The 57,671-nt window shown below is 52.3% G+C and carries 57 protein-coding genes and 2 riboswitches (2 of these 59 running past the window's edge); all 57 genes read right to left on the bottom strand.

Annotated features, from left to right (window positions below):
- A protein-coding gene (locus AC1BI1_RS04005) for a sigma-70 family RNA polymerase sigma factor (protein ID WP_476715968.1) crosses the window boundary here: on the bottom strand, positions 1 to 59 show its start. 700 nt of this gene lie to the left of the window's left edge; the window shows 59 of its 759 coding nt (coding positions 1–59); it begins with the start codon at positions 57 to 59; its stop codon lies off the left edge, out of view.
- A gap of 6 nt (positions 60 to 65) precedes the next feature.
- On the bottom strand, positions 66 to 734 hold the full coding sequence (locus tag AC1BI1_RS04000; protein WP_476715967.1) for a flagellar brake protein: 669 nt from the start codon (positions 732 to 734) through the stop codon (positions 66 to 68).
- Positions 734 to 1,591, bottom strand: coding sequence for a MinD/ParA family protein (locus AC1BI1_RS03995; protein WP_476715966.1), 858 nt, complete (start codon positions 1,589 to 1,591; stop codon positions 734 to 736). The genes AC1BI1_RS04000 and AC1BI1_RS03995 overlap by 1 nt, the downstream gene beginning before the upstream one ends.
- Entirely contained in the window at positions 1,566 to 2,633 is a 1,068-nt protein-coding gene (gene flhF / locus AC1BI1_RS03990; RefSeq protein ID WP_476715965.1) for a flagellar biosynthesis protein FlhF, read from the bottom strand. Before flhF ends, AC1BI1_RS03995 begins: the two co-directional genes overlap by 26 nt.
- Entirely contained in the window at positions 2,623 to 4,704 is a 2,082-nt protein-coding gene (gene flhA, locus AC1BI1_RS03985; RefSeq protein ID WP_476715964.1) for a flagellar biosynthesis protein FlhA, read from the bottom strand. Before flhA ends, flhF begins: the two co-directional genes overlap by 11 nt.
- Positions 4,705 to 4,750: 46 nt before the next feature.
- Positions 4,751 to 5,821 carry a flagellar biosynthesis protein FlhB gene (gene flhB, locus AC1BI1_RS03980; protein ID WP_476715963.1) on the bottom strand — a complete coding sequence of 357 codons (1,071 nt, stop codon included), beginning with the start codon at positions 5,819 to 5,821 and terminating at the stop codon, positions 4,751 to 4,753.
- A 9-nt stretch (positions 5,822 to 5,830) separates the two neighbouring features.
- A complete protein-coding gene (gene fliR / locus AC1BI1_RS03975; RefSeq protein ID WP_476715962.1) occupies positions 5,831 to 6,616 on the bottom strand; it encodes a flagellar biosynthetic protein FliR in 786 nt (261 codons plus the stop codon).
- 21 nt (positions 6,617 to 6,637) lie between these two features.
- Positions 6,638 to 6,907, bottom strand: coding sequence for a flagellar biosynthesis protein FliQ (fliQ, locus tag AC1BI1_RS03970; protein ID WP_476715961.1), 270 nt, complete (start codon positions 6,905 to 6,907; stop codon positions 6,638 to 6,640).
- Between the two features lie 32 nt (positions 6,908 to 6,939).
- Positions 6,940 to 7,701: a flagellar type III secretion system pore protein FliP gene (fliP, locus tag AC1BI1_RS03965; RefSeq protein ID WP_476715960.1), complete on the bottom strand. Its 762-nt coding sequence runs from the start codon at positions 7,699 to 7,701 to the stop codon at positions 6,940 to 6,942.
- Positions 7,698 to 8,042 (bottom strand): FliO/MopB family protein, encoded by a 345-nt coding sequence (locus tag AC1BI1_RS03960; RefSeq protein WP_476715959.1) that lies wholly within the window; start codon positions 8,040 to 8,042, stop codon positions 7,698 to 7,700. Before AC1BI1_RS03960 ends, fliP begins: the two co-directional genes overlap by 4 nt.
- A gap of 5 nt (positions 8,043 to 8,047) precedes the next feature.
- Positions 8,048 to 8,416, bottom strand: a complete 369-nt coding sequence (gene fliN, locus AC1BI1_RS03955) for a flagellar motor switch protein FliN (RefSeq protein ID WP_476715958.1) — start codon at positions 8,414 to 8,416, stop codon at positions 8,048 to 8,050.
- 14 nt (positions 8,417 to 8,430) lie between these two features.
- Positions 8,431 to 8,907, bottom strand: a complete 477-nt coding sequence (locus tag AC1BI1_RS03950) for a flagellar basal body-associated FliL family protein (protein ID WP_476715957.1) — start codon at positions 8,905 to 8,907, stop codon at positions 8,431 to 8,433.
- Positions 8,897 to 9,673, bottom strand: coding sequence for an OmpA family protein (locus tag AC1BI1_RS03945; protein WP_476715956.1), 777 nt, complete (start codon positions 9,671 to 9,673; stop codon positions 8,897 to 8,899). The genes AC1BI1_RS03950 and AC1BI1_RS03945 overlap by 11 nt, the downstream gene beginning before the upstream one ends.
- An 82-nt stretch (positions 9,674 to 9,755) precedes the next feature.
- The gene (locus tag AC1BI1_RS03940) at positions 9,756 to 10,577 is read right to left on the bottom strand and encodes a motility protein A (RefSeq protein WP_476715955.1); all 822 of its coding nucleotides are present in this window, start codon (positions 10,575 to 10,577) and stop codon (positions 9,756 to 9,758) included.
- Position 10,578: 1 nt separating this feature from the next.
- A complete protein-coding gene (locus tag AC1BI1_RS03935; RefSeq protein ID WP_476715954.1) occupies positions 10,579 to 10,788 on the bottom strand; it encodes a flagellar FlbD family protein in 210 nt (69 codons plus the stop codon).
- Positions 10,789 to 10,840: 52 nt separating this feature from the next.
- Positions 10,841 to 11,644, bottom strand: coding sequence for a flagellar basal body rod protein FlgG (gene flgG, locus AC1BI1_RS03930; protein ID WP_476715953.1), 804 nt, complete (start codon positions 11,642 to 11,644; stop codon positions 10,841 to 10,843).
- Positions 11,645 to 11,662: 18 nt separating this feature from the next.
- A complete protein-coding gene (locus AC1BI1_RS03925; protein WP_476715952.1) occupies positions 11,663 to 12,061 on the bottom strand; it encodes a flagellar hook capping FlgD N-terminal domain-containing protein in 399 nt (132 codons plus the stop codon).
- 18 nt (positions 12,062 to 12,079) lie between these two features.
- Positions 12,080 to 13,348: a flagellar hook-length control protein FliK gene (locus AC1BI1_RS03920; RefSeq protein WP_476715951.1), complete on the bottom strand. Its 1,269-nt coding sequence runs from the start codon at positions 13,346 to 13,348 to the stop codon at positions 12,080 to 12,082.
- Between the two features lie 297 nt (positions 13,349 to 13,645).
- Positions 13,646 to 14,095, bottom strand: a complete 450-nt coding sequence (gene fliJ, locus AC1BI1_RS03915; RefSeq protein ID WP_476715950.1) for a flagellar export protein FliJ — start codon at positions 14,093 to 14,095, stop codon at positions 13,646 to 13,648.
- 20 nt (positions 14,096 to 14,115) lie between these two features.
- Positions 14,116 to 15,405: a flagellar protein export ATPase FliI gene (gene fliI, locus AC1BI1_RS03910; RefSeq protein ID WP_476715949.1), complete on the bottom strand. Its 1,290-nt coding sequence runs from the start codon at positions 15,403 to 15,405 to the stop codon at positions 14,116 to 14,118.
- Between the two features lie 17 nt (positions 15,406 to 15,422).
- On the bottom strand, positions 15,423 to 16,175 hold the full coding sequence (locus AC1BI1_RS03905; RefSeq protein WP_476715948.1) for a FliH/SctL family protein: 753 nt from the start codon (positions 16,173 to 16,175) through the stop codon (positions 15,423 to 15,425).
- Complete coding sequence (gene fliG, locus AC1BI1_RS03900; RefSeq protein WP_476715947.1) at positions 16,159 to 17,169, bottom strand: flagellar motor switch protein FliG; 1,011 nt, start codon at positions 17,167 to 17,169, stop codon at positions 16,159 to 16,161. Before fliG ends, AC1BI1_RS03905 begins: the two co-directional genes overlap by 17 nt.
- A 9-nt stretch (positions 17,170 to 17,178) precedes the next feature.
- Positions 17,179 to 18,738, bottom strand: a complete 1,560-nt coding sequence (gene fliF / locus AC1BI1_RS03895; RefSeq protein WP_476715946.1) for a flagellar basal-body MS-ring/collar protein FliF — start codon at positions 18,736 to 18,738, stop codon at positions 17,179 to 17,181.
- An 11-nt stretch (positions 18,739 to 18,749) separates the two neighbouring features.
- Positions 18,750 to 19,061 carry a flagellar hook-basal body complex protein FliE gene (gene fliE, locus AC1BI1_RS03890; protein WP_476715945.1) on the bottom strand — a complete coding sequence of 104 codons (312 nt, stop codon included), beginning with the start codon at positions 19,059 to 19,061 and terminating at the stop codon, positions 18,750 to 18,752.
- A gap of 38 nt (positions 19,062 to 19,099) precedes the next feature.
- A complete protein-coding gene (flgC, locus tag AC1BI1_RS03885; RefSeq protein ID WP_476715944.1) occupies positions 19,100 to 19,528 on the bottom strand; it encodes a flagellar basal body rod protein FlgC in 429 nt (142 codons plus the stop codon).
- A gap of 2 nt (positions 19,529 to 19,530) precedes the next feature.
- The gene (gene flgB, locus AC1BI1_RS03880; protein WP_476715943.1) at positions 19,531 to 19,929 is read right to left on the bottom strand and encodes a flagellar basal body rod protein FlgB; all 399 of its coding nucleotides are present in this window, start codon (positions 19,927 to 19,929) and stop codon (positions 19,531 to 19,533) included.
- 159 nt (positions 19,930 to 20,088) lie between these two features.
- A riboswitch (cyclic di-GMP riboswitch) is annotated at positions 20,089 to 20,203 on the bottom strand.
- Between the two features lie 102 nt (positions 20,204 to 20,305).
- Positions 20,306 to 21,376 carry a bis-aminopropyl spermidine synthase family protein gene (locus AC1BI1_RS03875; RefSeq protein ID WP_476715942.1) on the bottom strand — a complete coding sequence of 357 codons (1,071 nt, stop codon included), beginning with the start codon at positions 21,374 to 21,376 and terminating at the stop codon, positions 20,306 to 20,308.
- Between the two features lie 120 nt (positions 21,377 to 21,496).
- A complete protein-coding gene (locus tag AC1BI1_RS03870; protein WP_476715941.1) occupies positions 21,497 to 21,712 on the bottom strand; it encodes an AbrB/MazE/SpoVT family DNA-binding domain-containing protein in 216 nt (71 codons plus the stop codon).
- A gap of 32 nt (positions 21,713 to 21,744) precedes the next feature.
- Complete coding sequence (locus AC1BI1_RS03865) at positions 21,745 to 22,128, bottom strand: hypothetical protein (RefSeq protein ID WP_476715940.1); 384 nt, start codon at positions 22,126 to 22,128, stop codon at positions 21,745 to 21,747.
- 95 nt (positions 22,129 to 22,223) lie between these two features.
- The gene (fliS, locus tag AC1BI1_RS03860; RefSeq protein WP_476715939.1) at positions 22,224 to 22,643 is read right to left on the bottom strand and encodes a flagellar export chaperone FliS; all 420 of its coding nucleotides are present in this window, start codon (positions 22,641 to 22,643) and stop codon (positions 22,224 to 22,226) included.
- Positions 22,644 to 22,706: 63 nt separating this feature from the next.
- Positions 22,707 to 24,446: a flagellar filament capping protein FliD gene (gene fliD / locus AC1BI1_RS03855; RefSeq protein ID WP_476715938.1), complete on the bottom strand. Its 1,740-nt coding sequence runs from the start codon at positions 24,444 to 24,446 to the stop codon at positions 22,707 to 22,709.
- Between the two features lie 41 nt (positions 24,447 to 24,487).
- Positions 24,488 to 24,847: a flagellar protein FlaG gene (locus AC1BI1_RS03850; protein WP_476715937.1), complete on the bottom strand. Its 360-nt coding sequence runs from the start codon at positions 24,845 to 24,847 to the stop codon at positions 24,488 to 24,490.
- 97 nt (positions 24,848 to 24,944) lie between these two features.
- Positions 24,945 to 26,339, bottom strand: coding sequence for a motility associated factor glycosyltransferase family protein (locus AC1BI1_RS03845; protein WP_476715936.1), 1,395 nt, complete (start codon positions 26,337 to 26,339; stop codon positions 24,945 to 24,947).
- A complete protein-coding gene (locus AC1BI1_RS03840; RefSeq protein ID WP_476715935.1) occupies positions 26,336 to 26,863 on the bottom strand; it encodes a DUF8042 domain-containing protein in 528 nt (175 codons plus the stop codon). Before AC1BI1_RS03840 ends, AC1BI1_RS03845 begins: the two co-directional genes overlap by 4 nt.
- A complete protein-coding gene (locus AC1BI1_RS03835; RefSeq protein WP_476715934.1) occupies positions 26,857 to 28,632 on the bottom strand; it encodes a motility associated factor glycosyltransferase family protein in 1,776 nt (591 codons plus the stop codon). The genes AC1BI1_RS03840 and AC1BI1_RS03835 overlap by 7 nt, the downstream gene beginning before the upstream one ends.
- Positions 28,633 to 28,730: 98 nt before the next feature.
- Complete coding sequence (gene hag, locus AC1BI1_RS03830; RefSeq protein WP_476715933.1) at positions 28,731 to 29,582, bottom strand: flagellin Hag; 852 nt, start codon at positions 29,580 to 29,582, stop codon at positions 28,731 to 28,733.
- 226 nt (positions 29,583 to 29,808) lie between these two features.
- Positions 29,809 to 30,858 carry a pseudaminic acid synthase gene (gene pseI, locus AC1BI1_RS03825; RefSeq protein ID WP_476715932.1) on the bottom strand — a complete coding sequence of 350 codons (1,050 nt, stop codon included), beginning with the start codon at positions 30,856 to 30,858 and terminating at the stop codon, positions 29,809 to 29,811.
- Complete coding sequence (gene pseG / locus AC1BI1_RS03820; protein ID WP_476715931.1) at positions 30,839 to 32,422, bottom strand: UDP-2,4-diacetamido-2,4,6-trideoxy-beta-L-altropyranose hydrolase; 1,584 nt, start codon at positions 32,420 to 32,422, stop codon at positions 30,839 to 30,841. Before pseG ends, pseI begins: the two co-directional genes overlap by 20 nt.
- Entirely contained in the window at positions 32,419 to 33,150 is a 732-nt protein-coding gene (locus AC1BI1_RS03815; protein WP_476715930.1) for a cytidylyltransferase domain-containing protein, read from the bottom strand. Before AC1BI1_RS03815 ends, pseG begins: the two co-directional genes overlap by 4 nt.
- A 46-nt stretch (positions 33,151 to 33,196) precedes the next feature.
- Complete coding sequence (gene pseC, locus AC1BI1_RS03810) at positions 33,197 to 34,441, bottom strand: UDP-4-amino-4,6-dideoxy-N-acetyl-beta-L-altrosamine transaminase (RefSeq protein ID WP_476715929.1); 1,245 nt, start codon at positions 34,439 to 34,441, stop codon at positions 33,197 to 33,199.
- A 33-nt stretch (positions 34,442 to 34,474) separates the two neighbouring features.
- Positions 34,475 to 35,431: a dTDP-glucose 4,6-dehydratase gene (locus AC1BI1_RS03805; RefSeq protein ID WP_476715928.1), complete on the bottom strand. Its 957-nt coding sequence runs from the start codon at positions 35,429 to 35,431 to the stop codon at positions 34,475 to 34,477.
- Positions 35,379 to 36,473, bottom strand: coding sequence for a UDP-N-acetylglucosamine 4,6-dehydratase family protein (locus tag AC1BI1_RS03800; RefSeq protein ID WP_476715927.1), 1,095 nt, complete (start codon positions 36,471 to 36,473; stop codon positions 35,379 to 35,381). The genes AC1BI1_RS03805 and AC1BI1_RS03800 overlap by 53 nt, the downstream gene beginning before the upstream one ends.
- A gap of 91 nt (positions 36,474 to 36,564) precedes the next feature.
- Positions 36,565 to 36,804 (bottom strand): carbon storage regulator CsrA, encoded by a 240-nt coding sequence (gene csrA, locus AC1BI1_RS03795; protein ID WP_476715926.1) that lies wholly within the window; start codon positions 36,802 to 36,804, stop codon positions 36,565 to 36,567.
- Between the two features lie 36 nt (positions 36,805 to 36,840).
- Positions 36,841 to 37,269, bottom strand: a complete 429-nt coding sequence (gene fliW, locus AC1BI1_RS03790) for a flagellar assembly protein FliW (RefSeq protein ID WP_476715925.1) — start codon at positions 37,267 to 37,269, stop codon at positions 36,841 to 36,843.
- 71 nt (positions 37,270 to 37,340) lie between these two features.
- Positions 37,341 to 38,387, bottom strand: a complete 1,047-nt coding sequence (locus tag AC1BI1_RS03785; RefSeq protein ID WP_476715924.1) for a hypothetical protein — start codon at positions 38,385 to 38,387, stop codon at positions 37,341 to 37,343.
- A gap of 378 nt (positions 38,388 to 38,765) precedes the next feature.
- Positions 38,766 to 40,268 carry an S-layer homology domain-containing protein gene (locus AC1BI1_RS03780; RefSeq protein WP_476715923.1) on the bottom strand — a complete coding sequence of 501 codons (1,503 nt, stop codon included), beginning with the start codon at positions 40,266 to 40,268 and terminating at the stop codon, positions 38,766 to 38,768.
- Entirely contained in the window at positions 40,265 to 42,664 is a 2,400-nt protein-coding gene (locus tag AC1BI1_RS03775; protein ID WP_476715922.1) for an S-layer homology domain-containing protein, read from the bottom strand. Before AC1BI1_RS03775 ends, AC1BI1_RS03780 begins: the two co-directional genes overlap by 4 nt.
- Positions 42,665 to 42,667: 3 nt before the next feature.
- Positions 42,668 to 43,501: a hypothetical protein gene (locus AC1BI1_RS03770; RefSeq protein WP_476715995.1), complete on the bottom strand. Its 834-nt coding sequence runs from the start codon at positions 43,499 to 43,501 to the stop codon at positions 42,668 to 42,670.
- The gene (locus AC1BI1_RS03765) at positions 43,447 to 48,666 is read right to left on the bottom strand and encodes an IPT/TIG domain-containing protein (RefSeq protein WP_476715921.1); all 5,220 of its coding nucleotides are present in this window, start codon (positions 48,664 to 48,666) and stop codon (positions 43,447 to 43,449) included. Before AC1BI1_RS03765 ends, AC1BI1_RS03770 begins: the two co-directional genes overlap by 55 nt.
- Positions 48,667 to 48,725: 59 nt before the next feature.
- The gene (gene flgL / locus AC1BI1_RS03760) at positions 48,726 to 49,637 is read right to left on the bottom strand and encodes a flagellar hook-associated protein FlgL (protein WP_476715920.1); all 912 of its coding nucleotides are present in this window, start codon (positions 49,635 to 49,637) and stop codon (positions 48,726 to 48,728) included.
- 29 nt (positions 49,638 to 49,666) lie between these two features.
- Positions 49,667 to 51,118, bottom strand: coding sequence for a flagellar hook-associated protein FlgK (gene flgK, locus AC1BI1_RS03755; protein WP_476715919.1), 1,452 nt, complete (start codon positions 51,116 to 51,118; stop codon positions 49,667 to 49,669).
- A 60-nt stretch (positions 51,119 to 51,178) separates the two neighbouring features.
- A complete protein-coding gene (locus AC1BI1_RS03750; RefSeq protein WP_476715918.1) occupies positions 51,179 to 51,616 on the bottom strand; it encodes a flagellar protein FlgN in 438 nt (145 codons plus the stop codon).
- Positions 51,613 to 51,891 carry a flagellar biosynthesis anti-sigma factor FlgM gene (flgM, locus tag AC1BI1_RS03745; RefSeq protein WP_476715917.1) on the bottom strand — a complete coding sequence of 93 codons (279 nt, stop codon included), beginning with the start codon at positions 51,889 to 51,891 and terminating at the stop codon, positions 51,613 to 51,615. Before flgM ends, AC1BI1_RS03750 begins: the two co-directional genes overlap by 4 nt.
- A gap of 147 nt (positions 51,892 to 52,038) precedes the next feature.
- Positions 52,039 to 54,111, bottom strand: coding sequence for a chemotaxis protein CheW (locus AC1BI1_RS03740; protein WP_476715916.1), 2,073 nt, complete (start codon positions 54,109 to 54,111; stop codon positions 52,039 to 52,041).
- A complete protein-coding gene (locus AC1BI1_RS03735; protein WP_476715915.1) occupies positions 54,108 to 54,575 on the bottom strand; it encodes a chemotaxis protein CheW in 468 nt (155 codons plus the stop codon). Before AC1BI1_RS03735 ends, AC1BI1_RS03740 begins: the two co-directional genes overlap by 4 nt.
- A gap of 66 nt (positions 54,576 to 54,641) precedes the next feature.
- Positions 54,642 to 56,423 (bottom strand): methyl-accepting chemotaxis protein, encoded by a 1,782-nt coding sequence (locus AC1BI1_RS03730; RefSeq protein WP_476715914.1) that lies wholly within the window; start codon positions 56,421 to 56,423, stop codon positions 54,642 to 54,644.
- Positions 56,424 to 56,495: 72 nt separating this feature from the next.
- A riboswitch (cyclic di-GMP riboswitch) is annotated at positions 56,496 to 56,587 on the bottom strand.
- 40 nt (positions 56,588 to 56,627) lie between these two features.
- Positions 56,628 to 57,671, bottom strand: partial view of a M1 family metallopeptidase gene (locus AC1BI1_RS03725; RefSeq protein WP_476715913.1) — the 3' portion only. The gene runs 528 nt beyond the window's last position; 1,044 of the gene's 1,572 nt are visible here — the last part of the coding sequence; its start codon lies beyond the right edge, outside the window; its stop codon occupies positions 56,628 to 56,630.

Below are 57,671 nucleotides of genomic sequence, written 5' to 3'. Positions count from 1 at the left end.
GCCTGCTCGTCACCCCTCCCTATTAGGGCTTGCCAAAGCTCGCTATCCTTCACTGCCATCTACCTCTACCTCTCTTGGCGTCTTTCCTCGCGCAACCGCTGGAAAACAAAGCTCACCAGGCGATCCTCTTCCTTGTCCGTGAGACATTCAAAGGCTACGCCCACCTCATAACATTCCCGCCCTTTAATCATCCTTGGTACCACTCGCTTAACCCGGCCTTTCAATAGGAGAGGCACCCCCTTTCCATCAGGGAGCGGCAAGCTTAACAAGAGAAAGCTGTCTATCTCCGGCTTTTCCTTGAGGACCAGCTGGGCACCGCCACCGCTCAGGTCCACGGTGTACCCCTTCCGGTCCGGCACAGGTATTTCCGGAGGTAATTCTTCACCTGACGGTTCTACCAGAGGAGAATAATATATTTCCAGAGCCGCCTTGGCCCGTACAAACCTGCGCTCTTGTATCCTTTTAACCGCCTGGGGCCAGTGGAAATAGTAAAGGAAGACAGGATCGAAGGTCTGCTTGGCCACCGTGGTTTCGAACTCGTATTTGGCATCCAGCGCGGGGACTACCGCCTTGACCCTTTCCCCGATGCTTAAAACCACTTCTGTTATCTCCGGCGCCAAAACCGCAAAACCCTCATCCCTTACATCTTGGATTACCGTAGAAAAAGATTTACCGCTCCTAAGCTGGGTTATGGTAATCTTGCGGTTGATCCGCAAAAAGGAGTAGCGCGGCATTATTTTCCTCCTCTGCTCCCTAAAAGCAGGCACAGGCGCTGTAAAAACTTGCTCCCACCGCGGCCGGAAGAAGACGGCACTCCCAGGAGGTTATCGGCTACCTCCTCTATAGCCCGGGCCGCTGCCGAGGAAGGATAACGCATGAGGAGGGGTTTCTGCTCGCGCACGGCCAGGCCTGCTGCCCGGTCCTCGGGTATGACTCCTAAGAAGGATACCTCCAGGCCCAGAAAACGCCTGGCCGTGGAGCGCAACCTCTCAGCTGTCTCTCGCCCCTCGGCTAAAGTCACCGCCCTGTTCACCAGCAGGTGCAGCTTTACTTTAAGCCGGGACAGTCCTTTGATGAGGCCATAGGCATCGGTTATGGCTGTGGGTTCAGGAGTGGTGACCACTATGGCCTCACCGGCTGCCGCCGCAAAGCTTAAAACGTTGCGGGAAATACCGGCACTGGTATCTATTAAGAAAAAGTCGGTTCCCTCAGTCACCTGGCCCAGGCTTTTTATCAGGTGCTCGCGCTGCGGGGCTGTCAAATCGGCCAACTCCTGCACCCCTGAACCGCCCGGGATGAGGCGAATCCCTTCCGGGCCTTCTATTACAATTTCCTTAAGCTCCTTTTCTCCCCGCACCACCTGGCTCAAGTCCCACCGCGGTACTAGCCCCAGCAAAATATCCACGTTGGCCAGTCCCAGGTCCGCGTCCAGCAGCATCACTTGCTTTTCCCTTCGGGCTAGGGCCAGGCTTAAATTTACCACGATACTGGTCTTGCCCACCCCGCCCTTACCGCTGGCCACCGCGATGACCCGGCCCTCGCCGGAAGGGCCTCTAGCTACCAGTTCACGCAGCCGGGCTGCTTGATCCATCTTGGACCACCGCTTTCCAGATAAGCTGGGCGAGATTGTAAGGTTCAACCTCTTCCAGGTCGTCCGGCACGGTTTGCCCCGTGGTTATATAAGCTACCGGCGCTCCGGTGGCCCGGACCACCCTGGCTATTACACCCGGGCAGGCTGTTTCATCTAGTTTCGTGAAAATAAGGCGATTGAACTCTAGCAGGCGATAACCGTCCACCGCCCGGAGGAGATCGGTGCTCCTGGTAGTACTGCTCAAAACCAAGTATACATCCAGGGGCCGCACGGCGGATAGAAACCCCCCCATCTCCGCCAGCTGGGCCCGGTTCTCCGGCGGGCGACCGGCCGTATCCACCAGAATAACATCGCACCGGTCCAGCCGGGCGATGGCCTCCCTGAACTCCTTAGGGGTCATGGCCACTTCCAGCGGCATCCGCATGATCTCGGCATAGGTCTTCAGTTGATCCACCGCCCCTATGCGGTAGGTGTCCAGGGTAATCAATCCCACTCGCTGGTGCCGGTAAAGGCTAAAGTGCGCTGCCAGTTTGGCCAGGGTAGTGGTCTTGCCCACGCCGGTAGGGCCCACCAGGGCTTTAATGCGCTCTTCCCTTCCCTTCCCCTGCTGGGCCGGGGCCAAATACTGGGCCAGGCGGGCCAAAATAGCCTGGGCCAGTACTTCTCCGTTAGCTGCGCCCTCCATGCCGGCCAGCAGGTCCTCCACCAAGTCTTCCCCTATATCCTGGGCCAGGAGGAGCCGCCGGTACTCCGCCAGGGGGCCGGAGGCGCCGGTAGAACTCGTAGATGAAGTAAGCTTTTCCAAAGTCCTCCTTATTTCCGCCAGTTCCCGCTCTAACGCGCTCTCCTCCCGCCTGGCTGAAGCGCCAGCACCAGTTTCTACTGCGGCAGTCACTTCCAGCCGTGGGGGCTGGAAAAGGCCTCTCAGCCCCGGCTGGCGTACCCGTCTAGCAGATATAATCACTGCCTCGGGGCCCAGATCTCGCCGGATGGCCACATAGGCTTCTTGCATGTCCTTTACCACGTAGCGCTTAATTCTCATTTAAACTAACCACCTCTACTGCCTCCACTTCTAGGGCGGGGTCCAGTTCGCTGTAGGAAAGAACAGGCAAACTAGACAAAGAGCGCTGGAGAAAACGCCGCAAGGGGAGCCGAATGCGGCCGGAGCAAAGAAGTACCGGCTGCACGCTCTGTAGGGCCACCTTGGTTATCGCCTGGCTCAATCTATTCACCAGTTCCCGCGCCCTTTCCGGCGGCAACACCGGAAAGTTGCCCTGGGCTGTGGGCTGTAGTGAATCCGCTATTTCCTGTTCTAACCGTGGGTGAAGGGTAATGGCCGTAACCTTGCCCTGGGGCGCATACATCTTACTTAAAACCCGATAAAGGCTGCGGCGCGCCGCTTCAATGAGAAAATCTAGTTCTCTATTAACTCTCGCTGCGTCCGCCAGGGCCTCCAGAATAGTGGTCAAATCGCGTATGGGAACCCTCTCCACCAGCAAGTTCTGCAGCACCTTTTGCACTTCGCCCAGTGACAAGAGATTAGGTACCAGCTCCTCCACCACCGCCGGGCTGTTCTCTTTGACCTTGTCCAGGAGCTCCCGGGTTTCCTGGCGCCCCAGTAGCTCATGGGCATGGGCCTTGATAAATTCCGTCAAGTGAGTAACCAGAACTGTAGTGCAGTCCACCACAGTAAAACCTTTAAGCTCAGCTTCCTGGCGCTCATCAGCAGTAATCCACCAGGCTGGCAGGCCAAAGGTAGGCTCGCGGGTAAGAATGCCCCGCGCCTCTACCTCGCCCGCCGGGTTCATAGCCAAAAAATAACCGGGCATGACTTCCCCGCGGGCAGCCTCCACCCCCCGAATTTTAAAAACGTAAGCATTGGGCGGCAATTGCAAATTATCCCGGATGCGAATGGGTTTAACATAAATACCCAGGTCCAGGGCGCACTGCCGCCGCACTGCAGCCAGCCGGTCCAGGAGATCTCCTCCCTGACTCTCATCGGCCAGGGGTATAAGCCCGTAACCTATTTCTATTTCCAGGGGGTCCACTTCAAAGAGGGCCAGGACATTTTCCGGCTGGCGCTTTTCTCCTCGAGCCCGCACCGCTGCCTCCTTAAGCTCTCCTTCCCTGGCCTTTTGCTCCCGGGCCAGGGCGTAAGCCGCATATCCCAACCCCGCTGCCAGGATGAAAAAGGGCAAGTGGGGCAGGCCGGGCACTAACCCCAGAAGGAACAATACCGCCGCCACCAGGGCTATCCCCCGGGGGAATCCGGTGAGCTGGCGGACCACCTCGCTCCCGAAATCGGCCGTAGCGCCGGACCGGGTGACCAGGATGCCAGTCCCCGTAGATACCAGCAGGGCCGGTATCTGGCTCACCAGGCCATCACCGATGGTCAAGCGCGTATAGGTCTGCAGGGCCTGGTCCAGGGGCATCTTTAACTGCCAGATTCCTATGGCCAGGCCCCCCAGGATGTTGATAGCCGTTATTACCAGACCGGCAACGGCATCACCGCGTACAAATTTGCTGGCACCGTCCATGGCCCCATAAAAATCCGCTTCCCGCTGCAAAAGCCTCCTTCTCTCCTTGGCCTCCTCCTCGGTTATAATTCCGGCATTCAAATCCGCATCGATGCTCATCTGCTTTCCGGGCATAGCGTCCAGGGTAAAGCGAGCGGCCACTTCCGCTACCCGCTGGGCACCGTTGGTAATTACTACAAACTGGATAACCGTGATGATCAGGAAAATAATAAAGCCGACTATATAGTTATTACCCACCACAAAGCTGCCGAAGGCCTGGATGACGCTACCGGCATTGGCCTGGCTCAAAATAAGCCGCGTGGAAGAAATGTTTAAGGCCAGGCGAAACAAAGTCACCACCAGGAGCAAAGCCGGATAGACCGAAAACTGGAGGTTATAGGTGGTGAACATGGTGGTAAGGAGGATCACCATGCTGACCGCCAGATTGATGATGAGCAAGAGGTCCATGACCAGGGGGCTCACGGGAATGACAATGAGCAATACTATGGCCAGGACCAAGCCGGCTATCAGAAGATCATTATAGGGTGTCAGTCTTCGTAAGGCGGACAGCATACCGGGACTGCCGGGTAAAGCCATGCTGTCCTCACCTCCTGGAATTTACTTGGGCTAGCCTGCAACAGGTCTAAAAGTGCCCCTGTAAACGGTAGATATGGGCTAGGATCTCCGCCACCGCCTGGTAGAGCTCTACCGGTATCTCCTGGCCCAGCTCCACCTGCCGGTAGAGGGCCTGGGCCACCGGCGGGTTATGGACCACCGGCACCCGGTGTTCCCGGGCCACCTGTACGATGCGCCGGGCGATATCCCCTGCTCCCTTGGCCACCACCCGCGGTGCCCCTTCTTCTTCCCTGTAGCGGAGAGCCACAGCTAAATGGGTGGGGTTGGTGATCACCACTGTGGCCTGGGGCACGGCATGCATCATGCGGTGCCGGGCGAGCTGGCGCTGTTTCTCCCTCAAGCGCGAGCGCACTAAGGGGTCGCCTTCCGTCTGTTTCAATTCTTCCTTGACCTCGGCCTTGGTCATTCGCAAATTCCTGAGGAACTCGCGCCGCTGCAAAAGGTAATCGACCATGGCAATGGCCAGAAAAATAACGAGGGCACCCAGGGCCACTTGGAAAGTTATGCGGCTCCCTATATCTATCACCTGGACCAGGTTCGTGTCCATGGTAAAAAGCAAATCATAAAACTTTCCCCGCACTATTTGCCATACGACGGCGCCGGTCAGTAACACTTTGGCCAGGCCCTTGAACAGTTCCACCAGGCTCCGCCGGGAAAAAAGCCGCTGCCATCCTTTAACCGGGTCCAGGTTTTCCAGCCGGGGTTTTACATTCTCTGTAGTAAAAAGGAAGCCCACCTGGGCAAAATTAGCTGCCAGCCCTACGACAGCGGCCAGGCCGAAGAGTATGGCGACCAGCCCCCCCACGTCCACCAGGACCGGGTAAAGGAGAGCGCGCAAGCTGTCCGCATCCAGGTCCTGCCGCGGCCAAGATAAAAACCACCCCAACAAACGGGCCATTCTTTGCCAGAAAACCTCCCGCTCCGAGTAAAGAAAAGGAATGACCGCCAGCAATACCAGAGCGGTACTTAAATCATTGCTGCGGGCAGCCTGCCCCTTTCGCCGTACTTCCTGCAGGCGGTGGGGCGTAGCCTCTTCCGTTTTCTCTTCGGCAAAAAGCTGCAAGTCAAAAAAATCCATAACCTTCCCCTACCGCGGCCAGGACCTTATAATCACGACCAGATCGCGCTCCATCTGGTTTACCAGATTGCCAATAGCCGTAACCACCAGCGGCAAAATCACTATAAGTGTGAGCAGTCCCAAGCCAATTTTTAAGGGAAAACTTAAAATAAAGACGTTAAGCTGGGGCACGGTGCGGGCTATCAAGCTTAAGGAAAGGTCGGCCACCACCAGCACCACCAGCACAGGCACCGCCAGGCGCACACTCCATATCATCATGTTGTCCAGCAACCGTACTACATCCCATACCAGCGTTCCGTCGAATTTTAAATTTCCTAGAGGCAAAACTCTAAAGCTTTCTCGCAAAGCCAGCAGCAAAATATGATGCCCGTCCAGCTGCAAAAAAAGAAGGAGGCCTAGCAGAGTCCAGAACTGCCCCAGCAGCGTAACGGGAGCTGCATTCTGGGGATCGAGGAGGTTGGCCATGGCCAACCCTATATGTATATCCAGGAGCTCACCGGCCACCCTGACTGCGCTATAAATGAGAGTGGCTATATAGCCCAGAGCCAGGCCCGCCAGAGCCTCATTTATCACGGCCAGGGCATATAACACAGGGTTTCTCCAGGCATCGCCATTCTGGGTTACCGTAGCTATTGTAGGAAACAAAAGAAAAGCGAGCAACAATCCCAGACCCGCTCTGGTCAGGATTGGCACATTCCGCACAGCGAAAAAAGGAGCTACTACCGTGAAAGCGGTGAGGCGCACCAAAACCAGGAAAAACATTTCTGCTTGCGCCAGGTAAGGGAAGGACACCATGCCCGCGTAACCTCCTGTCTTTTACCGCACCAGAGACCCCAAGTTGCCCAAGAGCTGTCCGGCAAACTGGGTGAGAACCCCTAACATCCAACGCCCCAGGAACAGGGTGGCGAGGAGCACGGCTACGATCTTGGGCACAAAAGTAAGAGTCTGCTCCTGGATCTGGGTAGTGGCCTGCAAAATACTTATGCCTACTCCCACCACTAGACTTAAAGCTAGGGCCGGCGCGGCCAAAAGCAGAGCTGTTGTCAGGGCATCCCGGGCAAGACTTAATACAAATTCTTGCGTCATAGCTCCCTAGGGCCACCTCCTTAAGACCGGTTCTAAAAGCTTTCTAGCAGGGATTTGACCACCAGGTACCACCCATCCACTAGTACAAAGAGCATTAACTTAAAGGGCAGGGAGATCATAACCGGCGGTACCATAAACATACCCATGGCCATCAAGGTGCTGGCGATAACCAGGTCGATAATCAAAAAAGGTATGTATATAAGAAAGCCCATTTGAAAGGCCGTCTTTAACTCGCTTATCACAAAGGCCGGGATTAAAACGTACAGAGGCACATCGTCCCGGGTGCGGGGTTCGGGCATTCCCGACATGCGTATGAAGAGGGCCAAATCCTTCTCCCTCGTCTGGCGATACATGAACTCCCGCAACGGCTTAGCGCCCCTGGCCAGGGCTTCCTCCTGGCTTATCTGCCCCGCCAGGTACGGGTCCAGGGCCTGAGCTTTTACCTGATTATACACAGGGGCCATAATAAAAAACGTTAGAAATAAGGCCAGGCCGATTAGCACTTGATTGGGAGGCACCTGCTGGGTAGCCAGCGCACTGCGCACAAAGGCCAGCACTACAATAATTCGGGTAAAGGAAGTCATGAGCAAGAGGATAGCCGGTACCAGCGCCAGAACAGTCAGCAGGATAAGGAGCTTGACCGTATCCGCCACTTTGCCCGGCTCCTCCGTAGGTGTCAAGCGCAATTCCAGTCCTGGTACAGGCTGGGCCAGGGCTGGCTTTATCCCCAAATAAAGCCCCCCAGCTAACATAGAAGCCACTAAAACTACTAGCAAAAACTTGTGCCCCTTCATCTTGGAAACCTCTGCTGCCACGTTTTCCACCGGTTCTCACCGTTTTCTTCTAGCACCTCCAGCTCTTTTAACTCGCTTTCGGTGTAATCCGGCAACTCTGCCAGCAAAACCGGCGGTCCCTCACCCACCCCGATGAGAAAATAGCGTTTGTCGCAGCGCACCACCAGAAGGGCGCTCTTCTGTCCTACGGGTAACCTGGCCACCACCTGCAACCGCCCCGTGCCCATCAAGGGGAGGTGTCCCCGGCCCAGGCCGTATTTTACCGTCGCGTAAGCCAGGAGCAAAACCAGGGGAAGGAAAATAAAGAGGCGCAGCAGGGCCATGGTAAAGTCTTGTTCCATACACCTCAGGTCTCCTCTCCCGGAACCTCGACCAGAGAACCCAGGCGCACCCCAAAGGCATCGTTAATCACCACTACTTCGCCCTGGCCCAGGAGTTTACCGTTGACCCGGATATCCACAGGATCTCCCGCCAGTCTGTTGAGGACAATAAGAGATCCTTCCTTTAGTTCCAATATTTCCTTCACCTTCAGCTTGGTCCGCCCCAGTTCCACCGAAACTTTTACAGGGATGTCCAGAAGCTTGTCCAGGGTGGTGCCTCTTCCAGGGCTCTCCACCGGCTTAAGCTGGGCAAAGGTAGCCTTCTTTATCCGCGGTTTTTCTGACGCCTCCAGGGCTTCAATCAATTGCTGGATTTCTTCTTCTGTAAACGGCATAAGCCTTCGCTACCTCACTGGACAATAAATTCTTCAAAATAAAGGGCCTGCACCTGTCCGGTCTCCAGCTGGGCATTTACCGCTGTAAGGAGTTCTCGCTTGAGGGCGTCTTCCTGGCTCAATTCCTCTGTCTTTTTGCTGCGCAGAACTGCTATTATGGCGTCGCGAATGCGGTGGACCTTTTCATTAAGCTCGCTTTCCAGGCGAGGATTAGTATATTCCAGAGTAATTTTGGCCCGCAGATAACGGCGGAACCCCGGATCGGCCAGGTTTACTACAAAACTCTCCAGGGTTAATTTGCGAATTTCAGCCCGATGTACTTCTTTCCCGGGATTTTCTCCTGCTGACAACCGGTTTCCACTTAGGTACAGGTACGCAAAACCACCGCTCATTAAAACTATTACGCCCACTAAAAAGATAATCAGCCAGGGTTTTTTACGCTTTTCCCTAACCGGTTCCTCTTCTTCGACTCTGCTTCTTCTAACGGCCACTTCTATACACCTCGCTCCCTGGGACCTGGTACTGCACCTGCCTGGACCCAATGAGTATAACTACTCGCCGGTTCTGAGCCATATGCTCGGGGGAATCATTGGGGACTAAAGGATGGTATTCCCCGTGTCCTACTGCTGTAAAGCGCGAGGGCTCCAGCTTATGCTTATCGATAAAATAGCGCACCACTCGGATGGCGCGAGCTGCGGAAAGCTCCCAGTTAGAGGGAAACTCTGGGGTATTTATAGGCCGGTTATCGGTATGCCCCTCCACCCTTATATTGTTGGGCAGCCTGGCTAGAAGAGTTGCCAGCTTATCCAGCACGAGCATGGCCTCCGGCTTAAGGTCAGCTTTCCCGGAATCGAACAGGATGCGCTCTTTAATGTCCAGAGCCACGCCGCCTTCTTCATAACGCACTTCCACCATATCCTCTAAACCGCTCTCGGCTAAAAAATTTTGTATAGACTGGTAGGTTTCCATCATCTCCCGGGCCTGGGCCAGAGCCTCCGTATCTAACGGGAGCTCTAGAGCCTCCTGGTTTCTTTCCGGCGTAGGTTCTGCTCGGGCCAGAATCCCCACTCCGCTTTCCAGGATCCCCACTCCCTGGAAAGAGGCCAAGAAACGCTGGAATTTTTGCTGGTTGATAACCGAAAAGGAAAAAATAAGTACAAAAAACACTACTAACTGGGTCATCAAATCCGAATAGGTGATCATCCAGGTGGGAGCGCCTTCCTCCTTGTTTTCTTTGTCTCGCTTCCTTTTTAGCATAATCCTTATCCCGTTTACCGTTTAGCCAAAGTAAATCGGGCTCCGCTCCTTCCTAAAGTTAGTAAAACCTGATTACACCCTGTTACACCCTACTGCTAAAATATCCTTCGGCCACTTCTTCCTGGCCCTCTTCCTTGGCTTTGGACCGGCGCAGTTTGGGGGGCAGGAAAGAATGCAGCCTTTCTTCCAAAATACGGGGATTAACACCCGACTGGATGGCTATTATGCCCTCCAGCATCATTTGTCTCAAAAGCATCTCTTGCTCACTGCGCAAGGCCAGCTTGCCTGCCAGGGGAATAAAGAACATGTAAGCCATAATGGCCCCGTAAAAGGTGGTGATCAAAGCCAGAGCCATGCTAGGACCTAAAGCTTCAGGCCTGTCCAGTTTGGCCAGCATCTGTACCAGCCCGATCAGAGTACCGATCATACCAAAAGCTGGCGCGAGATTTCCCCACGTCTTGAATATACGCTGTCCAACTTCGTGGCGCTGGGCCATGAAAGCCATATCTGTTTCCAGTATCTCCCGGATCATTTCCGGTTCCATAGCATCTACTACTAGTTGAATACCTTTAGCAAAAAAAGGGTCCTCCAGGCGATTGGCATCGTCCTCCAAGGCTAGTAGCCCTTCACGTCGAGCTTTCCGGGCTAATTCGGAAAAAATTTGAATTAATTCCCGCGGGTCCATTAAATCTGTGGTAAAAGCCTGTTTAACGGTACCGAAAACATTTTTCACCTCTTCAAAGCCGAAGTTAATCAGAATAGCCGCCAGGGAACCCCCCACGGTCACCATAATAGAAGGAACGTTCCAGAAAAGACCAGGGTTACCCCCCAACACCAGCGAACCGCCCAACAAACCGATACCTACCAGAATACCCATTATGGTCATCGCGTCCAGGCGTCGCAAATCATTTCACCTCATCTTGCTTCCCGAAGGGCTGAGCTATCAGACGCCGGTAGGCTATTACCTTCTCCATCACTTCATCCAGGGACTGGGTTACCAGAACTTTTTTCCCATTGGTCAGGGTTATAACCGTCTCCGGTATACTCTCCACCCTCTCTATCAGCTCAGCATTGAGGGCGATCTCCCGCTTATCTAGCGTTGTAACTTTAATCATTTCCTCACCCGCTTCCTGTTTGCCTGGCGGCCAGGGTTATCCCGCACTCCCTTTAACGCTTGAGGTTCACTAGCTCTTGCAACATCTCATCCGAAACAGTAATGGTGCGGGCGTTGGCCTGAAAGCCCCGCTGGGTAATAATCATGTCGCTAAACTCCTGGGCCAGTTCAACGTTGGACATCTCCAGGGCCGAAGGGATGACAATGGTATTGGCAAAGGTACCTGTACCAGCTGTTCCTTCCTGGACCGCTCCCGCAGCCGGAGCAGCAGCATAAAGATTGCTACCCACTTTTTCCAGTCCAGAGGGATTGGGGAACTTTGCCAGTTTAATTTTACCAGCAGTCTGGGGCGTACCGTTTACATCAATGTACTTTACCTCACCTGTCCCATCAATGCTATAACTTTGAGCATCAGTAGGAACTTGAATTTGGCCTCCTCCATCTTTTTGCACAAACCAACCATCGGGATTGACTAGATAGCCCTGTTCATCGAAATGGAAAGCCCCGGCGCGAGTATAATATGTGCGAGAGCCAGTGGCATCCCCTAAGACAAAGAACCCGTCCCCCTGGATCATCAGGTCTGTACCATTGCCCGTAGCCTGGGCCGCTCCCTGGCTATGAATAACATCTATGCTACCCAAGGTCACCCCCAGCCCGATTTGTTGGGGATTAGTACCACCTATATCAGCGGTAGCAGCCGAGCCGCCCCGCAGGGTCTGGTAAAAAACATCTTTAAAGGTAACAGCGCTTTTCTTAAAACCCACTGTGTTAACATTGGCTATGTTATCCCCAATGACATCCATGCGCGTCTGGTGGGTGCGCAGACCCGATACAGCTGAAAAAAGGGCACGCATCATAGTTATGTAAACCCCCTTTTAAGTTCCGTTTTTTGAGTCCCGGATCTCCCGTAACTTGGTCCAGGAAAATTCCGTACTATTAACTCTCACTAATATATCATTACCCTGGAGGCGCACAGCTTCTACAGTGCCTGTAACAGTTTGCTCTCCCACTACTGCCGTAACTTCTTTACCGATAAGCCCTTGAGCCTGGATAAAAGAAGCGTAGCGCTGCTGCTCTATCATGTCGTATAGCTGTTCCAGCATAGTAAACTGGGCCAGCTGGGTTATAAACTCCGTGTCCTTCATGGGCTCGAGGGGATTCTGATACTGGAGCTGCACCGCGATAAGGCGCAGGAAATCGGCTTTATTCCAGCTCTTCTGCCCTATAGCTCCGGCTTCATAGGGCGCGCTGCTGTAAATACTGCCTACCTGCACGGCCGCTTCACCTCACCGTTAGGCCAGATAGTTTAGAAGATAACTCATGCCCACAGGATCAACAGCCAAATGGTCCTGTTCCAGACCCTCCAGGAAACCGCTACGGCCAGCGTTGGACCTACCCTCCCTGTTCGCCAGATCCGGCCGGCCGCCGGAATACCCGTGGTCTATTTCCACCTGGAGCTGTTCGAGCTGCAGCCCCTGGCTCAGGAGTACCTGTCGCAATTCCGGCAAGGACATCTGAAGCAATCTTCCCGCTTGCGGTGTTTCCACCAGCATTTGCACGGAGAGGCGGTTATCCGTCAAAACGGTATGTAAACGCACCTTGCCCAGCCCTTCAGGCCGCAACTGTAACTCCAGTTCTTGCCGGCCCCATTTCTTTTCCAACTGGGCTGTGGAAATCAACCTGGCCGCCACTTCGTCTAAATTAGCGATCTTTCCCTCGAGGCTCGCCTCTGCCCCTGGGGTTCCCCAGGAACCCTGTACCCTGTCTCCTGAGGATAGCGTCGTGGTACTGGCCAGGTTATCCCTTGGCCTAGGGCTGCTTTCAGAGAACTCTTCCCCCGCCGACCTGGGCCACAGCACTTTTTCGTTGCTTCCCTCCAAAACGCCAACCCTTGCAGCTGTTTGTGCGCCATTATTATTAATTGCCACTGCAGGGTTGAGTTCCGGACCTTTGGCCCCTGAGCTTTCTTTATTCTTCATTCCTTGGGAAGCCACCGGGACCGCCTTGTCCACCGGCATATGTACTTTGGAAGTATCCAGCAACGGAATATTCTTAGCTAGCTCCCCGGCGGCCAACGTTAGCTCCGGGGAACCCTGTGAAACTTGGCCTTGTTGCCCAGGAGCAGCCTGCGCAACCTCCATCTCTTCACCGGTCACCTTTACCGGATTCCGGAGCATCACCAGGGCCCGGCCCTCCGCAAGGCTGACCAACAGCTCCACAGGCCGAGCCGGTAAAACTTCCGGCCAGAACACTTCCCCGGCCATGGCCGTGTTTACCCCTTTTGCCTCTACCATTTCACCCGTGCTCGCCTGTTCTGGCCCTCTGGCAGCAGTAACCCCTTCTGCTTGAGTCCCCTCACCCTGTCTAGCAGCACTCGGTTGACCTGCTCCGGTTACCTCTTCAGCCGCCGTTTGTCCGGAAGGAGGACTAGTGGCCGCAGGTTGTAATAACCCTTCCAGAAAACCGGCAAAAGAAACGGCTTCTTCCTCTCTTTGACGTTTCTCAATACGGGGAGGAATTTTAGCAGCTGACTGCAGCTGGGCTACACTTGCAGATCTCATCCCTTCACCTCCTTCATTGGGGGTTAAGGCTTCTGAGTTATCCCCAGTTTTTGCTGGTGAGGCCTGCTTAGGCTTGGAAGCGAGCGACTAAACCCGAGCGGTAGCCAAACTTAAGCTTGGCGAAAGGCGGAGGCAGGCCCGAGGCCACGGATGGCCGAGGCCGGCAATTGAGGCAGGATGCCGAATTTGCCGGGAAGCCTGCCGGAGCCTTGAGCCAAGCGTCTAGTTTGGCCCGCGAGGGTTTCCGGAGCGAGCGCAAGCCAAGCAGGCCTAGAGACAAAGCGGGGGATACGCCAGTTAAGGCTCCTCTTGCCGGCGGACATAACCTAGTACAGCCACCTCATCCAGATACTTTTGCTCTTCCCGCGCCGCCAAATAGCTATAGCTTGCTTGCTGTCGCGCCTTTAGACTATCCAGGATTTTCCGCTCATTAATAGCCTGCATTACCAGGTCCTGCTGCTCTTTTACCGCTGTAACGGCCTGTTCCACCTTCTCCCCCTGCAATTCCACCCTAGAATCCAGCATTTGCAAATAAAGATCTCTCTGCCAGAGCTCCCCTAACCTGGCTTCTCCCGGACCTCGCGCCACTTTTTCCTGGAAATTCTCCCTTTCTTCCAGGTATTGTCTAAGGAGCATCTCCTCCTCCGCCTGTCGCTGCCGGGCAACGGCCAGTTGCCTCTTTCGCTGTTTTTCTATTGCCAGGCGGTATCCATGTACCTTCTCCAAGGAAAAGCGGAAAGGCCGCAACTTAGGCTACCCCCTTGGTTTTAGGCTGCCAGCGCCACCTGTAAAGCTTCCAGCGTTTCCTCGTAAGAAAAATACTCTTCTTTATCCTGGCGCAAAAATTCTTGAATACTATCATAATACTTCAGGGCAGCATCTACCCGCGGATTGGACCCCGCCTGGTAAGCACCGATCTCAATAAGGTCGGCTGCTTCCATATAAGCTGCCAACAACTCCCGGAGCTTTCCGGCCAGCTCCTGTTGCTTGGCTGAAGTAATCTCCGGCATAAGACGGCTGAGGCTGGCCAAAACATCAATGGCCGGATAGTGATTGCGGGCCGCCAGTTGGCGGGAGAGGACTATATGCCCGTCCAGGAGTCCCCTGACGGCATCGGCTACAGGTTCGTTAAAGTCGTCTCCTTCCACCAATACAGTATAAAGGCCTGTAATAGAGCCGCGGGAGCTATTGCCCGCCCTTTCCACCAGCCGTGGCAGGAGAGCAAAAACTGATGGCGTGTAACCCCGAGTGGTGGGCGGTTCCCCGATAGCCAGCCCAACTTCTCGCTGGGCCATGCACAGGCGGGTAAGGGAATCCATCATCAACAGCACTTTGCGCCCCTGGTCACGAAAATACTCCGCAATAGCCGTAGCCACAAAAGCCCCCTTAATGCGCACCAGGGCCGGCTGATCCGAAGTGGCTACGACCACTACCGAACGTTTCAACCCGTCGGGACCCAAATTATCCTTCAGGAAGTCCCGTACCTCCCGTCCCCGCTCGCCGATGAGCCCAATAACATTGATATCCGCAGTGCTATGGCGGGCAATCATCCCCAGGAGAGTGCTCTTGCCCACTCCGCTGCCGGCAAAAATCCCTACCCTTTGGCCGTAGCCGCAGGTGAGCAAAGCATCAATAGCCTTTATCCCGGTAGTCAAAATTTCCTGAATGGGTTGCCTCTCCAGAGGCTTAGGGGGTGAATTGTTAACAGGATATTTTTCCCCCTTGACCGGCAGCTCACCGTCCATGGGTCTTCCCAAACCGTCCAATACCCGACCCAAAAGCCCATTACCCACCGTTACTTTAAGCTCCTGTCCAGTAGCCATAACGCGGCACCCGGGTCCTATGCCTTCTAGCTCCCCCAGGGGCATGAGCAAAGTCAAATCTTCCCGAAAGCCCACTACTTCGGCAACCACAGGAGCCTGACCGTTACTATAAATATGGCAAATTTCACCAATGGCTGCCTTGAGGCCCCGCGCTTCCAAGGTAAGCCCGGTAACCCTGGTTATCTTGCCCCCTCGCTTCCACAGGTCGGCCTGGCGCAAAAGTTCCAGTGACAAAGCTCGTCCTCTCATTTTTATTCTTTCCCGCCTCTTTTAAGAACGCGCTTAACAGTTTCCAGTTGAGTATCTATAGTAGCATCCACAAAGCCGCTCTCCGTCTCCACCCGGCAACCACCTGGCTTAAGCTCCTCATCAGCCACCACCTGCAGGCGGGCACCAGCACCCACCTCCTTCAGTAACTCCTCCCGGTGCTGCCGTAAAAACTCGGCATCCCGGGGAGCAGCATAAATAATATAAAACTGTCCCTCAGCCACCTCGTGGATAGCTCCCCGGGCGATATCTAAGACTATATCCGGGTCCAGCTCCACCTGCTTTCCTACTATCTTGGCAGCTATCTCCAAGGCCAGGTCCAGGATCTGCTCCTGGGCGGCTTTTATGGTATCCCGGTAGGCTCTTCTGGCCTCCTTTAACAATTGCCTGGCCCTTTGGCGGTAATGCTCCGCTTCTTCACGCAAAGCTTCAGCCTTGGCGGCTCCAGCCTGGAACCCTTCCTGGCGCCCCTCTTCCAGGCCTGCCTGGTAGCCTTCCTCCCACGACCGGCGCTTTAAGAGCTCGACCTCTTCTTGGGCTGCCTGCCGGAGGGCTTCGGCCTCCTGGCGCGCCCGGGCCAGGATAACCGCTGCCCTTTCCCTGACATCTCCTTCGCTCTCTTCTAGGGGCACCTCTGCCCCTTGCCCGGGCCACCAGTTTACCAGTTGCCGCACTGGCACCTGACATTCTTCCTTCGTGGCGGCCACTTCCTTGATAACCCTAGACCACCACTGCATCCTGTCCACCTCTGGCTATAATGATCTCACCGGTCTCATCCAGCCGCCGAATAATCTGCACAATCCGCTGTTGGGCTTCCTCTACATCCCGCAGGCGGGTCGGACCCATGTACTCAATATCTTCTTTAAGCATTTCCGCTGCCCGCTTGGACAGGTTGCGGTAGATACGGTTGGCCACTTCTTCGCTGGCTGTCTTTAAAGCCAGCGCTAGATCCTTCATGTCCACTTCCCTGAGTACCCGGCGAATGGAATTGTCATCCAGGGTGATAATATCCTCAAAGACAAACATGCGCTTGCGTATTTCATCCGCCAGTTCCGGATCATCCTGTTCCAGGGCTTCCAGGATAGTGCGTTCAGTGCTGCGATCCACCCGGTTCAAAATATCTACTACCGTCTTTATCCCTCCGGCCGCAGCAAAGTCCTGGCCCACCACTGAAGAAAGGCGCTGCTCCAATATCTGCTCCAGTTCCCTTACAGTTTCGGGTGAAGCCCGCTCCATCAAGGCAATGCGCTTGGCTACACCGGCCTGTAAGTACTCAGGTAAGGAACTTAAAACCACCGAAGCCTGCTCCGGTTCCAGGTAAGCCAAAACCAAGGCTATTGTCTGGGGGTGCTCGTTATAAAGAAAGTTTACCAGCTGTTTGGGATCGGCTTTGCGAATGGTATTAAACGGACGTATCTTGGAGGTAGCCATAAGCTTTTTAATAATCTCTGCTGCTCGAGCAGGCCCCACGGCCCTTTCCAGTACCTCGCGGGCATATTTTATACCCCCCTGCAGAATGTACTGCCGCGCCTCATACAACTCCCAAAACTCGTCCATCACCTGTTGTTTACTGCCAGCATCAACTACCGTTGTATTAGCAATCTGATAGGTAACCCGCTCCATATCTTCCTGGGGCAACTGCTTGATTACCATAGAAGACAATTCTGGGCCCAGGGTGATAAGAAAAATAGCTGCCTTTTCTAATCCTGTAAGTTGTTTTTGTCGCGCCACTTTCCTCCTCTATTCCTCCCTCAGCCATGCTCTAAGCAGCTGAGCAACCTCTTCCGGATGCTGGCGAACAAGTTCGCGCATCCTCTCCTGTCGGGCCCGTCGCTCCATTTCTTCCCGCCGCTCCTCCTCGCTGGCGGCAACCTGCTCTTCAGTTATCACCACGCGGTCCAGCGGTACCCTAACTCCGGGGATCTGTTCCAGAACGCGAGCGGACCTGCGTCGGCGAAAGATTAGGACCAGGATAAGCAAAATCAGCAAACCTAAACCTGCAGCCCCCAGGCTCGCATACAGGCGTATCTGCTGCCTCCGCCTCTCTGCGGCTTCCGCTGCGGCCATCTCCGCTTCAGTTTTTTGGCGCAAGGAGTCATCAAAGGCCAGGCTTAAAACAGAGATCTGGTCCCCCCGCGCCGGCTGGTAGCCGACTGCGGCAGCTACAATCTGGCGGATCTGATCTTCCTTTTGAGGGTCTACCGGCCCATTGACAGCCACAGAAGCAGATAATCTTTTAATCTGGCCCGGAGCATATACAATGCGCGTCTGGGTTTCATCCAGTTCGTAGTTCCGCGTCGTCTCCGATTTGTTATACGTGCTGTTGCCGGGTACCACAGCGGCGTAGCCCGCAGGCTCCCTATTAAGATCGCCTGTAGGACCCCCGGCCCCGCTGCTGCTGCCCTGGTCGGTTTTAATCTGCTCGCTGCGCAAGGCCCCCTGTTTGCCCCATTCCCTGCGGGTGACCTCCTGCAAGTTGAAGTCCAGCTCCACGTTCACCATGGCCACCGCCTGGCCCGGGCCCAGGATCCTGGTGAGCATACCCTGAATCCTTTGCTCCAGATCCCTCTCCACCGCCCGCTTAAGCTCCTGCTGCCTCTGCTGCTGCACCCCTACCGGTGGGTTACCCGTGTCCACCAGTCCCGCGCTCAAGACGTTGCCCTGGGTATCTATGATATGTACATTTTCCGTCTTTAACCCCTCTACGCTGCCCGCCACCAGCTGCATAATCCCCTGTACCTGGCCGGGCTGCAGCTGGGCCAAGGGTTTCAATTTCAGTACAATGGAGGCCGAAGGTGGTACTTTCTCTTCTAAAAACACGCTCGGCTGGGGCAACACCAGGTGAACCCGGGCATCTTCCACTTCTTCCATGGCCATAATGGTGCGCCGTAATTCTTCCTGCAAGGCGCGCTGGTAATTTATCCGGCGCTCGAAATCGGTCATGCCCAGTTTATTCTGGTCAAAAAGTTCGAAACCCAGGTTATAGCGCCCTAGCACCCCGGCACTGGCCAGACTGAGACGCGTCTCGTAAACCTTGTCTTTAGGCACCAGGATAGTAGTCCCTTCATCAGCGATCCGGTACGGCACCTTCATCTCCTTTAACTTTTCTACCACCGCGGCCGCATCTCGCTGATCCAACTTAGTAAAGAGAGGAACAAAATCGGGCTTCGTGACCCAGTTAAAAAACAAGATAGCAGCCGCCAACCCGGCCAAAGTCACCACCAGCAGAGCCGAACGCCTGGCCGGACTAAGGCCACACCAGTAAGCTGTAATTTTCCCGGGTAGCTCCTGCAGTTTCATCCCCTGAGCCCCTAAACTTGCATGCGTGAAATTTCCTGGTAAGCCTCTATCACTTTATTGCGCACCTGCATAGCCAGTTGTAGAGATAGATTGGCCTGCTCCAAGGCGAGTATCACCTGGTGAAGGTCCTGGACTTCGCCGGTCAAATACCTGAGGGTGAGTGCATCGGCCTGCTTCTGGCTTTCATTTAAGGCTTTAAATTGTTGTGCCAGCACTTCCCGGAAAGAGGAAACCAGCTCAAAGGCCCCGGCTTTTTTTGCGGCCCGCCCTTCCTGGAGCGGGACGGGCGACACGGGTAATAGCATAGATATCTCGCTCAGCATGTGACAGTCTCCTTTCCTCAGTCCAATCTAAGAGGAGGTTAGGCCCGGCCAATCTCCAGGGCTTTTAGGGCCATGGCTTTGGCTGCGTTAAGCACCGTTACGTTGGCCTCGTAGGCCCGGGCGGCGGTGATCATATCTATCATTTCGTTTACTACATTGATATTGGGCAGGGCCACGTAACCCCGGGCATCAGCATCGGGATGGGACGGGTCGTAAACCATCCTGGGAGGCGTGCTGTCCTCGGCGATAGCCACCACCCGCACACCCTCACCCGGCACAAGGCTCTCGCCGCTCCCCAGGGTCTCCCGCAAGCGCTCGGCGAAGATGGCCACCTGGCGGCGATAAGGGCCTCCCCGGGGCGTGCGGGTAGTATTGATGTTGGCCAGGTTGCTGGCTATCAAGTCCAGTCGCAACCGTTCGGCCGTTAAGCCGGAAGCGCTAATTTGCAGGGCAGGAAGCAATTCCATCCTTACCTTCTCCCTTCGTTAATTACATACCGCAACATCCCCAGGCGACCGTTTAACTGTTGCACGGCCAGGTTATAATTAATACTATTCATGGCTAGCTCTACCATTTCCCGGTCAATGTCCACGTTATTGCCATCTTCCCTCATCGAAGTCGTTCGTTCCTGTTCCACCCGCGGCTCTATGGAAAAAGTGCTCCGGGGCAGGTGTTCAGGATGAGTGCGGTGGAGGGATAAGCCCCCTTCTACCTTTAGGGCGCGCCGCAACTGTTCCTCGAAAGTCACATAGTAGCGTTTAAAACCGGGAGTGTTGACGTTGGCTATGTTATGGGCAATGGTGCGCTGCCGCAGAGCAGCCGCATCTAAAGCCCTGGTCAAAACTTCCAGTACCGGCGACAAAAACACTTATAATCTCCTCTTTTTCCTCTTTTTTCGTCTTTATCCTAGATCTTAATAAGAAATTGGCAAAATGTGTATAGGTCTATAGTCCCCATTTCTTTTAGGACTATAGTCCTATCAAAATAGCCCGCTCCTTGCAAGGGCGGGCCTTCCCTCGACCCCGGCGCCGGCAGCCTGGCGATCTTAGCCCTGGCAAACCCGTGAAAATACTCGGTCTGCCAAAGCCTTAGACCCATGGCTTTGCGCGCATCCCCTTTCGGGGAGCTTGCCCTTGACAACAGAGCGCCGAGTAAGAATTTTTTACTCTACAACTGATAATTATTCAACATAAAAAAGCAAAATCCTGCACCGTTCGCCAAAATTTAGGTAAAAAATTTCGTGGTTACTCCTTACCATATATAAGGGCTTCCTCATCCACATACAGTTCACAAATTGCGGGCTCATTTTTAATACCTTCAACATGTCCCAGAGTCTGTATACGGTACATGGCCGAACGGTACCAGTTTATACGTGGCTGTACCTGGACGAAAGGTAGATTAGTTTTGAGGCTGGGGAGAAGGTAATCCCAGTTAACGTAATGGTTGAAATCCTCGATGATATCGGTGAGGGTCACTTTAAACTTGCCTGCTAGCAACTGCTGTAATAAGTTCCATTTTTTTAAAGATGACTCGGCATGGGTTAAACCAAAATAACCGGCACATCCTTCGCCTTTAAGAGCCGTGAGGCCCCGATTAAGGCAAACCTCCAGGGCTTCCAGAGTCTCCGGTGGATCGGTAATAAAGGTATCAAAGTGGCCCACGTATTCACCGGGCAATCTATCCCGGAAGTCATACCTGCGGGCAGACACCGGCAAGTTTTCTTTCCGGGCCACCTCATTAATAAAATTAATGAGCCTTTCGTCGATTTCCAGCACTACTACCTCGCAGGGCATTCCTGAAAGCCCTGCCGCCAGACTAACCAGATCGTCATCGCCCAGGACCAGCAAGCTTTTACCCTCCAGGTCGCCACGGCTGGCCATCAGGGCTATCCGGCTCACCGTAGTCTGCGGCGTTACAAACCCCTGGTCGTACTCGATTATAGGCCGAGGACGTTGGGCTGTCACTTCTTCAAATCTTTGCAGCAAGTCCTCCAGCCCCTTTAAGGCTACTCCCCGGCCCTCACAGGCAGGACAAGTATAAATCTTCCGGGGTCGTATCCCTTCCCGGGCTACCACGTCTTGCCCGGCCAAAGTCAAACTGATTTCTCCGTCCGCCGTGACCTCTACCCAACCTCGCTCAGCCAGGAGGTTTATGGTTCTGGCCACAACACTAAAGGGCAGGCGGGCTAGCTGGACAACTTCCCAAAAGTGGGAGGTTGCGAGCAGGCCCGATATAACTTCCTCGATATCTCGTCCAGTGACCTCGATGCCCGTCTCCTCCCCTACTTTACGGGCGATCTCTTCCTTTAAGTCCATAATATGCCCCCTTCCTGAAGCAGTAAAAAAGGGAAGCCTTGGCGCCTCCCTTGCCAATTTCCTTTACGCTATATTTTTAGCATTTCTCGACCTCGTCCGTCAAGGTTGCTTTATTTATGGCTAGATTCTTAACCCGCTATTTCCCAGCGACTTTGGGTCCTCTGGAGAGTCCTCCAAATAATCCCTCAGGACTATCCGTCGTAAAATAACCTTTTCTCCCTGTACTTCTACCGCCACATGGTCTCCTGCTTCCCAGGCCAGGAGTTGCCTGATTTCCTTTGGTATAACTATCTGCCCCCGGCTGGAAAGTTTCGTAATAGCGATATTACGACTCACTCCATTGACCCCCTACCCCAGGCCCCGGTAGCTCATTTCCGGCGGTCTAAGCACCTTGGGACTATCTGTGTATTACGCTCATAGGCTTGCGCCACCCGTTGAGCTTTAAATAAAAGCTGCAGCTCCTCTTCCATCATTGCCCTATGGTGACAAGCCAGGTCTACAATTTCCTCATGTAGACGCAGGCATTCTGATAACACAGTTAAGAATGTCTGCCACGCTTCTTCCTTAGCCAGCTCCTGCCCAGCAATAGCTTGACTTAAATCTCCCAGCCGGCTTCGCCAGTTATTGGCTTCCTGCAGCAATTCGGCAAGTTGGGCAAAATCACCTGCAGCCACAGCCTCCTTTTGCCGGCAAAGTATTTCCCGTAACTCTTCTAGAGCAGCCACCTGCTCTGGAATCGCTCGCCTCTCCACTGTCTAAATCCTTTCCTTCCAGGCTTTTCTTCTACCTTTACCTGAAGGGTTCGTCAACCCGGTGCCCAAAACTTCCTCCTGGCGCTGTCCCTCTTTTAACCCCGCCAGTTTAATTCAGCCGTCCTGGTGCGGTAGTCATGGCTGTGGTAGCGCCGGGTGGCCTCCTCCCAAGTATCCCGCAAATCAGTTAACATGCTTCTTACATCGATAATATGTTTTGTGCTCTTCTTCACATTAGCCTCAATAAGCCAGCGGTACATAAAATCGTATAAGCGGTAAAGATTACGCGCTATTTCCCCTGCTTCATAATTTAAAGTCACCATCAGTTCGCTCAAAATCTCCTGCGCCCGTCCAATATAATAACTTGTCTTGGCATAATCCTTTTTCTCCATGGCCTGTAAAGCCTGGCTGCAAAATTTAATGGCGCCGTCATAAAGCATAAGCACCAGTTTTTCTTGGGACAGGGTCTGTACTTGATTTTCCTGATAGGTCCGGTAGGGATCAGATGTAGCCACTATCTTCACCTCACACAGTGCAGTTTTATTTCTAGCTCCAGCACTAAGTATTAGGCTCGCCGACTATTTGCGAGCCGCTGGACTGTAAGCGTTAAGCCCCATAATCTGTGAGCTCAGCCAGGCTCCTTGGGACTGGAGCATACTTAGAGCCTTCTCCATGGCCGCAAATTGCTTTTTTAGCTGTTCCTCCTTGGCCGCCAGGCGTTCCTCTAGCCGGTTTATCTGGTCTTCTAAGTCATCCATTATGTCCTGTAGAGACTGCTCTTTAGTCGTTAGTATGCCATTGCCTGAACGGACAAGCGCATTAATATATGTATCAAGTTTTTCCGCCACGCCTTTATCTGCGCTGTTTTCAAATAAGGCCAAAACAGCCTTGGGGTCATCCTCTAGAGCGGCTGTGAGTTTGGTTGTATCCAGAGTAAGCTTGCCGCTCCTGTCAAAGGTAAGGGTACCGCTCCTGACGACTGAGCCGGTTGAAATACCTATATCCCACAGGGTACGATATTTACCACTTGTACCCTCTACAATCCCAGTCACCATTGTCCATAAGCTCTGCTGTATCCTGGCCAGAGTGGGATCCCCTTGCAAATCGCCGCCTTTACCGATTTTAGTGCTAATAAAATCCATCACCGAATTATACTGGTTCACAAAATCCTGAATAGCGTTTAGTGCTGGTGCTGTATCATTGGCAATTGTAAGGGTTTCGTCTATGCCCGTCGCTTTGTGCAAAGTCAAAATTACCCCTGGTATAGCATTGGTTACTGTATTAGTTGCGCTCTTTACCAGCAGTCCATTTACCCATACCTCGGCATCTTGCGCCGGCTGAAGGTCATTATTGACTCCCCCGTTTAACAAACCGAGACCAGTCAGGACATTACCACTTACCTCTTCTAGCGTAATCCTCGCCAACTCCCCCGTATTATCTCCTGTCAGTAGCAGCTTATCGTTAACAATGCTGGCGGTCACGCCTGCCCGGGCATTATTAATAGCATCTCTTATTACCGTTAAGTCGCTGGTAGGATTGCTAATAGTTATTTCCCGTCCATTAATTTTAAAAGTACCACTGACTTTTCTCGCCTCTACAAAACGGTAATCAAATAATTCAGGGGTAACGTTGCTGTCCGTTGTAGATAATACAGCCTTGAATTTAATTTGAGTAGCCCCTCCTACATATATCTCTGTTCCCGTACTCCCCGGATCGGCTATTTCTATCCAGGTTGTACCGTTATCTGTAGAATAATAATACTTAATATCTGTACTGGCGGGTTTAGAAGCATTGGCGTAAAACCGCAGATATGATATTCCGCTAATTGATTTATTCTGGGAAACAATCTCTTTGGGGCCGCTATAAGGAGCACCTGCGCCAAGGGTAACTTTACCCTGATTATAATCAACATAAGCAGTAGTTTGGGCTAAATCGATATTACTTGAACCAATAAAAGTATCTTCAAGTATACTTCCCAGTAGAGTCGATTGAATAATTTCAGCCTGAGCCAGCTTATCTACTCGAATTTTATAACTACCGGTAGCAGCCGTAGTATCCGCCGTGGCCGTAAAAGTACTTTCATTGCTTGAAATTGCCTTCCGTGCTTGAAAGGTAGAAGAAACCTTCAAAGAGGCTACCTTACTTTGTAAAGTGCTCAGCCGCGTATAGACATCATGCCAAGCATCTTTTTGGATTTGCAATGTGGATTTGCGCTGCTGAAGCCTTTTTACCGGTGTTCTTTCAAGCTCCATGAGTTGCTTAATTAGAAGTTCTGTGTCTAAGCCGGAAGCCAGACCGCTTATATATAGGCCAGCCATTAGGCCTTCACCCGCCTTTACCCTTTATCTTCTGCTTGTAGCTAAATCAACTCGTCTAACAATAAGCCCACCAGATGTTGCATTTGGGTGGCAATTTTGAGTACGCTTTCTGGGGGAACACGGCGAATGACCTTGCCTTCAGCAGCATCGATTACCAGCACATATATTTCTCCCTTTTCGTGATCTAATTTGAACCGCAACTTGATATTAAAAAGCTCTGTGGCCGCATTGAGCTTTTCGACAGAGCGTTCCAGATTCTCCTGGGAGTATTGGGATTGTTCCTGCTGCTCACGCTCTTCTCCGAAAGTTACGTTGATTCTCTTGGCATCTTGAACCGCTGGTTTCTGAGTCTGGCTCTGTACCTGGTTAAGAATTAAGGAATCTACGCCTTCTACCCGCACTTTCCTGTCACCTCCCCACGCCTGCGACGATTTCAGTACTTAATATCGACATGGATTAACAGCGCTTAAGTAAAATAATCTGACTATGGCTATAAACTTATAATTTCTTCATAAAATAGGACATAAAATAGGACATACTTTTAAGTTCTTTGTGTTCGACTTGTAATATCTCTTCTTTAACTTTAGTTAGACTCTTTTCTTCAGCCCCGCGAATCCTCGCCCCTGCCGCTGTAGCGTTGATAAACCTCCGCCCCTGCTCCTTAGCTATCCTCTGTTCAATCCACCTTCGGTATATGTTCAAGCTGCGGCTGGTCGGAACAAGTCGGCCGTCAAGCCCCTCAACCATTAAACTTTTGTCTACTGCTACACTTTCCTCCCCATAGACTGAACCTTCAACATGAGTCCGGCCACCAGGATAGGCCAGATCTTGACCTACAAAAATAATAGGATTACCACCCCATTTGATTAAGATATCTAAAGCCGCAGTTGCCACCGAGCCCCCTGTTTCTACTCGCCAACTTTCTCCACCTGGACATGGCACCTCCACCCCTTGCTGATAAGCCATGATTACTGGTCCCCGATAATCTTTAATCACGCGAGGATGAACCGTAGGGAAAGCAATTAAAGGAATTCCCTCAACATTCTCTATCTGCCGCCAGACTATTTCCTGGGGATCTAAGACAATTATAAAGTGCGGCCGGATGCCGGCCGATAAAAGGGGTTTAGCGGCTGTCCCCACAGCCATCATTAGAGCCCGGCTTTCCATACCCACCAACTCGGGTAAACTCATTTTTAACGAGGGGCCTGCGGCAACCAGAATCATGGGAAGCCCTTGGAAGGTATTTTGAAAAAGAGAAATGTCTGGGAGTGCGTCCCAACCCTGTTCTGCCCAAATACGCAAGTTGTGTTGAACCAGCTCTTTAAATCGCTGATTTGTATTTTGTCTAACCGCGAAGGACAATAATGCCTCTCGCAAACTGCTTGCCCAATCGGGGATTACTGTTACTGCGGGACGATAGAGCAAGAGGGAGTGACCTACTCTTAATCGCCTGCTCATTATGGCTGTTAGTTCAGTAATCTCATTGGTTACGACCAGCTCCACCCGAGGATCGGTAATGATATCCTCCCATAAAATAGCTCCTAGAGCTGTCCTAAAGAGATCAACTCCCAATTGTAAAATCGTAATCTTTTTAAGTTTGACAGCCAACTTTAATAACTCTTGTACATGATATCCCAGGCCTGCTCCATAAAGTAAAGCTTCTCCCTTAACCCCAGTTACATTGGCTTCGGCCCACCGCCTTGCTTCCGTCAGGGGATCGTAGCGGCTGTGGAGATAGCTCCACCTGCCTTGAGAATAAACTTTGAGGGTGGGAAACCCCTTAGGAGTTATCTCTATCTGTGATTCGTAGAGGGGTTGGGCCTTGGTTATCTCTTCTAGTAGGTGGGGGCAATGAACTTGTAATAGGTTCAGGTTATGGGTGAATAAACTCATATCTTATTAAGTGTCGCTCCCCATTCATTTAAAAGAGGTGCGAGTTCATACTCAAAAAGGTCAGAAATTAATACGTAATCCCTGCTATGCCAGGCAGCCAGCAGTTCTTCCGCTTTCTCCTTAAAGGTCAAAATTTTTTCCTGCGAAAAGTACCCGGGTTCCAGAGTATTTATAGCGTTCACTGCTTGGATCAACCAGTCCAAACCGTTAATAAGGTGTAAAACAAGATCAAAGGCTTCGCCTTCCTGTCCACTTTGGAGCAAATAGGAAACCTTACGCGCCCCCGCCTCTAGCTTGGGCAAGTAATCCCTTACAGATTCTTTGGCCTCCGTTAAGAGTTGCTCCAGAGGTAGACTGGTGATCCTTATTTCCCTAATACCCTCTTCTTGTAAGGCCTGTTCCAGGGATCCCTCGTATTCCCGGCCATCAACCTCGATTTTGCTCACCACTTCCTTTGTAGCAGCTAACCAGGCAAGGACATCGTCCTCTTTAGCCCATTCTCGGTTGTTGAGCAGTATTAACATACCTTCTCCTCCTTTCTCATCCCCCCAAGCTTATCGGAGGCTTTTAACATGGCTCGCCGGACAATTTCAATCCCCTCTACCAGTCCCTCATAAAGGAACTTGGATTTCCTGGCGATGCGCAAACCCTCTTTTTGCCAATCATCCGCCGGTTGGGCAAAAGGCCCTTTGTTGAGCTGGAACCATATAGGTTGAAAAATCAGGGCGATTGGCAGCAGCTCATCCCGCATGGCTTGTAGCTCAGCATCGACTCGATCCAGGCGTTTAAGCAATTTGTTTATTTGGTGCGGGTCCGGTGCCCTGGAGAGGAAAACGTTTTCTAATTCTTGGGCTAACCTTGCTCCTAACCGGCCTACCTTCACGGCCTTTTTCATTGCTTTTTCTTCTTCCCTTATCCTTTCAGCTATGGCTGCCCTTTCTTCTTTATCCGGAGGTTTATAAGAAGAGCAAATTTCCTTTATCTTTCCTTCCGGGTTAAAATCCTCTTGGCAGTAGCGATCAGCTGCCTCGCCTAATGTCATCCCTTGCGTGCCAGCTATTTTAGCTCCCCCTTCGGTCGCGTTAATAATTTGCCGGTCTCCGGCCGTGAGGGCAATCTGGGTTTCCAGATACTGCAGCATTCCGTACAATACGCGGTCGGTTAATACTTTCCCGCCGTCAATGCCTTCTATTTCTAAGAGCCGGGAAGCTTGTTGAGTAGGCTCCCTATTTTCGTAAACCGTACCTCTAGCATGAGAACGCCCACCTGTAAAAGCCAGGTCTTGCCCGATAAAAATAATGGGGTTAAGGCCCAATTTTAAAGCAAAGTCAAAGGCCATGTTGGCCACCGAAGGACCCGTGCGCACCGGTTCTGAAAAATGTAAACCTAGTTTGGTCAGCCAGCTATTAAACTCCTCTAAAAAAATGCTGGCAATCAAAGGACCTTTATACTCCGCTAAAATGCGCGGATAAATTACTGCGTCGAACAGCAAGGGAAAGGAGGAAGTATCTACTCCTTCAAAGTGCCTGTAATTGGGCTCTCCACCGTCCATGGAAACTGCTATATCCGGAGTGATTCCCTGGTATAGGACAGGTTTGAGGGCGGTTCCTACCACCAGGATGACGGCTCGCCCTTTGATATTTTTAAGCAAGTGAATATTTTTGTTTAAAGAAGGTCCGGCCGACACAATAATACCAGGTCGATTAGGAAAGGCATTAAAAAATTTATGGGCCGGAATGGCCGTACACACCTTATTTAAATTCTCAAATACATTCTCTGTCCAGGCGCGAGAAAAACAAAGGGTAGTAGTAGCGGAAACTAAAAGATTGAATAACGCATCATTGATTTTACGCCGAGTTTGCAGAAATTCCTGGGGAAAGCAGCGCTTTATAGGCAAGTATTCAAGTACCTTAACCTTTTCCAGGCGGAATTGATCAATAAGCCCGGTAAGAAAATTGGTCAAAGGTTGTGTATGATCAAATAGGATGACTTTGCCATCTTTTATAAGTTCTTCAAACACGATTTTATCTTTACAATAATTTTGTAGCTCCTGAGAAGGCTCTAAGGCAATGATTTTTCCTTCGATTTTGTCTGCCAAAGCTTCTACGTGGTAACCTAACCCTATTCCTACCACAATAACAATGTCGTCAGGAGAACAATCAATGGCTTCTGCCCAATGAATACCCTCAGCTACAGGATCATAGCTGCTGTGGATCCACATAGACGGATTGCCACATTTTAAAGAAAGGGCGCCGTTTTTGGCTAAAGCTAATTCGATCTGGACTACAGACATTGGAACATCTGCCTCTACCTTGTTAGTGGTTAGTAAGCCGGCCCCCAAAGCAGCCGGCTTACTGTATCACATTGAGCTGGAGTTGAAAATAAGCTACCCTACCGTAACAAAGTAAGTACCGTGGCCGGCAACTGGTTGGCCTGGGCTAGCATGGCAGTACCGGCCTGGCTGAGGATCTGGCTCCTGGTAAAGGCCATCATTTCTTTGGCCATATCCAGATCTCTGATACGGGACTCCGCGGCCGTCAAGTTCTCGGCAGCCACGCTCAGATTGGCGATAGTATGCTCCAGGCGGTTTTGCAGGGCGCCCAGTTTAGACCTTTCCGTAGATACTTCATTGATGGCCGCATCGATGCGGGTGATGGCCTGTGTGGCTTTTGTATAAGTGCTTACACCGGTACCTTTTAGGGCTGCAACTCCTCCTGTGGACCCAAGAGCATTAGCTTTCATAGTGCTAATTGTCAAGGAAATTTTCTGTCCAGAGTTGGCGCCCACTTGGAATTTTAACGCTGGCGAATTTGTTGCTCCGGCCAATGCACCGTTCAGCAGTTTCTTAGTATTAAATTCCGTATTATTGGCAATCCGGTCGATTTCGTCTATCAGTTGATCGATTTCTTTTTGAATTTGTTGACGATCAGCAGTTGTATTGGTATCGTTGGCCGCCTGGACCGCCAGTTCGCGCATCCTTTGCAGAATCGCATGAGTTTCATTGAGGGCGCCTTCCGCCGTCTGAATTAATGAAATACCATCTTGTGCATTGCGGATGGCCTGGTTTAATCCCCTGATCTGGCCGCGCATCTTTTCACTTATGGCCAAGCCCGCTGCGTCATCCGCCGCCCGGTTAATGCGCAGGCCCGAGGACAGCTTTTCCATAGACTTGCTCAGGGCATTATTAGTAATAGTCAGGTTCCTGTACGCATTGAGGGCTGAAATGTTCTGGTTGATACGCACTTTTGCTTCATCCTCCTTGACTGAAATTGGGCATCCTTGCCTTCAAGTGAGAGCTACAACCCACTTAGGGGTTATAAAGATACATCAGACCGGACCTACCGCTTTACCTCACCCCCTTTGGACTTTTATGGCCAGTTTCCCATTGCCCCATTTTTAGATATCGGCACACACCCCGCATAGTTTATGTCTAAGATAATATATAGTTTTCTCTTGCTTAAAAACTTGCTTAACAAACCAGCCCCCATTCTAAGGGGGTACCACAGGGGATATCTCTCGCAGCTCGACGGCCCAGAATGTCTTTTAGGTAGCGCGGGTGGAGGCCGTGGCCAGGGCGGATGGAACGTACATTTTGTTCACTAAATACCTCGCCCGCTCGCATATCTTTAACCACAAAAAGGGAGCGCCTGAATACCTTACTCGTGGCTTCCCCTTCGCCGACGCCATAGTAAACTCTGCCTAGGGCCTTCTCTGTGGTGCGGATAGCCTCTACCATGGCCTTGAATTCGTGCGGCTCCAGGGAAAAAGCGCTGTCAGGGCCTGGTATGCTCCGCGAAAGGGTAAAGTGCTTTTCCACAAGGCAAGCGCCCAGGGCAACAGCTGCAACGGGGACAGCTATACCTAGGGTGTGATCGGAGAGGCCTACAGGAACCCCAAAGGATTCTGCCAGGTGGGGGATAGTGCGCAAGTTCACCTCTTCAGCCGGTGCAGGATAGGCACTGGTACATTTAAGGAGGGCGATCTGGGTCGCTCCGGCATCACGGGCAGTCCGGACAGCTTCTTCGATCTCTCCCAGGGTAGCCATGCCCGTAGAGATAATTAGGGGCTTGCCGGTACGAGCCATCTTTTCTATGAGGGGGATATCCACAATTTCAAAAGAGGCGATCTTATGTACAGGCACTCCTATTTCTTCTAGGAAGTCTACAGCTTTAGGATCAAAGGCAGTGGAAAAGAAATCAAGCCCCAGTTCTTCCGCCACTTCCTTGAGTTTAGGTTGCCATTCCCAGGGAGTGTACGCTTCGGCGTAGAGGTCGTAAAGGGTTTTTCCATCCCATAGCGTTCCACCCCCAATACGAAACTCTGGCCTGCTGCTCCTGACGGTGAGTGTATCGGGTGTATAGGTCTGGGCCTTAACTGCATCCGCCCCGGCTTCCTTGGCAGCTCTAATGAGTTCCACAGCCTGCTCAAATTTTTGATTGTGGTTGGCTGATAACTCAGCTATTATATATACCGGATAACCGGTTCCAATCCTTCGCCCATTAATCTCGATGTATGGCATCAAAATCCTCCTCTACCTTTGATAATTGCCAGTTTTGTTTACCAGACCTGGTACAACTTAGATGTATTACCTCCTGCCCATGAACTACTTTTGTATCTATTATAGTAAATCCTGCTTTCTTAAAGGCGCAAAGAGAAGCCTGATTGTAGGGCTTGACATAAGCATGAACAGTTACAACCGGGGTAATTCGAAAAAGCTCATCAACGGCTACCTGGATTAATTCAGTTCCATATCCACGCCCCCGAAAAGCTTCAGATATGCTTACAGAAATCTCCGCTTGGATATCGGATATATCAAATCGCACCTGTCCAATAGGGTACGAGCCCTCATTTGTGGCAATAAAGTGCAAAGTGTTGAGGTCTTTTTGCCTACTTTCAAACCAACGAAGATGCTGCTCCCAAGGTATAGGCTCGGAAGAGAAAGAATAGTTACGCACAACACGATCGTTCGCCCACTGCCATAAAAGGTAGCAATCTGGCGGAAAAACAGGTCTAAGGCAAATGTGTTCTCTCTTTTGTCCCAATAGTATGTTTATAACTCGTAATGCTCCTACTCCATCGACCAGCTGTCGTCCACGTAAGGTCATAAGACTACGAAGATTTCCATCCAACATTATGCGCTTTGTCTTTTCGGCAATTAAGTCCACGTCTAGCGCTAGGTTAGTCTCATCTTGATACAGTCCTTCTACGAAACCCCATTCCGTTAATACTTTTGTAACTTCCCATTGATTATGGGCAATGGTCAAGGTAAGCGTAGGTACGCCCATAAAAGCAAGTTCCCAAACAGTGGTTCCCCCCGCCGAAATAGCTACATCTGCCCAGGCCATGAGTTCAGGTATATTAGACGCACTCTCAATCAACCGGATAGGAACTCGGGTAGATCTAACTAATTGGCGTAAACCTTCCCTATGCCGGTTCGAAGGGCCCACCAAAACTGTTGCTTCTAGGCCTGATATATCTAACTGAGCAATTGCCCGGATTACCTTAGAGGTAACATTATCCGGGTCACTTCCGCCCATGGTCACTAGAACCTTCTTGGCTACTTCGGGAACCTCTCGCCTATAATTACGCCAGGCCCAAAATTCTCGCCGCAACAATACATAGCCCGTACCCATGAGTAAACGTGTGTAAGGTTCACAGGAATAATGCAAGTTACGGGCGTTAATATTCTGGTTTAGCACCATATCAGCATAGTAATGGTCCAGATGGGCCAAATCATCAACGACCAGCAAACGATAGCCTGCCTCTTTAATCCCATGCTGATAGGGAGAATCAAAATGATACCCGTCCAGCACCAACCAGGCCCCGGGATGGGACGCTAGCACGTTTAGCGTGGTTTTTAAGTCGGTAGGATCAGGATGTATATTTTGTAACTCCACTGTGTGGAAGCCTTCGTTGCGGAGTCGCTGCTTTAAAACGTGGCTATCACATGCTGTAACAAAAATCGTTTGACCACCATGCTCCTTCCATGCCTGCGCCAGGGCCAGGCAGCGCATTAGGTGCCCGCTGCCAATCTTAGTATTAGCGTCGGCACGAATAACAAGAAACTCCTCTTGGTGCCTCAAGGAACCACCTTCTGCGCAATATTTCTGTTCAGTTCCAACCATTCCGGATGGTCACTGAGCAATTTCAGCACATCTTGCCAGGAGAACTTACTGTTCCCGAAATGCTCAAAAACTTTGCGTACAAAAGCTAAATCCTCTATTGTATCCACTGTCCAGCGCATATCCGAATGGTCTACAGTATTGGTCACCGCTTGAAGCCTGAACTTTTCCGGATGCCGATAAATATAAGGAGTAACATGTTCTCTCCAAGCTGGATCTGTATCTTCCCTCCACGCACGTTCCAGAGCAGTGATGGAAAAGACCTCTGTGTCCAACCCGCGGGGAAAGGTTCGCGGTGGCAATATGTTGCTAGCATAATCTAATTCCGGTTGACCCCTTAAAAATGTCTGTACCACCTGTTCCACTACTTCAGGGTCGATCAATGGACAATCAGAAGTAATGCGGACAATAACATCTGCACCGTAATGGAGTGCAGCTTGGTAATACCGGTCCAGCACATCCTCTTCACTGCCTCGAAAATAAGGCCATCCCTGGGTCTGGCATAAAGATACAATGACTTGATCCACCTCATTCGTAGTCGTGGCGATAACCACTTCCTGGACCTGCTGTACCTGGCGAGTTCGTTGTACGACATGCCAGAGCATGGGCTTGTCTAAAATGTGCATAAGAACTTTGCCTGGAAGTCGAGTAGAACCCATTCGAGCCTGGATAATTGCAATTACCCTCATTTTATTTCTTCTCCAGCGAGCTCTTTATCATTTGGCTGTCTCAAGCTTATGTCTTGCACCGGACCATCCCGCCCTCAGCGCACGCCAATCTTTTAATTGCATAAATCACACTTTCAACATCCTCTTCTTTCATCTTGGGAAAAAGCGGCAATGTCAATGCCCGGCGGTAATACTTCTCCGCCACCGGATAATCCTTAGGCTTGATACCTAAAGGATGGTAAAGGGGATGGCGGTACACAGGAATATAATGGAGATTAACTCCAACATTATTGGCTCTTAAGCATGCAAACAGAGCGTCCCTATTTAAACCAGCTTTGTGCTCATCTACTTGAATAACGTAAAGGTGCCAAGAGGAACGAACGCCTTCCCTCTGATAAGGTACAATAATACCGGATAAGTTAGCAAAAGCCTCGTTATAGGCTCTTACTATAGCTTCGCGGCGCTCCAGGAAATAGTCGGCTTTTTTGAGTTGACTCAAGCCTAAAGCGGCCTGAATGTCGCTCAAGCGGTAGTTATAGCCCAAGAACTGTACTTCATAGTACCAAGGGATTGCTAATTTACCGTTACCCAATATATTACCGGAATTCAAATGCTTGGCAGCTCCAATTGTATTCTCTGCCCAGGCGCTCCACTTTTCCGGCTCCCTAGTTATGCCATGATTGCGAAACATAAGGAGCTTTTCGTAAAGCACCTGCGAATTAGTAGTGACCATGCCTCCTTCTCCGGTGGTAATATGCTTTACCGGGTGGAAGCTGAAAATGGTGAGGTCGCTTAAACCTCCGATACGCCGCCCTTTATATTCAGCTCCCAGGGCATGGGCAGCGTCTTCGATAACTATTAGGCCGTGTTGGCTCGCCAGCCCGTGAATGGCATCCAGGTCGCAAGGCTGGCCGGCAAAGTGGACGGGGATAATAGCTTTGGTACGCGGCGTTATCTTGCGAGCAATATCCTCGGGGTCGATATTGTAGGTCCTCGACTCAATGTCCGCAAAGACAGGGGTGGCGCCCATATAGAGTATGCAGTTGGCCGTAGCCACGAAGGTTATGGGAGTAGTGATTACTTCATCTCCCGGCCCAATGCCGGCAGCAAAAGCTGCCGCATGCAAGGCTGCCGTACCACTGGAAAAGGATACGGCATACTTGGCACCCACATAGCTCGCAAAAGCTTCTTCGAATTGTTTAACTTTGGGGCCTGTAGTAAGCCATTCACTTCGTAAAACTTCTACCACTGCCGCAACGTCATCATCATCGATCCACTGGCGGCCATAAGGAATAAAATCATTAGTCCCCATAGGTAAGATAAACCTTTCTCCTAACGAAAAACTTTATTTTGTTTTTCTAATCCATTCCGCAGTAAGTTGTAAACCTTCTTCTAGATTAACCTTGGGTCGCCATTCAAGAATTTCAGTAGCTAGAGTGTAGTCGCACCTTAACTTGGCAATTTCGCTCTGGGGGTGGATATGGGGCACGTGCTCGATAGCCTGGCTACGTTCACCAGCAAAGTAAGCTGAAACAATCAGTTCAGCTAATTCATTTATAGTTACGTCTTTGCCTGTACCGGCATTCAATATGCTCCCTTCAGCCACTCGGTTTAAACCAGAGCGTACAACAAAATCGGCGCAGTCCTCCACATAAAGAAAATCCCGGGTCTGTTTTCCCGTACCATAAACTTTGAGGGTTTCGCCTCTTAAAGCGCGGCTAAGGAAAATGGCTATGACGCCGCCTTCACCATTAGTTTTCTGGAAAGGACCGTAAGTATTAAAAGGCCTCACTATTACTGCCGGCAGGCCGTAAGCGTAATAGTAGGATAAGGTTAAATGTTCGCCCGCTAGCTTGGCAGCCGCATAAGGTGAGGCTGGTTTTACTGGATGATTTTCATTGATACTTCCCTCTTCCGGGCAAGGAGCGTAAACCATACAGGTGCTCATAAAAACCATCTTGGTGCCCTGTTGTCGACAGGCTTCCAAGACATTGAAGGTACCCATTATGTCATTTTCTATGGTCGTGCGAGGATTATCAATGCTATCTTGGACATTAATACAGGCCGCAAGATGATAACATAAGGCGAATTTGTGCTGGGCAAAGGTTTTTTCTAATAGGTTTAAATCTTTTATGTCTCCTTCTATAAGTTGGAAGTTTGGGTGACTGATAAATTCTTTAATATTATCTTGACTGCCACTCGAAAAGTTATCGAGAACTGTTACCTGATGGTTTTCTTTTAATAAGTGTTTAACTACCCACCGCCCGATAAATCCGGCTCCCCCTGTAACCAAAGCCTTCATATGTTGATCCTCCCGAAAATTCTGCTTGCACCGCAAGTAAACCTTCCTGTTGAAGCAGCTCTTCTATCTGCGGTTTAGTTAATGGCAAATAATCACTGGAGCAATAACTGTTCTTTTTAACTGGCCAGGCACCGGGGTAGGGCCCTCCCGGCGTATAGGGCCCCGGAATAATAAACATCTGGGGCAATTCCCATGCCAACATAGCCTCGTCAGCAGTCATTAACTCTTCAAAACGCTTTTCGCCAGGGCGAAGGCCGATAAGTTGAACAGGAATATCTGGCGGTTGATAGCCGTAAACAGGAGCCAGATGTTCAATGAGCACCTCCACTAAATCGCCAAGCTTAACTACGGGCATCTTTAGAACAAAAACTTCTCCTCCCCTGGCCATATAACAAGCCTGTAAGGCTAGTTTAACTGCCTCTTGCCGGCTCATCATAAACCTTGTCATCTCAGGATCAGTGACCGTTACCGGACCACCCCTAGCTATCTGCTGGTGAAAAAGAGGTATTACTGAGCCACGGGAACCAAGAACATTACCGAATCGCACACACGTAAAAATTGTGCGCGCCCTGCCTTTAGAAAAGGAAGCGCTGATGACCAGGCGTTCTGCCAAAAGCTTGGTGGCCCCCATGGTGTTAGCCGGGTTAATGGCCTTATCACTACTGGTGTATACTACTCGCTCGACATTTTCAGCTATAGCTGCTTGGATGACATTTTCGGTGCCTAATACATTCGTTTTAACCGCTTCGAAAGGATTATATTCACAGGCGGGAACATGTTTTAAAGCAGCGGTGTGAAAGACAATGTCTACCCCGGCCATGGCTCTTGTTAAGCGCTCATAGTCCCTCACATCTCCCAGGAAAAAGCGCACATTGCTGTACTCCTGGAGCTCCTGCTGCATCCAGAACTGCTTTTCTTCGTCTCGACTATAGATGCGGATGACTTCAGGTTCATAACGCAGAAGCTCGTTTACGAGGGCTTTACCTATGGTACCGGTCCCTCCGGTTACCAATATTTTCTTCCCCACCAGCAGGTCGCGCATATTTACCCTCCCCGCTTTAATTATCGACATTTTTCCGCTCTACTGGAGAGGGCAAAGTAAGATTTTCTTGCCAATTGGCTGCACCCTTGTATCACTTTCCCTCGTCAGAGCCTGGCCCCCGGGGCAAATCCAGGGGGCAAACCCTGGGCGTATGGGCGGCGGCCAGGTTTTCCGTACGCACTGCATTGAGGAGTTCCTCGCGTACAATAGAGACCTCCGGCGGCGCTTCGATCCCCAGGCGGACTTTATCCGGTTCAATGCTTACCACCACGACTTTGATCTTGTCCCCGATCACTATCGTTTCATTCGCCCGCCTGGTCAGCACCAGCACTTGTAGGCCGCCTCCTCTCTGTAATGGCTATAATAGTTATTTCGCAAACAAGGGATGTCTGGTGGTGTAGGGGGTGCCCTCCAGGACCAGCTGCCTTCCCCGCCGGGCGGCCCTGTTGATCACGATGGGGCCCAGCAGGTTAGCAGTCATTTTCCTGATTTCGCCCTCAGGGATGGTTACCGGCGCCATGACCAGCACTTCCATCAAGTCTTTTATGCCCAGCTCGTCCTGTACATCGGGAGATAACTCCACTACGTAACCGGGAAAGAAAAGAAACGGATCGACCAAGAGGAAAGCTACGTCCGGATCTTCTTTGGCCTGGAGCCATATAAAAGCCGGGTTTTCGGGGATAGGGTAGAGGAAAAATTCCCGCAGGTGTTCAAAGGCCGGAAGGCCATGGGGAAAGATTATGATTTCTTCCGGCCCTACCTCCACTTCACCGAAACGCGAGGTCTTGATAAGCAAAGCTGGGAACTCCCTTCTCTTTTATCTTCAGGCTTAGGTATCTTGGGCTCAGGAGCCGCAGAAATACAGGGCTACAGATCGTAAGAATAATAGAGGGCTATCCCTTTCTCCCGGACGTATTCCTCCACCTCTGGCTGGCTGATCATGTAAGTCACCAGTACCGGAAACACCCGGGGAAATACGCCTTCCAGCCGCTTGAGTTTCTTCCTTATGAAATCGTCTACATCCCTCTTGGAAAGCTGGCTCTTGCTCTCCCCCACAATGGTGTAACTTTGCCCGTCCCTTTCTCCTTCGCCTATTATGTTCACTTCAACGGCCCGGCCCTGGTTGTCCTGCACAAACTTCCTTTTGAGCCTTCCCTTAACTACTAGGCCGTAATCCTGCTGGAGTAGGCCGGGCAGGGCCTTAAAGGCAGCATCTTCTAGCCTGTAACCCACTGTCATGGCCAGGCCGCCCAATTGTTTCCTCGTCTCGTTGTGCTCGCCGATAAGCTTCCTAAGCTCCTCTTCGGTGCGTTTTTGAGCTTCCGCCAGTTCCTCTACCCTCTGTTCCGTTCGCTTCTGGGCTTCGGCCAGCTCCGCCAATGCCCGGTCGAGCCTGCTCACTTCTTTCCGGGTCTCTTTCTGGGCTTCGGTTAACTCCTCCACCCTCTGCTCCGTTCGCTTCTGGGCCTCAGCCAGCTCCGCCAATGCCCGGTCGAGCCTGCCCACCTCTTTCTGGGTCTCTTTCTGGGCCTCGGCTAACTCCTCCACCCTCTGCTCCGTCCGCTTCTGGGCTTCAGCCAGCTCCGCCAATGCCCGGTCGAGCCTGCCCACCTCTTTCCGGGTCTCTTTCTGGGCCTCGGTCAGCTCCTCCATCCTCTGCTCCGTCCGCTTCTGGGCCTCGGCCAGTTCCCCCACTACTGCTTCCAGCCGCGCAATCCTTTCTTCGCTTCTCCTCTGGACCTCAGCTATCTCTTCCATGGTCTGGCCAAGGTTCCGGACAATTTCCTTTAGCTCGTTAAAATCGCCGGTCTTCACCAAGTCTGTGTAAGCTTCGTTAATCACTTCCGCCAGCACTGCCGCCTGCTCCGGCAAAAAAGCCTTCTCCAGCTTCATCTGAATATCTTCCAGCCTCATGGCCTACACTCACCTCCCCTTATTCCCGCCCGTTTACCTCCTGCTGCGCCGTGCCATAATAATATCAAAATAACGACCAACTCGCAATTGTATCTCACCCTGGCGTATCCCCAATTTCGCTTCTAGGCCTGCTTGGCTTTCGCTCGCTCCGGAAACCCTCGCGGGCCAAACTAGCGCTCGGCCTCAAGCTCCGGCGGACTTCCCGGCAAATTCGACATCCTGTCTCAATTGCCGGCCTCGGCCGTCCATGGCCTCGGGTCCGCCTCCGCTTTCGGCCGAAGCTCAAGTTTGGCTAGCCGCTCGGGTTTAGTCGCTCGCTTTCAAGTCCAAGCAGGCCTCCCCGACAAAAAGGTGGGGATAACTCGGTATCTCACCCTTCTAGAAGTTCAACACCCGCTCCCGGTAGTCGACGGTCATCTCCTCCTGGAGGTAACGGATGAAGCGGTTCAACAAAGCTGCAGCCTCCGCCCGCGTAAGCACTTCATTAGGCTTAAGATACCCGTACTCATCTCCCCGCGCCAGGCCGATCTTATAAGCCACATACACGGCCGGCCGCGCCCAGTCAGGGATGGTCCAGTCGTCGAGGAAGGGAGTAGACCAAGGACTCGCTGGGGCCAGGCTCTCTAAACCTAAGGCCCGTACCAAAATTACCAAGGCCTGCGCTCTAGTAAGGGGTTCACCGGCACCAAAAATACCCGGCCCTGTACCGCTCATAATACCGGCCTCATAGACTGCTTTATAGTATTTATAGGCAGGGTCGGTTAAGACCACATCCGCAAAGAGGGGCTTCTCCTTGTCTTCTTGCTTTCCCCGGAGTCCCCAAGTTTTGGTAATGGTAGGGGCTTCTTGGGGCAGAGGTAGATCCAGAACATTGGCCAAGGCCCTGGCAAACTGTCCCCGGAAGAAGGGCAGGGCGGGATAAAAAGAGTCTCCTTCCTCGCCGAAGGCGCCCAGGCCGTAAAGTTTTAAGATATCGGCCTCGGCCCAGTGGCCGCGGATATCCCGGAGTCTGGCCACCGGAAGCCAGCGCTTGAGCGGCAGCGCCCGGAGCTCATAGCTCCCCTCTTTCTTTTTCCACCGGTCGCTATTCAAAAGCCCCCCTTGCAGGTCGGGAAAGCTGCCGCTATAGTACAAGGTCTCCACAGTTCTGGTGTTCTCTACGTAACCGCCGGGAAAACTTATAGATACCGGTTCGTTTTCCTGGTATTCCAGATAGCGCAAGCGGTGGTAGGACAAATCCCGGCGGAAGCTGGCGCTCCACTGGGAAGGGATGGAGGTCTTTGGGTCCACTGCTACCTGGCCGGTGAAAAACACGGTGCCTTCTTCCCGGCTGGTCTCGGTGCTGCCCCACGCATGCCGGTATCCCACGTTATGGCCCCAGGTCTCCACGATCACCCTGGCCAAGTCGTTGTTGACGCTGTAAACCTTGCGCGCGGTCCAGTTGCCGCTTTTGTAAACCACTGCCGGCTGGTGGTCCAGAAGCTCCGAGCGGGAAAATTGAAAATCCTTTAGGGTATACTTGTCCTTACCCACGGTAATGCTCTCGGTAAAGCGCTCCAGCCGGGTAGTAGTTACTTCTTGCCTGCCTACCTTCTCGGTTTCGACAGAGAAGCTCAAGTTCCGGGAGAGCTTGATGCCCTTCTCCCGGTTTTCCAGGGTAAAGGTGACGCTGCCGGTGGTCTGACTCCCCCGGCCCCGGCCGGTTGTTTCTCGTACCGTCCCGGTAAGGATCACGGGTTCCCCGGTGATAAAAATTACTTCCGCGTACTCTTGCTCTCCCTTAATCCCACCCTCATAGCGGTAAAATTCTTCAGCGGCGGCTGGCTGGGAAAGCCCCAGGACAATGAGCCCCACAGTTAATAATGTGAGAATGTTCTTCAATCCGGCACCACCACCAGCAGAGCCCGGCGGTGATCATGTACTAGGTAAAGGTTGTCTCCGCCGGCAAGATCCTCCCAAGAAACTATCTGGCGGCCCTTTATCACCAGGGCACCCTGCAGGGCCAGATCCAGGGGGAAATCATTGCTCTGCCAAATCTGGTAACCTGGGCTCCAGTCGCGGACAGCCTCCACCGTTACGCGGGCTGAGCTGTAGTCTATATATCTTACTCTTCCCAAACTTATTTTGGTGAGGCCCACGGTTCCGGGCGGGTAAAGGGAAAGCCCCCGGACTTCCTTCCCCCGGGCCAGCAGGTAAGCCTGATAACCATCAAATTCTCCGGTGAAACGGCTTTGGGTGAATTCCTCCCGGCTCAAAATCTTACCGTTTGATAAAATTACCGGCTCCCAAGATATCTGGAACTCCATGGTATCATCTTCAGCGTCCGCCCAGTCATACTGATCCTTAGCTCCACCCAGCTTCTCTGCATCGTATATTTCGAGGCTGTCTTGGTCCACAGAATATATTTCCCCGCGGTATAGTTGCCAGGAAGGCGGCAAAAAGGATTCGGTCAAAGCTAAGGCTACCTGGCGACCATCCGTTCCGGGAATAGTAACCAGGAACAGGTAATCACCCTCCTGCAGGTCTTCGGGGGCCGCTTGCTGGCCATTCTTAACCACAACGCTATGGGAGCCCAAGATAAAGGGCTCTTTCTCTCCAGCCAGCCATAGCTTGTTGCCGCCCAGGGAGATAAAATCAAGATAACCCTCGTAAAGTCTGGTGTTTTCACCGGTTCTGACCACCTGTACTCCTTCTTCCCCCTGGGGCCCTTTAGCCAGGGCTACCAGGACTTTTTCCGAGGAGAGATTAGGGCGGGATAGAGGAAGGGCCTCGCGAGCTAAATTTATGCTCCGTATGGGCGACCCAGGCAGCCACCGTCCGTAATAGAATTCCTGGGTATCCCGTAAGACTATCCGGCCACTTAAGTAATCAGCCCGCTCAAGCCTCCCATAAAGTACAGCAATAATTCGTTCTAATCCGGTACCGACCTGGATATCCACGGCCTGCCCCCCGGCATCCACACGGGCCTTTATTCTGTCCCCCACCTTGAGGTCGGCCAGCTCTAGTGCCCGGCCGGCCCGGGATATTAAGGTGGCGCCGGTAATCCGGATCTGCTCTTCTCCGCCGTAAGGAGTGGCGATGGCTATGGTACTGCCCCTTATCTCGCGCACCTGCCCGTTAATCACTCTGGTTTCCTGGTAGGAGTAGGCGGGAATGCTGCCCGCTTTCACCGGAACGAGCTGGGTGATAAAACCGCCCTGCACCAGCAAGGTTACCTCCTGGCCAGGGACAGCTCCTCTTACGACCAGCGGGCTTAAGCGATAGCGGCGCTGTTCGCCGCTATCATCTACCAATAAAAGCTCCTGACCATCGGCCGCTATGATCCTTCCGGTCCGATACTCCCCTTCTCCTAAACTTTCAGCCAGAAGGACATGTTCACCCTGAAGGAATAATCTTACAGCTTCGCTAGGGAGGAGCTCCCTTCCTAGAGTGAGTATTTTCCCGTTATAAAAAGGAAAATCGAGCAAGGGAACTCCATTAGCCGCTGATCTAGTCTCTAAATTGATCACCGGGCCAGCAAAGGTGGCCACCCGTATGGCATAAGTTACCCCTCCGCCGGTCCCTAGGGATACCGCTTTATCCACTACCTTCCCTTCTACCTCCAGCACCCCGCGGCGGGCCACGAAAAACTTATCTGCTCGATCTAACAGGGCAGCCATTTCCGCCCGGGTCATAGGGGCGCGTGGAGCCAGGGTTCCTGAGGGTGTGCCGGATAACAAGCCGCGCTGTAACAAGGCTTCCACCCAAGGGGCCCATTCTTCAGCCACTTGCCCACCGTCACTAAAACCCGCCAAGATGGGATAGACGCCTTGGGGAGCTGGGGTGAGCTCGAGAGCTCGGGCCACCCAGGCGGCCACTTCCTGGCGCTGGGCTGGCTGCGAACCTTGCTCCGGGGTGAAATTGGGGATGGTGCTGCTTCCATTTCCTGCTCCGGCTGCCCTTTTTAAAAGGGCCACAGCTTCCTCCCTAGTCACCAATTCCTCCGGTGCGAATATACCTGGATTACGTCCCCGGATCAATCCCTGGGCGGCCAGGCGCAGGACCGGTAAAAAAGACCAGTGCCCCTGGGTATCCAGAAAGTTTAGGGTAGCCAGCCGCTGCTCAATACCCGGCAGTCCGTAAAAAGTCTGCCCTGTGACCAGTTCCGGAAGATCTATTGCCTTTTGCTGCCCCAACCCAGGCTGTAGAGAGGTACCTTGGGCTGTGGCGACCCTGGGAGGAAATATTATAAGAAAAGCCAAGATGAGACAAATCACCAGGCGCCCGTGTGTTGCCATTCTTCACCAGCCCCCGTAATCCACCAATACATATTTACCGGACAGGCGAAGGGGTGCCCTCCCAGGCGCGTAAAGGTCGCTTACGGGATGCCAGGAAGGGCTATAGGGAGTAAGTACATATATGACTGGAGTCCGGGCTACAGTGTTGATAGGGTTAAGGGATAGGACACTTCCCGACGGGAAGAATACCTGGGGATAGAGGTAACGGCCGCTCCTTACTTGAAGTTTTATATTCCACACGCGAGAAAGGATTCTTGAACCCTGGGGAAGCCCTTTCCATAAGGCCTCGGCCTCCACCTGGCCGGCATCTTCCAGGATGATCTCTATCCACGTATCGCGCTCATCTACCCGAGGAGAATTCCGGTAAACTTCATAAAGGGACGAGGCCGATAGGGAAATGGTGAGTTCCTGCCCTACTAGAAGGGTTAAGTTCCCCCGAGCGCTTTTAGCTGCAGCGCCTGCTAGTCTAACTGTGTATTGACCAGCATTATAGGGGGCTTCCTTAAGGTCTAGCCTGTAATCCCTGGCCAGCACATCTTCCCTCTCCAGAATAGCCTCTATTCCCTTTCTTCCGGTTACAATCCGAACGCTGCTTTCCGTAGAGCTAGAACTCTCCTCTTCTTCTGCCTCGGCGTATCCTTCAGCAGTAAAGGCCGAGTAGCCGAGTTCATTTACCGCCCGCACCCGGAAGAAGTAGCCTGCCCCTTCCGGCAGGGCCTCGCTGTAAAAGGTAGTGGACTTGGTCTGGGTGAGGAAGCGATAGGGTCCCCCGGGGGACTCGCTCACCCAGATCTCATAGTAATTAGCGAACTCGGCCGGGTCCCAGGTAAGTTTGATGGTATGGGGGTCAAGTATAGTCGCCTTAAAACCGGAAGGCGTTTCCGGCGCCCCCGGGGCTTTAAATAACGGAACCCCTGGCTGAGAGCGCTCCAGCCGCCGTCCGGGTTAACCACTCGCACCTCCTGCCAGCCCACCGCTCCGGGTGGAGTAACAGCCTTTATGAAGGTATCGCTTACCCTCTCTACCTGCTGGGCTGGCTTGCCGGCTATCCATACCTGTACGCCTTTAGCAAATTTGTTCCCGCTTATGGTTATCTCCGTCCCGCCGGTGGCCGGTCCCTCGTTAGGCGTAACGGATTGGATAATAGGGACCTCTACGTGATAATAAGTGAATCCCCGCTCCAGGGTATAAGTACCCTCATCTGGGTTGACTACTGTCACATCAGCCGGCCCTTCCGCACCTGGAGGGGTAATAGCGGTGAGGGTCCGGTAGTCCACCCTGCGCACGTCCTGGGCAGGAGCACCGCCGATAAAAAGCTTTACCCCCTCGCGGAAGTCCAAACCGGTAACGGTGATGGCCGTACCTCCCACCTGGGGACCGCGGCCCGGCTCCACCTTCTTGATGACTGGCTCGCTCTCCGGCACCTTGTAAGTATAGGCTTGAGGCAGAGTAAAGGTGCCGCCGTCATAGTTGGTGACGGTGACATCCTTGGGCCCTTCGCTATGGGGAGGGGTTTTTACGCGCAGGGTCTGGCTGTTAACCAGTACTACAGCCAGGGCAGGCTGCCCGCCGATAAAGACCTGCGGGCCCTGCCGGAAGTCTTCACCGGTAATAGTGACCCAGTTGCCGCCTGTGGTGCTGCCGGAAGTGGGATCTATTCCTGTGATTTGGGGCTGGCTATCGGGTACTACATAAGTAAAGCCTTTTTCCAGCAGTGCTTCAGCGCCGTCTGCGTTAACCAATTTTACGTCTACCGCCCCTAGGCGTCCCCCGGCAGCGGGAGGGACGGTTACCTCCACCATGGTACCGCCTTCCGTTACATTGGCAACCGTGGCCTGGGCCGAGCCGAAAAAGACCTGTACCGGTCCCACGAAGTCCGTTCCCCTTATGACCACCTTAATGCCGCCTTCCCGGGGGCCACGCTCAGGGACTACGGCATCTATCCTGGGAACTGAACTCTGGTAAATAAAGCCGCGGGACAGCGTATAAGAACCAGTGTCAGGGTTTATTACAGTAACGTCCACCGCTCCAGGTTTTCCAGGCGGCGTGACGGCCGTGAGGGTTTGGTAATCTACCCTCATTACTTCTAAAGCCGCAGCCCCACCAAAATAGACCTTTATCCCCTGGCGAAAGTCTTCACCTATTAGAGTGACTGAAGTACCGCCCATGACGCTACCCACATTGGGCGTGATGCTTTTTAAAACCGGCTCGCTCCCGGGCCGGCGGTACTCAAAGGCACCGTAGGCAGTGGCGACACCTCCGTCTTTATTGACCACCGTTATGTCCACCAAGCCGGCCTCATGGGCTGGAGTTACCACTTCAATGGAAGTAGAGGTAATATTTTTGACAGTGGCCTTGACCCCGCCAAAATATACCTGGAGTTCAGGGCGGAAATCACTGCCGGTGATGGTCACCGGAGTGCCCCCACGATTTGTGCCCACAGTAGGGTCTAAAGACACAATAGCGGGCCGGCTGTCTGGAAGCTTATAGGTAAAGCCATTACGCAAAGTTGCGCTGCCGCCGTCAGGGTTTACCACGGTAACGTCCACCGGGCCTGTAAGAAAAGTATCTCCCACTTTAGGGCCTTCCGGCGAATGCACAAAAATCGTCCTGCCGTCGGCACTAACTAAGGGTTCCCTAGGGCTGCCCTGCCCCGGAGGAACCATTTTGCCGCTGCCATCCACATAAAGCCAAGCCTCGTTAGTCCCTACAAAGACTTTCACTCCTGGCCAGAAGTATTCTCCGCTGATGACCAGGAGGGTTCCGCCTTCAGCCGGTCCCTGGGAAGGAAAGACTCCGGTAACACGGGGCGAGGTCAAGGGCTGTCGGTATTCATAGGCTCTTGGGGCCACCAAAGTTCCTGTGTCATAAGTGTTTATGATGGTGATATCGTAGAAACCCGGACTGTTGGCCGGAGCCCTTACCCGGATCTGATTGGGCGTAACGTCCAAGACTGTCGCCTCGGCCCAACCGAAGTAGACTTTGACATCAGGCTGGAAGCCGCCGCCCGTTATCAGCACTTCATTGCCGCCCTGGGTTGGTCCAAAATTAGGTGTTACTTGCTGTATAGAAGGAGAAGTTGCTGGCTCGCGATAAGTAAATATCCCTTTGCTTACAACATATCCACCATCCGGGCTCTCGGAAGCATCACTGTTCACCACTGCTATATCCACTTTCAAACCCATTGCAGGGTCCACGCTCGCCGGCCAGGCGGGAACGCGCACCCTGGCCGTCTGCTGGTCAATTACCAGAACATCCGCTTCCGGTACCTGGTATACCTCGCCACTTACTGTACCGTACACAACCCCCGTCACACTACCAAAATACACTTTCATTCCGGGATAAAAATTAGACCCAGTCAGAGTTATAATCGTACCTCCCAACCTGCTTCCCCGGTCGGGAGATACACGGGTGATGACCGGATGGCTTATGTAGGTAAAGCCGCCTGGAAGGAAGGCTTGGCCGCCGTCGGGGTTGGTGACCACCACGTCCTGGGGCCCAGGCAGACCGGGTGGGGTGACTGCCTTAATTTCCCCGGGGCTTACCACTTCCATTTGGGTAGCTGCCTTTCCTCCTATAGTCACCTGGGCCTTGGCCTGGAATCTTTCACCATAAATAGTGACTGGAGTGCCGCCCGTAGTCGGTCCCATGAAGGGATTAATACCTATAATGGCCGGAGTGCTTGGGGGTACGTAATAAGTAAAAGCCTGGGGCAAGGTAGCACTGCCAAAGCGGTTACGCACCACTACGTCCTTGGTACCTGCTGTAAACCGGGGCGTCTCCGCCGTTATGGTGGAACCGTCCTGGCTAACAGTGACGTTGGTAGCGGGCAGGTACCCATCCTGGGGTGTTCCCAGTTCCACTACGATATAAACAGTACCTGCTTCGTCTTTATCCTGGTTGAAATTAGCACCTGTAATAGTAATAAGGGTAGGCCTATCCACCGGTCCCTTGTCAGGTGTAACGCTCACAATAGTCATGGTGCTGGCCAGGTATGTAAAACCGTTTTTCAGCACCGCCGTAGCCAGGTCGGGGTTTATTACAATAACGTCCCGCAAGCCAGTAGTGGTAGAGGCCGGGGTAACAGCAATAATGGTACTGCTGTCCAACACCTGTACCTGGCTGGCAGGTAGATCGCCTATAAAAACCTGGAGTGTCTCCCCTGCTTTAGGCGCCCGGAAATCGTTACCAGTAATGGTAATCAAGGTGCCGCCGGATAAGGGTCCCCCGGCAGGCTCCACTTTGGTGATGACCGGACGACTTTCCGGGACCCGGTAGGTAAAGCCACCGGGCAACAGGGCTTTTTCGGTAATAATTTGGGAATCTTGCTGGCGAGTTATTATCAATATCACATCCTGGGTCCCAAAACCTGGAGGCGTTACAGCTTTATAGGCTTTATTAACCTCGTCCCAGGATAGGTTCTTTACCGGGTTACCACCAATGGTCAGCTCGATACTTATGACATTGGGGTCGCTAGGGGGAATAAAATTGGCCCCGTTAATAGTAACCGGCGTGTTGCCCTCCATGGAACCCTGATTGGGAGTGATGCTAGTTATCAAAAGGATCCGCTCCGGTGCAAGGTAAGTAAACCCGTTGATTTTCGTAACACGTCCCCCGTCCGGGTTTTCCACTGTAACGTCTACCGGCCCGGTCACGGGGCTGGGGGGAGTAATGACTAAGAGTTCTGTAGTGCTCTTTACCGTGACCTGAGTTGCATATACATTGCCAAATTTAACTTTAAGGGGGGCTTCTATACCGGATCGGAAATCACTGCCGGTAATAATGACTTCCGTTCCCCCATCTTGGCTCCCCGAGTTAGGCGTTATGCTAGTTATGACAGGGCTGCTGACTTGGCTTACGTAGGTAAAGCCTTGAAATACTTTATAAGCCTTATCCCGATCGGTTGAATCATAAACTTCCACATCCACAGGCCCAGGGGCGCCAGGGGGTGTAAGAACTTTAACATAGGTGGCCTCAACTACTGTGACATTGCCTTGCATTCCCCCAAAAGTAACAACGGTGTAAGCGGCTGGGGGGAAATTGCTGCCCGCAATCGTTACTTCTGTACCCCCATAGGGAGTACCATAGTTAGGTGTAATGGCGTCAATTACCGGGGTTATGATAAATTCATATTTACTGGCACTCGTGACAGGGCTCGTCTGGCCATCCGGGTTGGTAATGGTCACATCCTGGACACCTACTGCACCCCGGGGTGTCACCACGACCAGTTCTGTAATACCCGTAGCTCTCTTGATGGTAGCCGGTACGCCTCCGAAGCGCACAGTGCCGCTGGAGCTCAACTCCTGGCCTCTTATGGTCACCTCGGTACCCCCTAGCCAGGTGCCCCTGCCGGGAGACACGCTGGAGATCTGGGGCTGGCTCAACCGGTACTCAAAAGTGGTGGCCGCATCGGCTGGCAAAATTCCCGTTCCCCCGTCGGGATTGACGACTTTTACAGCCACCTTTCCTACGTTCCCCGGCGGAGTCAAAGCAGTAATTTGAGTACCATCAGAAGAAACAGTTATACCGGTAGCCAGGGCGTCGCCAATATAAAGGCTTAATCCATTTTTAAAACCTTTCCCTTTAACCGTAACAGGCTGCCCACCGACGGTACTGCCTGTACGGCCTTCACCTGTCTCCACTTCCGTGACTACAGGATCATACCGAAAACCTTCCAGCTGAACTGCTTGTTGTCCGTCGGGATTGACGACTTTAACATCCACTTTGCCGGAAACCGAACTCTCCGGTGTCCTCGCTTCCAGGCGGGTGCTGCTTCTAAAATACACTTCTGGAGCGGGATTAGGTCCGATATACACGGCAGCTCCCACTGTAAAATTGTAGCCGTTTATGGTGATTAACGTACCGCCGGTCATGGGACCGTTAGCCGGAGAAACACTAGTAATCTGGGGCGCCGAAGCAGCCAGGGCCGGCTTGAGGTGGCTCCAGAAGAAAAAAGCTGCTACCAATAGAAGCAGCCAGGGGCTCCTTTTTTTAAACTTCATTTACAGTTTCCCCTCCCTCAACCCCCCTGAAAACTAAAACCAAAATATAAGGACGGGTTCTAACGCAGGTAATTAATGAGTGTGGGCTGTAGTACCATAGCCGCCGTGGCTAAAGAGGCCTGATAGATATTTTCCAGGTTTTTGTAGTTCATAACAGTTTCGGCTAGGTCAATATCCTCGAGTTTAGACATGGTTTCCGTAAGGCTGATCTTGGCGCTAAAGAGGCGTTCCTGAGCCATTCTCACGCGGTTGCTCTTGGCGCCCAGGGTGGCGCGGATTTTGAGGAAATGATCTATAGCCTGGTCAAACTGCCCTAGGGTAGCAGCTACCTGGTCATACTGGCCGTTGTCTAGGGCTGTCCGGAGCTCGGCTAGTAGCTTAAAGATACTCTTAGCACCCACCGCCTCCATAAAGGTTTTTTGTCCATTTTCGTTAACAGTTAAAGTAACCTGGGGAGCGACTTCCCAGTCTAAATTACCATCATTACCGCTATATTTCACCGGGTAGTCAGGGTCCGCAGGATCTGTAATCCTGGCAAAGGGGGCGTTGGTCGTTTGGCTGCCGCCAAAGAGGTATCGGCCTCCGTACGAAGTGTTGGCCGTCTGCACTAATTCGTCAATGAGCTGGTCTACTTCGGCGGCCAAGGCCTTCATGGAGGTTTCCGGCATAGTGCCGTTAGCCCCATATACGGCCAATTCCCGGGCCCGCTGTAAAGTAGCCGTGGCCATGTTGAGGGCGCTTTCAGAAGCATCCAGCCAGCTCTTCGCATCCTCCATATTCTTATTATATTGCTCCTGCTCTGCCAGGGCCGTCTTAAAAGAAAGGACGCGAGCCACCACAATGGGGTCATCGGAAGGACGACTCACCCTTTTGCCTGACGACATCTGTTTTTGAGCTTTACTCATCACCTGCAAGTTGTTATTGATATTGGTAAGAACATTATTAATGAGCATACGATTAGTAACACGCATAAGTCCTTCCCCCTCGGAAGGTGAAAAGGTTAACGAGCCGCCATGCGGTTAATGAGGGTATCCAGCATTTCATCTAGAGTGGTCATAAGCCGGGCTGCCGCCTCGTAGCCGCGCTGGAACTGGATCATATAGGCCATTTCCTCGTCTAAAGACACGCCAGATATAGATTCTCTCCGGTTGGTGAGCTGGTCCACAAGGGACTTTTGATTGGTAGCCATTCGAACTGCCTCGTAGGCTGCCACTCCTAGGCGAGCAGTAAAATTCTTATAATAGTCGTCAAAGGTAACGCCCGTAGTGCTCTCTACCAGAGTACCCCCATTTTCCCGCAATAGCGTGTGCTGCAATTGGGCAATCCGCAGGGCATTGCTGCCGTCCCCCGGGTTGGGAGCTCCGGGACTACCTGTAGTAGCAGCGGCTATCAGGGTAACATCGTTCCTGATGGCCGAATTTACATCAATATCTGCAGCCCCATTGCTTCCGGTAAAAAATTGGCCACCGTCATTACCGTTTAAATCCTTCCCCTGTTGGTGCAGTTCATTAACTCGGTCTCGCAATCCATTGGCCAAAGTATTCAAATTCGCAGTGAAGACAGCTAGCTGTTCATCCCGTACTTTCTCCAAGCCCTTTAGTTCGCCGTTCTTTATGTTTACTGCAGTGTCGTCCTGCCAGAGGACAACCGTGTTATTGTTGACGTCGCGCTCGGATTTAAGACTTCTAACCAAATCTCCGTTGGAATCTACTTCTACAAGATCTTGACCATCTAAAAGCACCTGAATGGTTCCATCAGCCTGCTCCTTTACTTTAAAATCTACTATCCTCGCCAGCTCATCCAGCAGTTTGTCCCGCTGATCCATGAGATCATTGGGCTGATCACCGGCAGCTTGGATATCTTTGATTTGTTTATTTAAGTCTGCTATTTGTCGGGCGAGGGAATTAACTTCTATTACTTTTATTTCCATGATCTGATTGAGATCCTCGCGAATAGTTTCCAGTTGCTGGTAAGTATGTCGCATAGCCTCCGCCAGGGCCGTAGCCGTTTCCACTACCGTAGTCCGTACCGGAGAGCTCTCTGCGTTTTTGGAAAGTTCCTGCCAGGAAGCCCAGAACTGGCCCAATATAGTGTTGAAGCCAGTATCCGAGGGTTCAGCAAAGACTTCTTCAATCTCCCGGAGAGCATCTCGCCGCCGTTCCCAGGCTCCTAAGGCACGAGTCTCGTAACGGATTTGCCCATCCAGGAATTGGTCCCGGAGGCGCCTTATCTCCTGGACGTCCACTCCTGTACCTACCTGCCAGCCTTGGCCGCCGGGACGGCTCATGGCGGGTACCGGGTAGGCAAGGGTAGGTACCATTACCACCCGCTGGCGGGTATAGCCCTCGGTGCTGGCATTGGCGATGTTATGGGCGGTGGTCTGCAAGGCTTTTTGTTGGGCTAGGAGGCCTCGCAAGGCCGTGTTTATACCAAAGAATGTTCCCCCAGACAACGGAACCCTCCTCTCCCTAGTCCTTTGCCATTCTTTTGCCATTCCATCTCTCGCAGGGTTCTATACGCTCTTATCTATAACAGCCGGCCGCTGCTCCAAATGGGGGGTTAAAAATGCCAATATTTTACGGGCGTAAGCTAGAGACTGGCGAATCAGAAGAGTGTTGGTCTCGTTAATCTCTTTAAGTTCTGTCAGCACTGTCCGAAGCTGTTCCACCATTCGCTCGAGTTCTGGGCTCAGCACCCCCGCGGCCAAAAGGTCCCTTAACCCGGAGTCAGGGGGGAGGTGAAAATATCTCGCCAGATCCCGGTGTATTTCTTCCCGCTCGCCTTCCAGGCTTATCAGTTCTTTTACTGCCTGTTCCTTGACCACTAGCAGTTCCTGTATTCCTTGAAGATCGTCTTTACGAAGATGCTCCTGCTCTCTAAGGCAAAGGTCGCGAATCTTAAGCAATAGTTCCAGTTCGCGCTGGAGAACCTCAGCCAGGGATGGCCTCATGATTTTAACTCCCGCAAGATGCTTTCCGCTAGGGCTTCAAGGCTTATCTCGTAGGTACCATCTAAAATTTGAGCCCGTATCTCTTTAACCTTTTCTTCTCGTACGTCCGGAAGCTCGGAGCTAAAGCGCAGTAGCTCTTGCAATTGCCGGGCCGGCGCGGAAATCTCTGCCCGGTCCGCCTCACATTTGGCTTCTTTGCGGTCGGGTCTTACCGGCCGAGTGTAGGCGTTAATTATCTTGGTTATATTTACCGGCCCCTGCCCGTAAATCTTCAATTGTCTCACTCCCGGCTAGGATATGATCTGATGAAAATACTTCATCGTTAAGACTTATCGTCAACAGTAAGAAAAACTTAAGCCTGGCGGACACTGAGTTATCCCCAGGTTTGTTTACGGGCCTGCTTGGCTTGCGCTCGCTCCATGCTAGCCGGCCAGTTCACCCTGTTCTTCAACTCCTAGATGATCGATCAGGCTATGAACATCCAAAATCAGGGCTACACGCCCATCTCCCATAATGGTAGCTCCCGCAATACCGGGTATCTTTCCTATATAGCTGCCCAGGGACTTAATTACGATCTCCTGTTCGCCTAAAAGGGAATTTACTATAAAGCCCACCCGCTTTTCAGCCAGGCCTACAATAACCACCGCCGCTTTTCCGTTGGAAAAGTGCCAGTGGCCTTTAAAGCCCAAAGCCTTGGCCAGATGCACAAGGGGTAAAACCTGGCCGCGGACCACCGTAACTTCCTGATGCTGGACGCGCCTCACCTGCGAGGCCTCCACTTCGATTATTTCTAGAACATTGGCCAAGGGGAAAGCATAAACCCTCTCCCCCAAGGCGACGAGCAAGGAGCGGTTTATGGCCAGGGTTAAAGGCAACTTAATAGTAAAACAGGTACCGGCACCAGGGGTAGTCTGAATATCGATGGTGCCGTTTATTTTTTCCAGGTGCGCCCGTACAATATCCATACCTACCCCCCGGCCGGAAACATCGGTAACTTTTTCCGAAGTGGAGAAGCCGGGTAAGAAAATAAGATCTAAAGCTTCCCGCTTGCTCAGGCGAGCTGCTGCCTCTGGCGAGAGCAAACCCTTCTCCACAGCCCGGCGCCTGAGGTATTCGGGATCCATTCCCCGGCCATCATCCTGCACGGTGATAACGATCTGGTTCTCTTGGTGAAAAGCCTTGAGGGTGATAGTACCGTAACGGGGTTTACCCAAGCGCACCCTCTCCTCGGGGTCTTCAATACCGTGGTCAATAGCGTTGCGCAAAAGATGGATCAAGGGGTCGCCGATCTCTTCGATGACCGTCCGGTCCAGCTCCGTCTCCCTGCCCTCAATGATAAAGTTGATTTCTTTCCCCGCCTTTTGGGCCAGGTCCCGAACCATACGGGGGAACCGATTGAACACCTGGTCAATGGGAAACATGCGGGCTTTCATTATTTCTTCCTGCAGGTCGGAAGTAACCCGCCCGATGTGCATGGAAATTTCGTCCAGCATTTCCACCAGTTCGTCATTGCCCATCCTCTGCTTCAAGTTGTTGCTCACTTCTGCCAGGCGCGTACGGTCAATAACCAGCTCGCCTACCAGGTTCATGAGGGTTTCCAAGCGCTGCACGTCCACCCTAACCGTCTGGGTAGCCCTGCGATCTGAACCACGCTGGGCGGTCGTCTCTTGTCCACCGACGGCCCGCAGGTCTGCGCCGGCCACTGTCTCTCCTTGGCCTATTTTAGCCTGCTCCCTATCCTCTTCTAGCACCAGGGGTCGCACCGTCACGTTTCTTATCTCCGAAATGGACTTAATGACATTGGCCAGCGTATCGGGATCTTCTTTGCTTACAAAGGCCATGCGGAAAGCATTTTCAAATTTTTCTGCTTCCAATTCCTGGGTATGAGGTTCGCTTTTGATTATCTCCCCCAGGTCCTTTAAATTGTTGAACACCAGGAAAGCCCGGGCTCCCTTCATACGGCAATCGGGTTCCAGTTCTACCTTTATTTCATAAGCCCGGTATCCGCGGACTTCTGCTGCCCGTATCACATTTTCTTCCACATCATCGAGCTGCAGCGGCAAATCGGCCGCCGCCGCGTCCCGTGCTCTGGCTTCCCCAGCCTCTCCTCCAGCCAACATCTCTTCCAGGCGCTTTACTAAGGCGGCGGTATCCACTTCTCCCTCGTGGCCGCTAGTGAGCTGCTCCTTAAGTTCTCGCAGCTTGTCCAGGCAAGCCAGGAGGAGGTCGATGATATTAGCGTTGACTACTAATTTCCCCTGGCGCAGAGCATCCAACACGCTCTCCATACGGTGGGTTAAGGTGGCCATTTTTTCAAAGCCCATGGAAGCAGAAGAGCCTTTTAAAGTATGGGCGATTCGGAAAATCTTATTGAGCAACTCCCGGTTGTCGGGCTCCTGTTCCAAGAGAACTATAGCCTCATCGAGCTGCTGGAGCTGTTCTTCCGCCTCGTCCAAGAAGATACCCAGGTACTGGGACATCTCGAAGCTGTTCATACTTCGGCCACCCCTGCGGCGACTTGTTCCTTAAGCTGCTCTTGTTCGCCTTCCCGCAATACCCGGTCCAGGTCCAAAAGGATGATCAGCTTATCCTCCCATTTGCCTACTCCGCGCAGGTAAGCCACATCTACCCCCTTAATAATAGGCGGAGGGGGTTCGATGTTCTCTTCCGGCAGGCGCAATACTTCTAAAACAGCGTCTACAATCATTCCTACTGTTATTCCGTTTACTTCCACAACCATTATCCGCGTGTTATTCGTAGCCTCTGCCGGAGGTAGACCAAAGCGCTTATGTAGGTCGATTACAGGTATAATGCGTCCGCGTAAGTTGATAACTCCTTCTACGAACTCTGGTGTCCGGGGGACCTGAGTTATGGGTTGCAAGCGGATAATTTCATGAACATGGCCAATGTCCACGCCATAAGTTTCTCCGGCAAGCTGAAAAACTACCAGCTGTTCCATAATAGCACCCCCTCTATTTTCTATTTTCCATACTATGGCTAAAACCCTGCTGACCTGGCAGAAAAATTATAGTTTGAACTGGCCCACAGCGCTCTCCAAAGCGCGGGCAGTTTGAGCCAGCTTCCCTGCCGCTTCACTTATCTTCTCTACAGCTGACGTCTGTTCCTCGGCCGCAGCAGAAACTTCTTCCGTGCCGGCCGCTGCCTCTTCTGTGCCGGCGGCCAGGGTTTCAGCCGCCTGTTTGATTCTTACAGCTTCGGCAGCCATTCCCTCGGCTTCTCCGGTCACGTTCTCAATCTTGGTTATAAGCTGGCCAATGGCCTCATCGATAGCTATAAAGGCCTTCCCGCAACGGTCCATTACCTCGGTACCTTTCTCTACATCCTGGACCCCTTCCTTTATACCGTTTACTACCCGAGTCGTTTCCTTCTGAATCTCGTTTATGAGGCCTACAATCTGTTCGCTGGCCCGGGCCGACTGTTCGGCCAGTTTCCGTACTTCTTCGGCTACTACCGCAAAGCCGCGGCCCTGTTCGCCAGCCCTAGCCGCTTCGATGGCCGCATTTAAAGCTAGGAGGTTGGTTTGCTCGGCAATTCCGGAGATTACGCCCACAATCTGTCCAATCTGCAAGGAGCGCTGACCCAGCTCTTCTACTATCTTAGCCAGCCCTCCCATCTTTTGGGAAATGGCCTGCATTTGCTGATTAGCTTCTTCTACAGTGCGGGCACCTTCAGCCGTTTTGGCCACCACTACGCTCGAGGATCTAGCCATTTCTTCTGCCTGCTGGTGGACTTTCTCTATCCGCGTTGCCTGCGCTTCGATAGCCGCAGCAGTGTCGCTCACCTGCTGGGCCTGGTGTTCAGCACCGCGAGCCATTTCCTGGGCTGTGACCGCCACCTGCCGAGCTGCTTCACCCACCTCGTGGGACATCTGGGCCAGGTCATGGCTGGATCCGGCCACTTCCGTAGCCAGATCTCGCACCTGTCCAATAAGCTGGCGTAACTTCTGTACCATGGCGTTAAAGGCGCTGCTTAGTTGCCCGAGTTCATCCTGGGATTTTACTCTTACCGCCTCTCCCGTGAGATCACCGGCCGCTACCCGGTTGGCATAGGCTACTATTTGAGCGATGGGACGACCGACAAGGCGGGTGAAAAGAAAGGCTACTAATAAACCCATGAGGAAGGCGAGAATAAGACCCGAGAGCAGCGTTGATTTAGCATACAGAATGGCTGTATCTAGTTCCCTTTGAGCTTCTTCCCGCTGGCGGGTAATTTCTTTTTTTAGGTGGCTTCCTATATTATTAATGTTGTCTACGGCAGCCCCCATCTGGAAACTCAAGATAGGGAGGGTTAGCATACGGTCCTGCTGACTGGTATTAACAATGTTGTTTTTAAAGGTGTTCTCAAACCCTTTAGCGGCTTGCTCCATGGCGGCAGCAAAACCTTTCATCTGGTCATCTAAATTTTGGTTGTCCAGCTGGGCTTTGGCCTCATAAAAGCGTTTCATGGCTTCCTCAAAACTTAAAACATGGGTTTGGGAGCCGTTAATTATGTAATCTGTGGCCCGGCGGTAACCTTCCCATATGGAAATAGACATCTCACTAAACAATTGATTGTGCTGCTGGAGCTTTCCCACCTTGAGGTCCAACTGATGAATACGCTGAAGATCGGTATTAACGATAATAACTACGGCCACAAAAATAGCAATAACCAGAAGAAATCCGCCCATTAACTTGGTCCCTAGCTTAAACCGCCCAAAAAAGGAAAACCCTTTTGCTTCTTTTTTAGTATGGACCTCTTCCTTTACCGGGTCCTTTTTCCTCTTCCGCCAGAACTTAAAATCTCGCATTTTTACGGCCTCCTTACATCCGTATATAATAAAAATAAAGGGCTACACTTCCTTGGGGTAGCCCCGTTCCACCCCGGCAGCCGGCTGTCCTAGCCGTTTATAAAACGGCTGTAGACCCTGTAGCTTTGCGCCCCCGCCTTTCGACGGATTTGCCTTTTCGGGGAAATTCTGTTAATTTCGCCTCAATTATACTTTACTTTTAAGTTAATACGCAAGATATTTCTCAGGGTCGCTGTAGAAGTCCAGTATCTGCTTTAAGCTTGGGGCTTCTATCCTATCAAAGCGATAATATTCCTGGACATAGCGTAAGGCTTCCCGCAAAGTTGCTTGGCCCATCTTTTCTTCCAATTTCAGCCAAAACAGCACTCCCTGGCGGTACGCAATCCGGCGATAATCTTCTTCCGAAGGATAGCTGGTCAAATCCTTTTCCAGGGGCAGGAGGCCTTCTCCCGCTTCGGCTATTAAAGTGGCTTTTCGTTGTCGGTAAAAATTGAGACCGGTAGCGCCGTAGTAGAGCATAGTGCTGTACTCTGCCAGGCCTTCATCTATCCAAGCCGCCCTGATACTATCGCTTCCCACAAGGTTATACCACCACTGGTGGGCTACTTCGTGAACTACAACCGGCGGGCTATAGCTTTTCAGGGTGCTTAAAAAAATGAGCCCGGGATATTCCATCCCTACCAGGCTTTCCAGGGGCACTTCTACTAAATTAAGGTAAGAAAAGGGATAACTCCCAAAATATTCCTGGAAATAACTTAGAGCTTTCCCCGCGGTCTCCAGAGTGGAAGGCAAAGGTTGACCTCTAGCAGCCAGAACAACCTTTACCCGTCCTATGGTACGGCTGCTAAACTGCCAGTCGTCCGCCGCAGCAAAGGCAAACTCGCGGATGGGAAGCTCGCTGGTGAAAGACCAGACAGTCCGACCGAGCTTTTCCTGGCGGCTGGTAACGCGCCCACTGGTCACTACCGTTGGCCCGGAAGGCAAATCCAAATCTACTTTATAATAAGCTGCATCGGCAAAATAGGGATCACCAAAGGTTGCCCCTTCCGCCATCCCCTGCCATGAGCCCTTCTGCCGCGGCGCCAGCAACGGGTACCAGCCGGAAACCATTATTACACCATCAAAAATACCCAGCCGTGCAGGCTTAGGAGGTAGACGAGTGGAAAAGATGATTTCCACAGCGGCAGTTTGTTTGGAGAGCAAGGGCTGAATCAAGGGTACCTGGAGCCTGGCACCCTGAACTTTAAA

It is taken from the genome of Thermanaeromonas sp. DSM 22490, from assembly GCF_056378755.1.
This window is presented reverse-complemented; position numbering and strand designations above follow the sequence as displayed.

Bases quoted from the DNA above. Each gene is read 5' to 3' on its own strand.
- AC1BI1_RS03845 (WP_476715936.1), bottom strand. From the start codon at position 26,339: ATGAGTTTATTCACCCATAACCTGAACCTATTACAAGTTCATTGCCCC.
- AC1BI1_RS03800 (WP_476715927.1), bottom strand. From the start codon at position 36,473: ATGCGCGACCTGCTGGTGGGGAAGAAAATATTGGTAACCGGAGGGACC.
- AC1BI1_RS03995 (WP_476715966.1), bottom strand. From the start codon at position 1,591: ATGGATCAAGCAGCCCGGCTGCGTGAACTGGTAGCTAGAGGCCCTTCC.
- flgG (WP_476715953.1), bottom strand. From the start codon at position 11,644: ATGATGCGTGCCCTTTTTTCAGCTGTATCGGGTCTGCGCACCCACCAG.
- flhB (WP_476715963.1), bottom strand. From the start codon at position 5,821: ATGGATTTTTTTGACTTGCAGCTTTTTGCCGAAGAGAAAACGGAAGAG.
- fliE (WP_476715945.1), bottom strand. From the start codon at position 19,061: ATGCTGAGCGAGATATCTATGCTATTACCCGTGTCGCCCGTCCCGCTC.
- flgL (WP_476715920.1), bottom strand. From the start codon at position 49,637: ATGCGTGTTACTAATCGTATGCTCATTAATAATGTTCTTACCAATATC.
- AC1BI1_RS03945 (WP_476715956.1), bottom strand. From the start codon at position 9,673: ATGCTAAAAAGGAAGCGAGACAAAGAAAACAAGGAGGAAGGCGCTCCC.
- flhF (WP_476715965.1), bottom strand. From the start codon at position 2,633: ATGAGAATTAAGCGCTACGTGGTAAAGGACATGCAAGAAGCCTATGTG.
- AC1BI1_RS03840 (WP_476715935.1), bottom strand. From the start codon at position 26,863: ATGTTAATACTGCTCAACAACCGAGAATGGGCTAAAGAGGACGATGTC.
- AC1BI1_RS03785 (WP_476715924.1), bottom strand. From the start codon at position 38,387: ATGAGGCTGGAAGATATTCAGATGAAGCTGGAGAAGGCTTTTTTGCCG.
- AC1BI1_RS03775 (WP_476715922.1), bottom strand. From the start codon at position 42,664: ATGGCAACACACGGGCGCCTGGTGATTTGTCTCATCTTGGCTTTTCTT.
- AC1BI1_RS03740 (WP_476715916.1), bottom strand. From the start codon at position 54,111: ATGAACAGCTTCGAGATGTCCCAGTACCTGGGTATCTTCTTGGACGAG.
- fliR (WP_476715962.1), bottom strand. From the start codon at position 6,616: ATGGTGTCCTTCCCTTACCTGGCGCAAGCAGAAATGTTTTTCCTGGTT.
- fliQ (WP_476715961.1), bottom strand. From the start codon at position 6,907: ATGACGCAAGAATTTGTATTAAGTCTTGCCCGGGATGCCCTGACAACA.
- AC1BI1_RS03815 (WP_476715930.1), bottom strand. From the start codon at position 33,150: ATGAGGGTAATTGCAATTATCCAGGCTCGAATGGGTTCTACTCGACTT.
- fliN (WP_476715958.1), bottom strand. From the start codon at position 8,416: ATGCCGTTTACAGAAGAAGAAATCCAGCAATTGATTGAAGCCCTGGAG.
- AC1BI1_RS04000 (WP_476715967.1), bottom strand. From the start codon at position 734: ATGCCGCGCTACTCCTTTTTGCGGATCAACCGCAAGATTACCATAACC.
- AC1BI1_RS03750 (WP_476715918.1), bottom strand. From the start codon at position 51,616: ATGAGGCCATCCCTGGCTGAGGTTCTCCAGCGCGAACTGGAACTATTG.
- fliP (WP_476715960.1), bottom strand. From the start codon at position 7,701: ATGAAGGGGCACAAGTTTTTGCTAGTAGTTTTAGTGGCTTCTATGTTA.
- AC1BI1_RS03765 (WP_476715921.1), bottom strand. From the start codon at position 48,666: ATGAAGTTTAAAAAAAGGAGCCCCTGGCTGCTTCTATTGGTAGCAGCT.
- AC1BI1_RS03805 (WP_476715928.1), bottom strand. From the start codon at position 35,431: ATGAAGGCTTTGGTTACAGGGGGAGCCGGATTTATCGGGCGGTGGGTA.
- fliD (WP_476715938.1), bottom strand. From the start codon at position 24,446: ATGGCTGGCCTATATATAAGCGGTCTGGCTTCCGGCTTAGACACAGAA.
- pseC (WP_476715929.1), bottom strand. From the start codon at position 34,441: ATGGGGACTAATGATTTTATTCCTTATGGCCGCCAGTGGATCGATGAT.
- AC1BI1_RS03835 (WP_476715934.1), bottom strand. From the start codon at position 28,632: ATGTCTGTAGTCCAGATCGAATTAGCTTTAGCCAAAAACGGCGCCCTT.
- AC1BI1_RS03875 (WP_476715942.1), bottom strand. From the start codon at position 21,376: ATGGACTTAAAGGAAGAGATCGCCCGTAAAGTAGGGGAGGAGACGGGC.
- flgC (WP_476715944.1), bottom strand. From the start codon at position 19,528: ATGGAATTGCTTCCTGCCCTGCAAATTAGCGCTTCCGGCTTAACGGCC.
- AC1BI1_RS03920 (WP_476715951.1), bottom strand. From the start codon at position 13,348: ATGAGATCTGCAAGTGTAGCCCAGCTGCAGTCAGCTGCTAAAATTCCT.
- pseI (WP_476715932.1), bottom strand. From the start codon at position 30,858: ATGCCATACATCGAGATTAATGGGCGAAGGATTGGAACCGGTTATCCG.
- AC1BI1_RS03905 (WP_476715948.1), bottom strand. From the start codon at position 16,175: ATGCAGTGGTGGTCTAGGGTTATCAAGGAAGTGGCCGCCACGAAGGAA.
- AC1BI1_RS03935 (WP_476715954.1), bottom strand. From the start codon at position 10,788: ATGATTAAAGTTACAACGCTAGATAAGCGGGAGATCGCCCTCAATGCT.
- AC1BI1_RS03730 (WP_476715914.1), bottom strand. From the start codon at position 56,423: ATGCGAGATTTTAAGTTCTGGCGGAAGAGGAAAAAGGACCCGGTAAAG.
- AC1BI1_RS03960 (WP_476715959.1), bottom strand. From the start codon at position 8,042: ATGGAACAAGACTTTACCATGGCCCTGCTGCGCCTCTTTATTTTCCTT.
- flhA (WP_476715964.1), bottom strand. From the start codon at position 4,704: ATGGCTTTACCCGGCAGTCCCGGTATGCTGTCCGCCTTACGAAGACTG.
- AC1BI1_RS03735 (WP_476715915.1), bottom strand. From the start codon at position 54,575: ATGGAACAGCTGGTAGTTTTTCAGCTTGCCGGAGAAACTTATGGCGTG.
- fliF (WP_476715946.1), bottom strand. From the start codon at position 18,738: ATGAAACTGCAGGAGCTACCCGGGAAAATTACAGCTTACTGGTGTGGC.